Raw genomic sequence first — 43,380 nt, forward strand, 5'->3', positions numbered from 1 at the left:
GGCAGCTACTTCCCGCGTTCGAGGACGAGCAGCGGATCGATCCTCACGTCGAACCAGTTCATCCCCCAATGCAGATGCGGCCCCGTCGCACGCCCGGTTGCGCCCACGGCACCGATCACCTGGCCCGATTCCACGCGATCGCCGACCTTCACGTCGATCCGCGACAGGTGGAGGAAGTTGGAACTGACGCCGTGGCCGTGGTCGAGCAGCACGGTGCCGCCGGTGAGGTAGAGGTCCGGCGCTGCGAACGTCACGATGCCGCCGGCCGGTGCCCTGACCGGCGTGCCGTTCGGTGCCGCGATGTCCATGCCGGAGTGACCGGCGCCGGGCTGGCCGTTGTAGACACGTGCGTTGCCGAAGCGGCCACTGATGCGGCCCTGCACTGGCCACTGGAACGGGAGGGCGAAGTCGGACCGCTCGTCGTCGCGGCTGCGCGCAGCGGTGACCTGCGCCTGTTCGCGCTGGATGCGCGCGGCGATTTCCGGGGGCGGATTGACGGTTTTCGGCGGTACGCCGTTGACGCGTTCGATCGGCCAGTCGCGCGGGGCGACCGCGATGCTGACGGTTTCGACGCGCCCCGAGGGCGTGGTGACGACGACCTGCAGCGGTCCCGTTTCGTCGCGGCCCACGCCGAACACGACGGTGCCGTAGCCGGTGGCGCGCAGCACGCGTTCGCGATAACGCACCTGGCTGCCTGGCGGCACCTTGCCGAACACCAGCGCGCCCTGCGAGACGCTGGCGGGAAACACGACGCGCTCTTCCTGCGACACCGGTGCGGCCGGAGCCACGTCCTGCGCAACGACCAGCGGAATCCATCCGGCGCAGACAGCGGCGAACAGCGCCGCAGCCGCCAGCTTCAACGCGTGAACTCCAGGCGCTGGCCATTGGGTGTGCCGACCAGATGCTCGCCATTCCAGACCATGCGGCCGTTGACCCAGGTGGCGCCGATGCGCGAGCGGAAGGTGCGGCCCTCGAACGGCGACCAGCCGACCTTGGACAGCACGTCCTCGCGCTTCACGGTGAACGGTTCATCGTCGATCAGCGCCAGGTCGGCGAAATAGCCTTCGCGCAGGTAGCCGCGTTCCTTGACGTCGAACAGCTGGGCCGGCGCATGGGCGAACTTCTGCACGACGCGGGTGACGTCCATGCGCTTCTCGTGCACCAGTTCCAGTGCCGCGACCAAGGCGTACTGCACCAGCGGCAGGCCGGACGGCGCCTGCACGTACGGCTTTTCCTTCTCTTCCAGCGTGTGCGGCGCGTGGTCGGTCGCCAGTACGTCGACGATATCGTCCACCAGGGCCCTGATCAGCGCCTCGCGGTCGCTGGCGTCCTTGATGGCGGGGTTGCACTTGATCAGGTTGCCGAGCGCCGCATAGTCGGCGCGGTCGAAGCGCAGGAAGTGGATGCAGGTTTCTGCGGTGATCTGCTTGCGCGTGCCATCGGCCGCAATCAGCGGGCCTGGCGTGAACAGGGCCAGTTCGTCGGCGGTGGAGATGTGCAGCACATGCAGGCGGGTGCCGTGCTTGCGCGCCAGCGACATCGCCAGGCGGGTGGATTTGATGCAGGCCTCGCGGCTGCGGATGTCGGGATGGTGTTCGGCAGACAGCGCATCACCGTACTTGGCCTGGAACGCCGCCAGATTGGCATCGATCATCGGCGTGTCTTCGCAGTGGGTGATGATCGGCGTGGGGGCCTCGCGGAAGATCGCGTCCAGGGTTTCCGGGTTGTCGACCAGCATGTTGCCGGTGGAGGCGCCCATGAACACCTTGATGCCAGGCGCGGTCCTGGGGTCCAGCGTGCGGATCGCTTCCAGGTTGTCGTTGCTGGCGCCCATGTAGAAGCCGTAGTTGCCCCATGCGCGTCCCTTGGCACGCTGGTACTTGTCCTCCAGCGCGGCCGCGTCGAGCGTCGGCGGGCTGGTGTTCGGCATGTCCATGAACGTGGTCAGGCCACCGGCGACGGCGGCGGCCGACTCGGTGGCCATGTCGCCCTTGTGCGGCATGCCGGGTTCGCGGAAGTGCACCTGGTCGTCGATCATGCCCGGCAGCAGCCAGCGACCGGCGGCGTCGATCACGGTGTCGTCGCCCTGGGGGCGGATCTCCGCCGCGATGCGGGCGATGCGCCCGTTCTCGATCCGCAGGTCACCCTCGGTGACGCGTCCTTCGTTGACCAGGCGGGCGTTGACGATGACGGTGGGGGGCATCAGGGGGTCCTGGGGCAGCGGGGGGAGGGGTGATCGTGCTCGCACGACGGTACAGGATCGTGTCCGCCGGGGTGCAGGGGATGGCAGCGGCCGATCCGGCGCACGGCCATCCAGCCGCCTCTCAGCGGACCGAACCGGCCGATCGCCTCCATCGCGTATTCCGAACAGGAGGGAACGAACCGGCACCGCGGGCCCAGCAGCGGACTGATGAACCGCTTGTAGCCCTTCAGCAGGAGGATGAGCAGGCGGGCGAACATGACTGGATGATACCGCGTCGGGTTGCCGCTGCCTCCCGGGTAGGCTATAAAAGCGCGCTTTCCCGATGCTCGGGAAGAACAAGGAAGCGCTGTTCGTGGCTGCAAAGAAACCTGCGAAGAAGGCCGCCAAGGCCGCCAAGAAACCCGCTCAGACCGTCGCCAAGAAGCCTGTCGTGAAGAAGGCTGTCGCCAAGAAGCCGGCGCCCAAGCCGGTAGCGAAGAAAGCGGCCCCCAAGCCTGTCGCCAAGAAGCCGGCCGCCAAGAAGGCCGCCCCGGCAAAGAAGGCAGCCGCCCCGGCGAAGAAACCGGTGGTCAAGCCCGTGGCGAAACCGGCCGCACCGGTCAAGAAGGCGGTCGCCAAGGCGACCAAGCCCGCAGTCACCAAGAAGCCCGCGCCTGCGCCGGCCACCAAGGCGCCTGTCGCCAAGGCGGCACCGGCGAAGGCCACGAAGCCCGCTCCCAAGCCCGCACCGAAACCGGCCGCCAAGCCGGTTCCGGCGAAGTCCGCCCCCACCGCGGCTGCGACCAAGACTCCCGTGCCTGCACCCGCCCCCAAGGCGGCTGCCCCGGCCCCGGCGCCCGCCGCCAAGGTTCCGTCCCCCCCGAAGCCTGTGCCAGTCCCGAAAACCAATACCAAGAACGCCAAAGCCTCTGCCGCCGCCCAAGCGCCCGTGAGCCCCCGTCCCGCCGTTGCCCGCCCCGTGGGCAAGGTCGCGGTCGCCGTGGCCGCCCGGCCTTCCGCGCCGGTCGTGCGCAGCAAGGTGAAAGAAGTGCCCTACAAGACCGATGAAGCCACCGGTCGTCCGATCGTGCCGACCGGCTACAAGCCCTCGTCCGACGAGGAGTACATGAGCACCCTGCAGCTCGAGTACTTCCGCCAGCGCCTGCTGCACTGGCGTGCCGACCTGGTCGAGGAATCCAAGCAGACCATCGAGAACCTCAAGGACGAAGTCCGCGACATCGGCGACGAAGCCGAGCGCGCGACCCGCGAGACCGAGAACTCGCTGGAACTGCGCACCCGCGACCGCTACCGCAAGCTGATCGGCAAGATCGACAGCACGCTCAAGCGCCTGGAAGGCGGTGACTACGGTTACTGCGTCGACACGGGTGAGGAGATCGGCCTGGATCGCCTGGAAGCGCGCCTGACCGCCGAGCGGACCATCGATGCCCAGGAACGCTGGGAGCACATGCAGAAGCAGCAGGGCGACTGAGTCTTGCCGCAGCCGTGACAGAAAAAGCCCCGCTCCGGCGGGGCTTTTTCATTGCGCACGCCAGCAATGCTATTGCAGGTCGCGCAGATCCAGGCGTCGCAGCCTTGGTGCCTTCCATGCGGTCACGCCAGCCACCGACAGGATGGCGAAGCCGCCCACGATCACCGCGGGCACCAGTCCGAGCAGTTTCGCCATCGTGCCGGCGTAGAACGCGCCCAGTTCGTTCGACGAACTGACGAAGATGCCGTTGATCGACGACACCCGACCGCGCATCTCGTCCGGCGTGGACAACTGCAGGATGGTCGAGCGCACCACCACCGACACGCCATCGCACATGCCGTAGAACAGCAGGATGACGGCCGACAGCCAGAAACTGCGCGACAGGCCGAACGCGATGACCGCCAGGCCGAAGCCCGCGACGGCGAACAGCAGCACGCGCCCCGCGTTCTTCTGCAGGGGATGGCGCGCCAGCCACAGGCCCACGCAGACCGATCCCGCCGCCGGCGCGGCGCGCAGGATGCCGAGGCCTTCCGGCCCGTAATGCAGGATGTCGTGGATGAAGGCCGGCAGCATCGCCACCACGCCGCCGAGCAGCACGGAAAACATGTCCAGCGCCATCGCGCCCAGCATGATCTGGTTGTTCAGCACGAAACGCGCGCCCTGCGCGATGCTGGCGAAGACCGGCAGGCTGACCGCGGGCGGCCCGGGTTCTTCCACGCGCAGGCGCGCCAGTACGATCGCCGCCAGCAGCGCGAACACCACCGCCATCGCGTACGACAGTGTCTTGCCGCCGAAGCCGACCAGCAGGCCACCCAGTGCCGGGCCGGTGACCAGCGACGCCTGGAAGATCACGCTGCCGAGACCGGCCGCGCGCACGAAATCCTCGCGCGGCAGCACCTTCGCGAACAGCGCGTTGTAGACCGGGCTGAGGAAGGAGCGCGCCATGCCGGTGAGCGCGATGGCGGCGTAGATCGGCCAGGTGCCGTTGAACGGCAGCCAGCCCGCAGACACGGCCACCAGGATCACCGCCGTGGTCGCCAGCGCACCGCAGGCCACGATGCCGACACGCCGTCGCGGCAGATGGTCGACCAGATAACCGGCGAACGGTGCCACGCAGAAGAACGGCAGCACTTCCGCCAGGCCGACCAGGCCCAGCGAGAACGGATCCCGGGTCAGTTCGTAGATATGCCAGCCGACGGTGACGGCGACGATCTGGTACGACAGCAGCGCGCAGATGCGGTACGCCAGCACCGCCGCATAGCCGCGGTTGCGGAGCAGCGAGAACGCGGAAGGCGTACCGGTTCGGCTCACTTCGCGTTCGCGGCCGTCTCGCGGATGAAGGCCAGCAGTGAGGCCAGGCCGTTGCTGCGGGTGGGCGAGAGGTGCTTGGCCAGGCCGATGTCGGCGATGTAGTCGGGCGAGGCGGCCAGGATGTCCGCGGCGGAACGACCGGAGTACACGCGCAAGGCCAGGAAGATCAGGCCGGACACGATCGCCGAATCACTGACGGCGTGGAAATCCAGTTTCGTCGCGTCGCCTTCCGGCACGATCCACACCATCGACTGGCAGCCGAGCAGGCGGTGTTCTTCGCGCTTCCATTCCTCGGGAAAGGCGGGCAGCTTGCGGCCCAGGTCGATCAGGTACTGGTAGCGTTCGGACCAGTCGCTGAAGAAGGCGAATTCGTCCTTGATGGCCGCCTGTGCGTCGGCGGCGGTGGGTTCGAGCGGGAAGAGCGTGTGGGTCATCGTGTCGTTCAAGTCTGGCGATTCGAGCCCCTCTCCCATCGGGAGAGGGGTTGGGGAGAGGGTCCGGCGGAGTACCGAAGCTGCCGGCGTCCAGATCTCGCCGCACCCCCATCCGGCGCTACGCGCCACCTTCTCCCGGAGGGAGAAGGAAAAGAAGACATCACGCGCGCTTCCAGCGCACGCCCTGCGGCGTGTCTTCCAGCAGGATGCCCTCGGCCGCCAGCTGGTCGCGGATGGCGTCGGAGCGGGCGAAGTCGCGGGACTTCTTCGCGGCCGCACGCTCGTCGATCAAGGCCTGGATGCGCGCATCGTCGTCGGAGGACGTGCCGCGGCCGAACCACTCCGCTGGATCTTGTTGAAGGAGACCCAGTACTCGGCCTGCGCCCAGCAGTTGAGCTTTGAGTGCTGAAAGCTCTTCGAGCTTGTCTCCCTCCAGTGGATAGTTCGGTCCGCCAGGAGGTGCGACAGCAATTCTGGCCTTGGCGGCGAGGTTGGCGATCACGGATAGCGCGAGAGGCGTATTGAGGTCATCTTCCAGCGCTTCCTCAATGGCATCTGGAATCGTGGACTCAGCAGGAACATGCGCCAGCGAGCGCAGCGTGCCGTACAACCGGTCCAGCGTGTTCTTCGACTGCTCCACCAGCGCCTCGGACCAGTCCAGCGGCTGACGGTAGTGCGCCGAGAGCAGGGCGTAGCGCAGCGCTTCCGGCGGGTGCTGCTGCAGCAGGTCGTGGACCTTCTCGATGTTGCCCAGCGACTTGCTCATCTTGGCGCCGCCGAAGTTGAGCATGCCGTTGTGCAGCCAGAAGCGCGCGAAGGTCTTGTGCGAGCCGTCGGCGTGCTTGTGCGCGCATTCGCTCTGCGCCACTTCGTTCTCGTGGTGCGGGAACTGCAGGTCCACGCCGCCGGCATGGATGTCGATGGTCTCGCCCAGGTGGGCCGCGGCCATCGCCGAGCATTCGATATGCCAGCCCGGGCGACCGACGCCCCAGGGCGAGTCCCAGCCCGGCAGGTCGGGCGTCGACGGCTTCCACAGCACGAAATCACCGGGGTCGCGCTTGTACGGGGCGACTTCCACGCGGGCGCCGGCCAGCATTTCCTCCGGATCGCGGCGCGAGAGCTTGCCGTACTCGGCGAAGCTGCCGACCGAGAACAGCACATGGCCTTCGACGGCGTACGCGTGACCGCCGGCGATCAACTGTTCGATCATGGTGACGATGTGGCCGATGTGATCGGTGGCGGCCGGTTCGATGTCCGGGGCGAACTCGCCGGTCACGCCGAGGCCGGCCATATCGTCGCGGTAGGCGGCGGCGTAGCGGTCGGTGATGGCCGAGATCGGCACGCCCAGGTCCTTGGCCGCCGCGTTGATCTTGTCGTCCACGTCGGTGATGTTGCGGGCGTAGCGCAGCTGGCCATGGCGCCGGCGCAGCAGGGCGGCCAATACGCCGAACACGACGGGGCCGCGGGCATTGCCGATGTGGACGTAGTTGTAGACGGTGGGCCCGCAGACGTACATCGTCGGGATCGGGCCAAGCGGTTCGAAGTCCTCGACCCGGCGGGTGAGGTTGTTGTGCAGGCGCAGGGTCATGGAGGCAAGGCAGGAGAGAGCGGTGGAATTCTACCGCCAGAGCCGGGCGCGAGGGTCCCGATGCGTGGCAGGCGGCCGATGTTCAGCCCCTCTCAAGGCGCGATCCCTACACTGAGGCCCCTGGATATCCCCCGCAGGCCACATGCCCCGCCTCCGTACCGCCGTTTTCCTGTCCTGTTGCCTGCTTGCCGCGCCGGTCGTGGCGCAAGAGCGGGTGATCCCGACGGAAAACGTCCGCGTGGACTACGCGCAGGTGCTGGGCGTCGAACCGGTGTACCAGACGTTGCGGGCGAGCCGTACGGAGCAGCGTTGCGACGAAGTGCCCGCGTCCAGGGCCGAAGCACCTGCGCCGGAAGCCAGGGAAGAGGGTCGCTGGAGCCGGATGGTCAACTCGGTGCGCGGCTGGTTCGGGGGCGATGATGAGGAGCCGGCACAGACGCCGCCGGTGACGTTGCCCGCGGTCAAGGTCAATTGCCGCGTCGTGCCCATCGAGCGCGAGTTCCAGCGTCCCATCGCCTACGACGTGGACTACATCTACAAGGGCGTGAAGTACCGCTCGCGACTGGCTGAAGATCCAGGCAACCGCCTGCGCATCCGCATCTCGGTGGTGCCCTACATCGCACCGGCCCAGCCCACGGCGAGCGGTCCCTGATTCCGTGCACGGTTGCACACGCAACCGAATCCGTCCTTGCGCTGCGCCGCAGCACATGCGAGCATTCGCGCCCATGAAGATGAACGCACACGCCCATGCAGACAGCGCGGCCTCGCAGGCCTCGAGCATGACGTCGCGTGCCCGTCGACCGGAATCCTGCATCTAGCTGGGTACTCCGGACGTCGTCGCCTGTTCACCGGAAACCCAGCCAGAGGCTGGGTTTTTTCGTTTTCGAAGCCCGTTTTGCCACATTCCCGACACCAGGATGCCGTAATGAAGCACTTCTTGAACACGCAGGACTGGAGCCGCAGCGACCTCGACGCGCTGCTGACGCAGGCCGCCCTCTACAAGCAGCACAAGCTGGGCGACGCGCTGAAGGGCAAGTCCATCGCGCTGGTGTTCTTCAATCCCTCCATGCGCACCCGCACCAGTTTCGAACTGGGCGCGTTCCAGCTGGGTGGCCACGCGGTGGTGCTGCAGCCGGGCAAGGATGCATGGCCGATCGAGTTCAATCTCGGCACCGTGATGGATGGCGACACCGAAGAACACATCGCCGAAGTGGCCAAGGTGCTGGGTCGCTACGTGGACCTGATCGGCGTGCGCGCGTTCCCGAAGTTCGTCGACTGGGCCTACGACCGCGAGGACATCGTGCTGAAGTCGTTCGCCAAGTATTCGCCGGTACCGGTGATCAACATGGAGACGATCACCCATCCCTGCCAGGAACTGGCACACGCGCTGGCGCTGCAGGAGCATTTCGGCACCTCGGACCTGCGCGGCAAGAAGTACGTGCTCACCTGGACCTACCACCCCAAGCCGCTGAACACCGCCGTGGCCAACTCGGCGCTGACCATCGCCACGCGCATGGGCATGGACGTGACCCTGCTGTGCCCGACGCCGGACTACGTGCTGGATGAGCGCTACATGGGCTGGGCCGAGCAGAACGTCGCCGAGAGCGGCGGTTCGCTGCAGGTCAGCCACGACATCGACAGCGCCTATGCCGGTGCCGACGTCGTGTACGCCAAGAGCTGGGGCGCGCTGCCGTTCTTCGGCAACTGGGAGCCGGAGAAGCCGATCCGCGACCAGTACCAGCATTTCATCGTCGACGAGCGGAAGATGGCGCTGACCAACAACGGGGTCTTCAGCCACTGCCTGCCGCTGCGCCGCAACGTCAAGGCCACCGACGGCGTGATGGATTCGCCGCAATGCATCGCCATCGACGAAGCCGAGAACCGCCTGCACGTGCAGAAGGCGATCATGGCCGCGTTGGTGCGGTAACCACGATGCGCTCCTTCCCCCGCCTGCGGGGGAAGGCCGGGATGGGGGCGAGCGGCCTCCGGAACGTTCGGCCTCGTCCCATTGCCCCCACCCCAACCCTCCCCCGCGATGCGGGGGAGGGGGCACAACACCAGAGAATCCCGAAATGACTGCTTCCGACTCCAAAGACATCGTCCTCGCCTTCTCCGGCGGCCTCGACACCAGCTTCTGCGTGCCCTACCTGAAGGAGCGCGGCTGGAACGTCCACACCGTGTTCGCCGATACCGGCGGCGTGGATGCGGAAGAGCGCGCCTTCATCGAGCAGCGTGCCGCCGAGCTGGGCGTGGCCAGCCACGTCACCGTCGATGGCGGTCCCGCGATCTGGGACGGCTTCGTCAAGCCGTTCGTGTGGGCAGGCGAGGGCTACCAGGGCCAGTACCCGCTGCTGGTGTCCGACCGCTACCTGATCGTCGATGCCGCGCTGAAGCGTGCGGCCGAGCTGGGCACCAACGCCATCGCGCATGGCTGCACCGGCATGGGCAACGACCAGGTGCGCTTCGACCTGGCGGTAAAGGCGAGCGGCGACTACCGCATCGTGGCGCCGATCCGCGAGATCCAGAAGGAACACACGCAGACGCGCGCCTACGAACAGGCTTATCTGGAAGAGCGCGGCTTCGGCGTGCGCGCCAAGCAGAAGAGCTACACGATCAACGAGAACCTGCTGGGCCTGACCATGTCCGGCGGCGAGATCGATCGTTGGGAAGCGCCGGGCGAAGGCGCGCGCGGCTGGTGTGCGCCGCGCGCCGAGTGGCCGGCGGAGCCGCTGCGGGTGACGATCGGCTTCAAGCACGGCGAAGCGGTCAGCCTGGACGGCCAGCCCGTCGCCGGCGCCGCGCTGCTGGCGAAATTGAACGCGCTGTTCGCGCCCTACGGCGTGGGTCGCGGCGTCTACACCGGCGATACGGTGATCGGCTTGAAGGGTCGCATCGTGTTCGAGGCGCCGGGCCTGGTGTCGCTGCTGGCCGCGCACCGCGCGCTGGAAGAGACGGTGCTGACCAAGCAGCAGAACCGCTTCAAGCCCGAGGTCGCGCGCAAGTGGGTGGAGCTGGTGTACGAAGGCTTCTACCACGATCCGCTGAAGGCCGATCTGGAAGCCTTCCTGCAATCTTCGCAGTCCACCGTCAATGGCGAAGTGGTGCTGGAAACCCGTGGCGGCCGCGTCGACGCGGTGGCGGTAAAGTCGCCGCACATCCTCAACGCCAAGGGCGCAACCTACGCGCAGTCGGCCGACTGGGGTGTGGAAGAGGCGGAAGGCTTCATCAAGCTGTTCGGCATGAGCTCGACCCTGTGGGCCGAGATCAACCGCTGAGCGCACTCGATAACTCACCACGTCATTCCAGCGCAAGCTGGAATCCAACTTGATCCTGCTCCTGATCGCTCAAGGGTAGAAGCCAAATGGATCCCGGCTTTCGCCGGGATGACGACCGGAACATTGATCGACCACGGATACGACACGCAATGCTCCCATCAGTCCTCCAGCACCTCGAAAAACTGGTGTCCTTCGATACCCGCAACCCCCCGCGCGATATCGGCACGGACGGGATCTTCGATTACCTGCGGGCGCAGTTGCCGGACTTCCGCATCGAGGTGACCGACCACGGCGCCGGTGCGGTGTCGTTCTTCGCCGTGCGCGGGCAGCCGAAGCGGGTGTTCAACGTGCACCTGGACACGGTGCCGTCGTCGCCGGCGTGGAGCGCCAGTCCGCATGTACTGCGCATCGAAGGCGACCGGGCGATCGGCCTGGGTGCGTGCGACATCAAGGGTGCGGCGGCGGCGCTGGTCGCCGCAGCGCAGGTGACGCAGGGCGATGCCGCATTCCTGTTCACCACCGACGAGGAAGCGAACGATGCGCGCTGCATCGCCGCGTTCCTCGCGCGCGATCACGGTTTCGGCGAGGCGATCATCGCCGAGCCGACCCGCTGCGAAGCGGTGCTCGCGCACCGCGGCATCAGCGCCGTACGCATGGCGTTCAAGGGACAGGCGGGTCACGCCTCGGCCGAGAACGCGCTGTCGTTGAGCGCGCTTCACAACGCGATGCGCTGGGGCACCACCGCGCTGGATTTCGTGCAGGACCAGCATCACCTGCGCTTCGGCGGCCTGACCGGGCTGCGCTTCAACATCGGCCGGGTCGAGGGTGGCATCAAGGCGAACATGATCGCGCCCAGCGCAGAGGTCCGCTTCGGCTTCCGCCCGCTGCCGTCGCAGGACATGGACCAGTTGCACGCCACGTTCCGTGGATTCGCCAATGCCGATGCGCTGGCCGAGTACGAGGAGACCTTCCGTGGTCCTTCGCTGCCGTCCGGCGATGTCGCGCGTGCCGAGGAGCGTCGCTTGGCCGCGCGCGACCTGGCCGACGAACTCGGTCTGCCGATCGGCAACGCGGTCGACTTCTGGACCGAGGCCTCGCTGTTCTCGGCTGCCGGCCTGACGGCGTTCGTCTACGGCCCGGGCGACATCGCCCAGGCACACACGGCCGACGAATGGGTGTCGCTGGAGCAGTTGCAGCGGTATGCGGACAGCGTGGTGCGGATTCTCCAGTAACACCGTAGGGCGGGCCTTGGCCCGCCGTGCGCAATCCGATGACGACGGTGGGCCAAGGCCCACCCTACGACAAGCAAAGACATGGAAACGAACAAGCAAACCCGCCAGACCATCATCCGCCTGCTGTCCAGCATGGGTAGCGCGAAGGAGATCTCGCAGTACGTCAAGCGCTTCTCGCAGCTGGACGCCAAGCGATTCGCCGTGGTCAAGGTCGGCGGCGCGGTGCTGCGCGACGATCTGGAAGCGCTGACGTCCTCGCTGACGTTCCTGCAGGAAGTCGGCTTGACGCCGATCGTGGTGCATGGCGCCGGTCCGCAGTTGGACGAAGAGATGACCGCCGCCGGCATCACCAAGCAGACCGTCAACGGCCTGCGCGTGACCACGCCCGAAGTGCTGGCGATCGTGCGCAAGGTGTTCCTGCAGCAGAACCTGGCGCTGGTCGAGGCCCTGCAGCAGTTCGGCGCGCGTGCCACGTCGATCGTCTCGGGGGTGTTCGAAGCCGAGTACAAGGACCAGGCCACCTATGGGCTGGTCGGCGATGTCACCCGCATCAACCTGTCGCCGATCGAGGCCAGCCTGAAGGCCGGCTCGATTCCGGTGATCGCCAGCATGGGCGAAACGATCGGCGGGCAGATCCTCAACATCAACGCCGACTTCGCCGCCAACGAACTGGTGCAGGTGCTGCAGCCGTACAAGATCATCTTCCTGACCGGCACCGGCGGCCTGCTGGACGCGGAAGGCAGGGTGATCGACTCGATCAACCTGTCCACCGAGTACGACGAACTGATGGCGCAGCCGTGGATCAACGGCGGCATGCGGGTGAAGATCGAACAGATCAAGGACCTGCTGGACCGCCTGCCACTGACCTCGTCGGTCTCCATCACCAAGCCGGCCGAGCTGGCCAAGGAACTGTTCACCCACCGCGGCTCCGGCACGCTGGTGCGCCGTGGCGAGCGCGTGCTGCGCTTCGGCAACGGCTGGGAGGGCGTGGACCTGCCTCGGCTGAAGACGCTGATCGAATCGAGCTTCGGCCGCACCCTGCTGCCGGACTACTTCGAGCGCACCACGCCCTACCGCGTCTACATCAGCGAGAACTACCGCACCGCGCTGATCCTGACGCAGGAAGAGGGCTTCGCCTACCTCGACAAGTTCGCCGTGCTCGACGACGCGCAAGGCGAAGGCTTGGGTCGCGCGGTGTGGCACGTGATGCGAGAGGAGAATCCGCAGCTGTTCTGGCGTTCGCGCCACAACAACCCGGTCAACATCTTCTACTACGCCGAATCCGACGGCTGCTACAAGCAGGAGAAGTGGAAGGTGTTCTGGTACGGCATCGAGGATTTCGGCGACATCGAACGCTGCGTGGCGCATTGCCGCACGCGGCTGCCGACGCTGAAGGACTGAGGCGATGAGCCTGCTGCCCGACGCCTGGCGCACCGCGCCGACCCTGCAAGGCCGCCATGTGCATCTTGAGGCGCTGTGTGCCGAACATGCCGACGGCCTGCGCGAAGCCTTGGCAGGCGACGAGCTGGCCGCACTCTGGTACACCAACGTACCGCGCGCGGCCGACGTCGATGGCTGGCTGGCCGACGTGCTTGCGCAGCAGGCACAGGGAAAATGGCTGGCGTTCGTGGTGCGTGATGCCGACGGCGCGATCGTCGGCAGCACGCGTTTCTACGACATGGAGGCCGGCGTGCCGCGACTCAGCATCGGCTATACCTGGTATGCGCCGCGGGTGCAGCGTACCGGGCTGAACACCGAGGCCAAGCTGCTGCTGTTCGGCCACGCCTTCGATACCCTGGGCTGCATCAGCGTGGTGCTGGAGACCAGCTGGTTCAACCATCGCTCGCGGACGGCCATCGCGCGCCTGGGCGCACGCCAGGACGGCGTGCTGCGCAACCATCGCCGGCATGCCGACGGTACCGTGCGCGACAGCGTCGTCTTTTCCATCCTCGATACAGAATGGCCGGCCGTGCGCAGCAATCTGCTCGCGCGGCTGGCGCAACACGAACAGGATTCCAAATGAGCAGCAAGAAGACCGTCGGCATCGTCGGCGCCCGCGGCCACACCGGGGCGGAGCTGATCCGTCTGATCGCCCGCCATCCGGATCTCGAACTGGCCTTCGTGTCCTCGCGCGAACTCGCCGGGCAGAAGGTCAGCGACCACATCGCCGGCTTCAGCGGCGAGCTGCGCTACGAAACCCTGAGTCATGACGAGGTGGGCGGCAAAGGCGCGGATGCCGTCATCCTGGCGTTGCCCAACGGCAAGGCGGCCGAGCTGGTCGCCGCCATCGACGCGCAGGCGCCCGACACGGTCGTCGTCGACCTGTCGGCGGACTACCGCTTCGACGAGCACTGGTACTACGGCCTGCCCGAACTGACCCGGCAGACCTACGCCGGCCAGAAGCGCATCAGTAATCCCGGCTGCTACGCCACCGCCATGCAACTGGCCATCGCACCGCTGCTCGACCGCCTGGCGGGGCCGCCGCAGTGCTTCGGCGTATCGGGCTATTCCGGTGCGGGGACGTCGCCGTCGGACAAGAACAATACCGAGCTGCTGCGCGACAACCTGATGCCATACGCGCTGACCGACCATATGCATGAGCGCGAAGTCAGCCGGCAGCTCGGCGTGCCGGTCGAGTTCATGCCGCACGTGGCGCCGCATTTCCGCGGCATCACCATGACGGTCAACCTGTGGCTGCAGCAGGCGATGAAGATCGACGACGTCCGCACGCTGTACCGCGAGCGCTATGCGTCCGAACCGCTGATCCGCATCCTCGACGAAGCGCCGTGGGTCAGTCGCATCGCCGGCCGGCACGGCGTGGAGATCGGCGGCTTCACGCTGGCGCCGGGCGGAAAGCGCTTGGTGGTTGTGGCCACGCTGGACAACCTGCTGAAAGGCGCGGCGACGCAGGCGATGCAGAACCTCAACCAGGCGTTTGGCTTCGATGAATTCACTGCTATCCCGGAGAATCCGGGACAGGTTTGAAAGCCCCTCTCCCTCCGGGAGAGGGGTTGGGGTGAGGGTACGGCGAAGCTGCAGGCATCCAGCGCGCCGCACCCTCATCCGGCCCTTCGGGCCACCTTCTCCCGGAGGGAGAAGGGAAAGAGCGACGGATCGGCAATTTCTGGCGGAGAGACACGATGTCTGACTTGTTGTGGCAAAAACCCGGCGTGGCGGTGGACGCGGAGATCCAGCGTTTCCTCGCCGGCGACGACGTGGTGCTGGACCGCGAGTTCTTCCTGCACGACATCCAGGCCAGCGCCGCGCATGCCGAAGGTCTGCAGCGCACCGGCATCCTGTCCGGCGACGAACTGGCGGGACTGAAGCGCGAACTCGCGACGCTGGCCGAGGATTTCCGCCGCGGCGACTTCGTGCTGGACGAGCGCTTCGAAGACGGCCACTCCGCCATCGAAGCGCGGCTGACCGAGCGCCTCGGCGACGCAGGCCGCAAGATCCACACCGGCCGCAGCCGCAACGACCAGATCCTGGTCGCCACGCGGTTGTGGTTGAAGGAAAAGCTGGCACGCGTGGCCGTGCTGTCGCGCGAGATCGCCAAGGTCGCGCTCGACCGCGCGCAAGCCGAGCGTGATCTTCCGATTCCTGGCTATACCCATATCCAGCGCGCCGTCGTGTCGTCGGCCGGCATGTGGTGGGCGGGCTGGGCGGAAGCCTTCATCGACAACACCACGCGTGCGCGCGACACGCTGAAGCTGGTCGACGCCAATCCGCTCGGCACCGCCGCCGGCTACGGCGTCAACCTGAAGCTGGACCGCGAGCACACCACCGCCGCGCTCGGCTTCGCGCGCATGCAGGTCAGCCCGATCTACGCGCAGCTGTCGCGCGGCAAGTTCGAACTTGCCGCGCTGGAGGCTTTGGGTGGCGCCACGCTGGACTTGCGCCGCATCGCCTGGGACCTGTCGCTGTTCACCAGCGCCGAGTTCGGCTTCGTCGCGTTGCCGGCGCAATATACCACCGGCAGTTCGATCATGCCGAACAAGCGCAATCCCGACGTCATCGAACTGATGCGCGCCACGCACGCCAGTGTCGCCGCCGCGCGCACCGAGATCGAACAGCTGCTCTCGCTGCCGTCGGGTTACCACCGGGACCTGCAGGCCAGCAAGGGCGCGATCTTCCACGGCTTCGGCCGCGGGCTGCCGGCGCTGGAACTGCTGCCGGCGCTGCTGGCGAATCTGGAGTGGCGTGAAGACAAGCTGCGTGCCGCGATCGATTCGGGCATGTACGCCACCGATGTCGCCGTCGAAGCCGCCGTCGCGGGCGTGCCGTTCCGCGAGGCCTACAAGGCCGCCGCTGCATCGGCCGACAGCGCGGGGCAGGGCCGCACGCCGGAAGGCAGCCTGGCCGCGCGCGTGTCGCCTGGCGCCGCCGCCGACCTGCGTCTGGACGAACTGCTCGCACGCTGGGATGCGCTATGACGCGCTACCTCGTCATGGCGATGCGCCGTCCGTCGTTCGACGACGCCGTGATCGCGCCGCATCTCGCGTTCCTCGACGACCTGCGTGCCGCCGGCCAGCTGGAGATGACCGGCGGTTTCAGCGACAGGAGCGGCGGCGCCTATGTGCTGGTGAACGTCGCCTCGCTGGATGACGCGAAGGCGATCGCCGCGCGCGATCCCCTGGCGCTGACCGGCACGTCCGACCTCACGGTTTACGAATGGAATACCCGCTGAGCTGACCCGATGACCCTCGCCACGCCGCCGCCGTTCACCGAACAACCGTTGCCGGCCTGGCGTCGCGCCGTGCTCAAGGTCGGCAGCAGCCTGCTGGCGGCGGAAGGCGAGGGACTCAGCCCGCGCCATGCGTTGAACCTGGCGCAGTTCGTGTCGTCCAGCATCGCCGCCGGGCGCGAAGTGGTGATCGTGTCGTCCGGCGCAGTGGCAGCGGGACGCGGCCTGCTGCACCGCAAGCCGCAGGCCGGCGTGGCGATGGCCGAGCGGCAGGCACTCGCGGCGCTCGGGCAGGCGCAGCTGATCGCGCTGTGGCAACGCTTCTTCGACCGTCCCGTGGCGCAGGTGCTGCTGACCCACGACGACCTGCGCAACCGTCGCCGCTATCTCAATGCGCGCGCCACGCTGCAGGAACTGCTGGCGCTGGGCGCGTTGCCGGTGGTCAACGAGAACGACACCGTGTCCGTCGACGAACTGAAGCTCGGCGACAACGACAACCTCGCCGCGGTCGTCGCGGCGCTGGTCGATGCCGATGCGCTGTTCATCGCCACCGATATCGACGGCTTCTACACCGCCAACCCGCGCACGCATGCGGATGCTCGGCCGATCCTCGATGTCGAGGCACTGACGCCGGCGTTCTTCGCCATGGCCGGCGGCGCCGGCAGCGGCGTTGGCACCGGCGGCATGCACACCAAGCTGGAAGCGGCGGCCAAGGCGGCGGCGGCCGGCATCGAGACCTTCCTGTTCAATGGCACGCAGGCGGCGACGCTGTCGGCGCTGTCGCGCGGTGCGCTCCTCGGCACGCGCTTCCGTCCGGCGCAGAACCGCCTGGCGGCGCGCAAGTACTGGCTGCGCAACGTGCCGGTGGAGGCCGGCGCCATCGTGGTCGATGCCGGTGCGGCGAACGCCATGGGGCAGAAGGGCGCCTCGCTGCTGCCGGGCGGCGTGGCCACGGCAGAGGGCGATTTCCGCCGCGGCGACATGGTCGAAGTGATCCTGCGCGACGAGGCCGGCGACCGCCGCATTGCGCGCGGCGTCAGCCAGTACTCGGCGGTCGACATCCGCCGCATTGCGCGCCGACATTCGCGCGAGATCGAAGCCATCCTCGGTTACACCTACGGCGAGAACGTCGTCCATCGCGACGACCTCGTCCTGGTCTGAGCCTACCCATGGAATCCGCATGACCGGCACCATCACCCAGCAGGCCCTGCAATGCCGCGATGCGGCCCACGCCATCGCGGCATTGCCGACGGATGAGAAGAACGCGCTGCTGCGCGCAATGGCGGACGCACTGCTGGCCGATGAGGCCGCGATCCTGGCCGCCAATGCACGCGACCTCGAGGCGGCGTCGGCGAAAGGCATCGGCAGCGCCATGCTGGATCGCCTGCGCCTGGATGCCGCGCGCCTGAAAGGCATCGCCGCCGCGGTGCGCGAAGTAGCGGATCTGCCGGACCCAGTCGGGCAGGTGACACGCGCCTATGACCGACCCAATGGCATCCATGTCGAGCGCGTGCGCGTGCCGCTGGGCGTGATCGCGATGATCTATGAGGCGCGCCCGAACGTCACCGCCGACGCGGCGGCGCTGTGCCTGAAGGCCGGCAACGCGGTGATCCTGCGCGGCGGTTCGGAAGCGATCCATTCCAACACCGCCATCGCGTCATCGTTGAAGCGTGCGCTGCGCGAGGCCGGCCTGCCGGACGCGGTGTTGACGCTGGTCGAGGACCTGCGCCGCGAGACCATCCCGGAGCTGATCCAGCTCAGCGACGTGATCGACCTGGTCATCCCGCGCGGTGGCGAAGGGTTGATCCGCTTCGTCGCCGAACACGCGCGCGTGCCGGTGATCAAGCACTACAAGGGCGTCTGCCATCAGTACGTGGACGCGGGCGCGGACGAAGACCTGGCGTTGGCCCTGCTGCTGGACGGCAAGGTGTCGCGCCCGTCGGCCTGCAATTCACTGGAGACGCTGCTGGTGCATCGGGACATCGCGCCGACGTTCCTGCCGCGCGCGGCCGAGGCGTTACGTGCGCGTGGTGTCGAAGTGCGGGCGGATGCGGAAGCCCGAGCGCTGATGCCGGATGCGGTCGCCGCGACGGATGAGGATTTCGCCGCCGAGTTCCTCGATCTGGTGATCGCGGTCGGCGTGGTGGACGATCTTGACGCTGCCATCGCGCATATCCGCCGCTACACCTCGGACCATACCGAGGTCATCGTGACCCGCCATCCCGTCAATGCGGAGACGTTCCTCAACGCATTGCGGTCAGCGGTGGTGATGGTCAACGCGTCGTCGCGCTTCTCGGATGGCGGTGAACTGGGCTTGGGCGCGGAGATCGGAATCTCCACCACACGCCTGCATTCCTACGGCCCGATGGGGCTGGAGGCGCTGACGGTGGAGCGGTTTGTGGTGCGTGGGGCGGGGCAGATGCGGCATCCCGATCTACTGAAGACATGACAAAAGCCGGCAAGAGACCTGCTTCTTTCGGCTGTAGTTCCGATTCGTCAAGTCTATGCTTTGGGGGCGCTTTGCTATCGCTAGCGTTTCCCCTTCGGCGATTAAAGAGTCGTGGGGGCGATGCCGGGTTTTCCGTTGACGTCCACACTCAGCCGAAATCGTTTTGACTCTCCCGTTTTAATAGTCACGCTTATTTCATTGCGGTGGCGGCGCTCGTCTCCCATCGCGCATAACCCGCCGCCGGATGGCTCGACACCTATCACGTGCTCGCCCGCTGCGAGGTTGAACACGGCGCGCTCGCCTGTACGTATGTCCGCAGCCTTTTGACCATCCACCAGGAACGTCATTGGGCAACCCTTCGCAAGTAGCCCGATATCCCGTGTGGCGACGACTTGGCTTGTCTCATCGGTAGTTTCTTGGAAAAGATAGAGTCGTTCTGTAGGAACAGGAATCACGCTCTCCGGCGCGGCCGGTTTTGTGGCTTGAATACAAGACGCAAGCGCGAGTGAGGCAACAGCCGCTACGATTCGTTTCATGGTTTCCCCCTTGAATTGCTCTGCCCCGAGAATACTAGCGTGTACCAGCAAAGAGCGCGCTTACGCGTGCTCGATTCTCGCTGGATCATCTCCGTCGCATGTCGCTTCCTGGCGTTTGGCTGACAGTAGTCCATACATCAGGTTAGTCGCCTCACCTCAGCGCCTCTATGGCGTAGAGGCGATAGGAGCAGCGCGGAATGAACGATAGAGAAGGATTCGGGCTAGGCGTTTCTGGCTTATGAAACGGCTGTACGGCGGTTTGCTGGCGCCCCGTAGGCACAAAAAAACCGCCACTAGGGCGGTTTCGTCGTAACACGCTGAATCTATTGGTCGGGGAGACAGGATTCGAACCTGCGACCTCTACGTCCCGAACGTAGCGCTCTACCAGACTGAGCTACACCCCGACTGAGCGCGGCATTGTAATGAAGCCGCCGGGCCGAGGCAAGACTTGGATGCCGAATGCCGACCTCCGGCTGGCCAGTCCCCGTAAAAGCTGCGGGGCCTGCGGCGGGCACGTAAAATGTGCCGTTCACGAAAGCCGGAGTCTCCCTTGATCAAGCCCCGTACCCCGCCTGGCGTCATGGAGCTGCTCCCGCGCGAGCAGATCGCCTTCCAGCGCATGCTGGACACCATCCGCCGGAACTACGAGCGCTTCGGCTTCCTGCCCGTGGAAACCCCGGTCTTCGAGCTGTCCGAGACCCTGCTGACCAAGTCCGGGGGCGAGACCGAGCGGCAGGTCTACTTCGTCCAGTCCACCGGCGCCCTGGCCAAGGAAGGCGAAGGCCTGCCCGAACTGGCCCTGCGCTTCGACCTGACCGTGCCGCTGGCCCGCTACGTGGCCGAGCACGAACATGAACTGACCTTCCCGTTCCGCCGCTACCAGATCCAGCGCGTCTACCGCGGCGAGCGCGCCCAGCGCGGCCGCTTCCGCGAGTTCTACCAGTGCGACATCGACGTGATCGGCAAGGACGCGCTGAGCGTGCGCTTCGACGCCGAGATCCTGGCCGTCATCCACGCCGTCTTCAGCGAACTCGGCATCGGCGCGTTCACCATCCAGTTGAACAACCGCAAGCTGATGCGCGGCTTCTTCGAAGCGCAGGGCGTGACCGACGGCGAACAGCAGGCCCTGGTGCTGCGCGAGGTCGACAAGCTGGACAAGCGCGGCGCCGACTACGTGCGCGAGACGCTGACCGGCGAAGGCTTCGGCATGTCGGCCGAGGGCGTGGACCGCATCCTCGATTTCGTCGCCGTGCGCAGCACCGGCCATGCGGATGCGCTGGCGAAGCTCGATGCGCTGGGGCAGGGCAGCGACACCTTCAACCAGGGCATCGCCGAGCTGCGCGAAGTGCTGGAACTGGTCAAGGCGCTGGGCGTGTCCGAGGATGCGTACTGCCTGAACTTCTCCATCGCGCGCGGCCTGGACTACTACACCGGCACCGTCTACGAGACGCAGCTGGACGGCTATCCGCAGATCGGCTCGATCTGCTCCGGCGGCCGTTACGAAGACCTCGCCAGCCACTACACCAAGTCGAAGCTGCCGGGCGTCGGCATTTCCATTGGCCTGACCCGCCTGTTCTGGCAGCTGCGCGAGGCCGGCCTGATCGCCGGCAGCGACGAGAGCAGCGTGCAGGCCATGGTCGCGTTGATGGAAGAGGGCCAGTTGCCCGATTCGCTGGACATCGCGCGCCGGCTGCGCGCGGCCGGCATCAACACCGAAGTGCAGATGGAGGCGCGCAAGCTGGCCAAGCAGTTCCAGTACGCGTCGCGTGCCGGTATCCGCTTCGTGGTACTGGCGGGCGAAGACGAACTCGCGCGCGGCGTGGTGACGGTCAAGGACCTGTTGCGCGAGCAGCAGTTCGAGGTGAAGCGCGAGGAGCTGGCCAGTAGCCTGAAGGTCGAGCTGGAACAGGCCCGCGCATTGGCGGGGCGCTGACATGAAACCGATCCTGCTGGATGGCAAATCCCTCACCCGCGACCGGCTGGTCGAGATCGCATTCGGCGCCAGCGTCGAACTGGACAAGGGCGCGCTGAAGGACGTCGCCCGCGCGGCCGATTTCCTGGCCGAACAGGTGCGCCGCGAAGAACCGATCTACGGCGTGTCCACCGGCTTCGGCAGCAACGCCGACAAGCTGCTCGGTGCGCATCCGCTGCGCGACGAGTTGCCGGGTGCGGTGAAGTCCGGGCGCTCGCTGCACGAGGAGTTGCAGTACAACCTGATCGTCACCCATGCCGTGTGCGTGGGTGAACCGATGGCGCCGGAGATCGTCCGCGCCATGCTCGGCATCCGCATCAACACGCTGCTGAAGGGCCACTCCGGCATCCGTGTCGAGACACTGCAGGCGCTGGCCGCGATGCTCAACGCCGGCATCGTGCCGGTGGTGCCGTCGCTGGGTTCGGTGGGCGCCTCGGGCGACCTGGCGCCGTTGTCGCACCTGGCCATCGTGCTGCTCGGCGGTGGCGAGGCCTTCTACGAAGGCGAGCGCATGGCGGGTGCGGAGGCGCTGCGGCGCGCCGGCCTGTCGCCGGTCACGCTGTCGTACAAGGAAGGCCTGGCGCTGAACAACGGCACCGCGCAGATGCTGGCGATGGGCGTGCTGGCGACCTATCGCCTCGATCACCTGCTCGACACCGCGGACCTGGCGGCAGCGATGACCATCGATGCCTTCGCCGGCCGCCTGGGCGCGTTCGCCGAGGAAGTGCATGCGCTGCGCCCGCATCCGGGGCAAGTGCATGTCGCCGCGCGGCTGCGCGACCTGCTCGACGGCTCGACGCTGGCCGACATTCCGTACCACCTGGTGCCGAAGTTCCGTCCCTGGCTGCCGCGCAGTTGGGACACGGCCGAGGCGCAGGCGCTGCGTTTCGACATCGGCTGGGACTGGGTACCCACCGACCAGCGCCATGGTCGCGAGAAGTTCTACGACCGTTTCATGCCGTTCCGCGGCGGCAAGAAGCACCAGCCGCAGGACAGCTACTCGCTGCGCTGCATTCCGCAGGTACACGGCGCCGTGCGCGACGCGGTCGAGCAGGCCCGGCGCGTGCTGGAAATCGAACTCAACGCGGTCACCGACAATCCGCTGGTGTTCCCCGACAAGCAGGCCGAACACGTCGAAGAGCAGGTGATTTCCGCCGGCCATTTCCACGGCATGCCGCTGGCACTGGCGATGAGCTACGTGAAGGCGGCCATCCCGACGCTGGCATCGATCTCCGAGCGCCGGCTCAACAAGCTGGTCGATCCGGCCACCAACGATGGCCTGCCGGCGTTCCTGATCGGCAACGAGGACGGCACCGAATCGGGCCACATGATCGTGCAGTACTCGGCGGCGGCCATCGTCAACGACCTGGCCAGCCGTGCGCATCCGGCCAGCGTGTTCTCGGTGCCGACCAGCGCGAACGCGGAAGACCATGTCTCGATGGGGGCCAACGAGGCCCGCCACGTGCTGGCGATGGTGCAGGACCTGGGCAAGGTGCTGGCGCTGGAGCTGTACACCGCCGCCCAGGCGCTCGACCTGCGCCGCGACATGATCAACGCGGCGCGAGCGCTATCGGATCGCACCGATGCCGAAGGATTGGCCGTGAAGGTGGCCGGTGGTCCATCCGTAGGTGCGGACGGGCGCGATGCGTTCCTGGCCGAAGTCGACGCGCTGCGCTCGGCGCTGGCGTCCAGCGAGGCATTCCATCCGGGCCATGCGGTTGCGGCCGCCCACGCGGCGATCCGCGCGCAGATCCCGTTCCTCGATCGCGACCGTGCCCTCGACGGCGAAATCGCGACCGCCGTTCGGCTGGTGGAATCGGGCGAGATCCTGGCGGCGGTGCGGGGCCGCTGAGCACACGGGAAGGTGGATGTGGGAGCGACGTGAGTCGCGAGCTTTTTGCAGAAAGCCTTCGCGACTTACGTCGCTCCCACAACAGCAGAACGCCTTACAACGTCCGCACGCAATCCCGCCCTTCGGCCTTGGCGGCATACAGCGCCTGGTCGGCCACTTGCAGTGCCGACTCCAGGCTGTCGCGGGCTTCCAGGTCCACACAGTGCACGCCGATGCTGGCGGAGACCGCGATCACCAGTTCGCCGCTGCGGCACGGTTGCGCGCGCAAGGCCTGCCGCAGTTCTTCGGCCACCACGCTGGCTTCGCCCAACCCCATGCCGGGCAGGGCGGCGATGAACTCTTCGCCGCCGAACCGGGCCAGCAGCGCGCCATGCGGCCGCAGCGTCTCGGCCAGCGTGTTCGAGGTGCAGCGCAGGCAGTCGTCGCCGACCAGATGACCGTAGGTGTCGTTGATGCGCTTGAAGTGGTCCAGGTCGATCATCAGCAGCGAGATCGGCCGTTGCGAATTGCGCGACTGCGACAGCAGGTGTTCGAACGCCTCGCGGAAGTGCGTGCGGTTGTAGAGATCCGTCAGGCCGTCGAGGCGGCTGGATTCGCGCAGCCGGTGGTGCGCACTCTGCAGCTCCGACATCGCCTGCCGCAGCTCGCCGGTGCGGACGACGATCTGCTCCTCCAGCAGGTTCTTCGCATCGCGCACGATGCGTTCGTTCTCGTTGCGCAGGGCGGCATAGCGGTAGCCCAGCGCCACCGACAGCAGCAGCATCTCCAGTGCGGAGCCGATCTGCACGCCGTACTCGGTCAGGAACGTCTTCGGCAGCAGGCCGAACGCCAGCGCGACGAAGATGCCCGTTCCCAGCAGGAACATCGCCCAGGCCAGCAGGAACACCTTGGCGGGCCGGTAGCCGGTGCGCACCACCATCAGCGTGATCACCGCGATCCACACGATGCTGGGGAACACCGCGGCCGAGGCGATCGGCGTGGCCACGTGGTAGGGCAGCTGTGTGGCGGCGATGCCGAGCAGCACGAAGAACGCGATGATGCCCTTGCTGATGCGGTCGCCGAGTCGCCATCGGGTGTTGAGGTCGAGGAAGGTGCGCGCGAACTGCTGCATGCCGATCTGCGCCAGGCAGACCGACAGCGGCACCGCCTTGTCGGCCAGCCAGGTCGAATGCGGCCAGAGGTATTCGAAGCCCAGCCCGTTGAGGGTGAACAGGACCAGCCCGAACGCGCTGATGTGGAACAGGTACCAGAAGTAGCTGCCGTCGCGCAGTACCAGCCACAACACCAGGTTGTAGAAGAACAGCGCCAGCAGGATGCCGTAGTAGATGCCGATGCCGAGCTGGCCGTCGCGCGAGAGTTCGGCGAATGCCGCGGGGGTGTACAGGAACAGCGGCACCTGCATCGAACTCTGGCTCTGCACGCGGACCAGCAGGTCGACCTCTTCGCCGGTCGGCAGGTCGAGCCAGAAGTTGGGGTGGCGGTAGCGGATGCTGCGCTGTTCGAAGGGGAAGGTGTCGCCGCCGGCGTGATGCACCGTGCGGCCATCGGGATAGCGGGCATACACGTCGATCCGGTCGCTCAGGGCGTACTGCTGCACCAGCAGCCAGCGTTGCTCGAGCGGGTTTCCGTTCGTCACGAGGACATGGAACCAGAACGCGCCGGTCTGGAAGCCGAAGGAGGCATCGCCGTCCGGCAGGGCGGAGAAGCGGCCCTCGGCGAGCGCGTTCGTGGCGTCTTCCACGGTCGCCGCGCCATCGGTGTCGTGCAGGTAGGTGGTCTGCGGCGCCAACGGCAGATAGCGGGTGTCCGGGCCGATGCGGGCGGGCGTGTCGGCGGACGCCAGCAGCGGAAAGAGTGCGAGCAGCAGGAGCCAGCCGGCCAAGCAATGGCGCGCGAATGGCGTGTTGCGTGATGGTGGCATGCCCGTTCCCCCCGGGGTGCCCTGCGGATCGTCGGCGTGGCCGGTCCGGCGTCCGGGCGTCCTTGGCAGTGTACTCATCGTCCCTGTCCGCTCCAGTCCATTGCGGCCCCCTGACCTGTCCAATGACAACGCAATCGGCGCCCGCATCCAGACACATGGCCCGGGCAATGGGTTGACGCTTTGCAGCAATCGGATTAATGTACTAGCGCATTAATACATTGGACGATGTCACTGATGAAGCGCCGCTCCGCCCATGAGGATCCAGGCTCCACTGCCGGCCCGCTGCATGCCCTGTCCAGCGCCCTGGCAGCGCTGGGGCGGGCGGACGAGGTCCGGGCGTTCCTGGAAGACCTCTGCACGCCGGCCGAACTCGAGGCGATGTCCGACCGCTGGCGGGTCGTGCCGCTGTTGCTGAAGGGCGTGCCGTACCGCGAGATCCACGACCTGACCCAGGTCAGCGTGACCACCATCGGCCGCGTGGCCCGCACCCTGGAACGGGGTGCGGGTGGCTATGCCGCTGCCATGCAGCGCCAGCAGGCCGGCGCTGCGTCCGCCTCCCACTGAGTTCCCCATGAGTCCTTCCCTGACCCCCGCGACGCGCGAGCGTCTGCGCATCGCCATCCAGAAGAGCGGGCGGCTGGCCGAACCCGCCCGCACACTGCTGGCCGCCTGTGGCCTGAGTTGGCGCGAAAGCCGCGACAAGCTGTTCTGCTATGGCGAATCCCTGCCGGTGGACCTGCTGCTGGTACGCGACGACGACATCCCCGGCCTGATCGCCGATGGCGTCTGCGACTTCGGCATCGTCGGCCGCAACGAGCTGGACGAGCAGGCCGGCGAACGCGCGCTCAACGGCCTGCCGCAGGCGTACCGCGAACTGCGTGCGCTCGGTTTCGGCAGCTGCCGGTTGATGCTGGCGATCCCCGACAGCTGGGAGTGGACCGGCCCGGAACAACTGCAGGGCCTGCGCATCGCCACCAGCTATCCGTCCGTCCTGCGGCAATGGTTGCAGGCGCGCGGCATCGATGCGGCGGTGGTGGAGTTGTCCGGCTCGGTCGAGATCGCGCCGAAGCTCGGCACCGCCGACCTGATCTGCGATCTGGTGTCCAGTGGCGCCACGCTCGCCGCCAACCAGCTGAAGCCGGTGGAAACCCTGCTCGACAGCGAGGCGGTGCTGGCCGGCCCGACACGCGAGTTCGACGATGCCCGCGCCGGCCTGGCCGAGATGCTGTTGCGCCGCCTGGACGGGGTGCTGAAGCTCAAGGACAGCAAGCTGCTGATGTTCCGTGCCGAGCGCGACACCGTACCGGCGCTGTCGCGCCTGCTGATCGACAGCGAGGGCTTGGTCACCTTGCCGGGTGGCGAAGACGGCCCGCTGTCGTTGCAGGCGATGTGCCACGGTGCCGTCACCTGGCAGCGGCTGGAGGAACTGCAGCGCGCCGGCGCACAGGGCCTGATGGTGCTGTCGGTCGAGAGGTCGCTGGCATGAGTGCGTCGCCTGCACCCGTGTACGACTGGAATACCCTCGATGCATCCGCGCAGGCATCGCTGCTCGCGCGACCGGTGCAGGCGGTCGCGCAGCGCACCCGCGACGCGGTCGCCGGCCTGCTTGCCGATGTGCAGGTCCGCGGCGACATCGCCCTGCGCGACGTGACCCTGCGCTTCGATGGCGTCGAACTCGCGACCTTCGAGGTGAGCGAGGAAGAATTCGCCGCCGCACACACGACCGTTCCTGCCGACCTGCGCCAGGCGATGCAGCAGGCGGCCGAACGCATCGAGATTTTCCACCGCGCGGGCATGGCGCAGCCGTATGCCGTGGAGACCGCGCCGGGCGTGGTATGCGAGCGGATGATCCTGCCGATCCAGCGGGTGGGCCTGTATGTGCCCGCCGGCAGCGCGCCGTTGCCGTCGACGGCGTTGATGCTGGGCGTGCCATCGCGCCTCGCCGGTTGCCGCGAGGTCGTGCTGTGTACGCCGCCACGCGCGGATGGCACCGCCGATCCTGCCGTGCTGGTGGCCGCGCAGCTGACCGGCGTGCGTCGCGTGTTCAAGCTGGGCGGCGCGCAGGCGATCGCCGCGATGGCGTTCGGCACCGAGAGCGTGCCGGCGTGCGACAAGCTGTTCGGCCCCGGCAACAGCTACGTGACCGAAGCCAAGCAGCAGGTGGCGCAGGCTGGCGCCGCGGCCATCGACATGCCGGCCGGCCCATCGGAAGTGCTGGTGATCGCTGATGCCGGCGCGGATGCGGCCTTCGTCGCCGCCGACCTGTTGTCGCAGGCCGAGCATGGGCCAGATTCGCAGGTATTGCTGCTGTCCGACGACGAGGGGCTGATCGGGCGCGTGCAGGCCGAACTCGCCGCGCAACTGGCAACGCTGGATCGCGCCGACATCGCACGGCAGGCGCTGTCGGCGTCGCGGCTGGTCAAGGTCGCCACGCTGGACGAGGCCTTTACCATCAGCAACCGTTATGCGCCGGAGCATCTGATCCTGGCGCTGCGCGAACCGCGCGAATGGCTGGGTCGGGTCGAAGCGGCCGGTTCGGTCTTCCTGGGCGACTACACGCCGGAAGCACTGGGCGACTACTGCAGTGGCACCAACCATGTACTGCCGACCAGCGGCGCGGCGCGTGCGTACAGCGGCGTCAGTGTCGCCAGCTTCCAGAACTTCGTCAGCGTGCAGTCGGCCAGCCGCGCCGGCATCGCCGCCATCGGCGACTGCGCGCTGACGCTGGCGCGTGCCGAAGGGCTGGACGCGCATGCCAATGCCGTCGCGCTGCGCCTGCGCAAGGCGGCCGCATGAGTAGCGTCCTTTCGCTCGTACGCCCCGACCTGCGCGACTTCGCCGGCTACAAGTCCGCGCGCAGTGAAGCCTTGCGCGGCGACGTGTGGCTGAACGCCAACGAATCCGCCTGGGCCAATCCCGCCGACGGAGAAGGACGCAGCCGCCGTTATCCCGATCCGCAACCGCCCGCACTGCGCGCACGGCTGGCGCAGCTCTACGGCGTGGCACCGGCGCGGTTGCTGGTCGGGCGGGGCAGCGACGAGGCCATCGACCTGCTGGTGCGCGCGCTGTGCGTGCCGGGACAGGACGCCATCGTGGTGACACCGCCGGTGTTCGGCATGTACGCGGTCTGCGCGCGGCTGCAGGGTGCGCGCATCGTCGATGTGCCGCTCGTCGATGGCGAGGCAGGCTTTACCGCCGATCTCGACGCCATCCGCGAGGCCGCATTGGCGCAGGGTGCGAAGCTGGTGTTCCTGTGTTCGCCCTCGAATCCGGCCGGTTCGGCGATTCCGCTCGACGACATTGCGGCCCTGGCGCGCGCGCTGGAAGGCAAGGCGCTGGTGGTCGTGGACGAAGCCTATGGCGAGTTCGCCGACGGCCCGTCCGCGACGACGCTGCTGGAGACCCAAGCCAACGTGGCCGTGCTGCGCACGCTGTCGAAGGCGCACGCGCTGGCGGCGGCGCGGATCGGCGTGGTGATCGGTGCCGCGGACCTGGTCGCCGTGCTGCAGCGCTGCCAGGCGCCGTATCCGGTGCCGACACCGTGCGCCGATCTCGCGCTGGCGGGGCTGTCCGACGCCGCACTGGCGCTGACCCGCGAACGCGTGGCCCTGGTGCGCGGCGAACGCGATCGGCTGCATGCCGCGCTGGAACGGGCCGTGGGCGTCCGCCGCGTCTATCCCTCGCAGGGCAACTACGTGCTGGCGCGCTTCGACGATGCGGAAAGTGCTTTCCGCACGCTGCTGGGCGCCGGCGTGGTGGTGCGCGACCAGCGTGCCGCGCCGCAGCTTGGCGACGCGCTGCGCATCACCGTCGGCTCACCGGCCCAGAACGACCGCGTCATCGCGGCCCTGAACGAAGATGCTGCAGGAGGGGCTTCAGCCCCGACCGCTACGGTCACTATCGTCGGGGCTGAAGCCCCTCCTACAGAAACCCTGTCATGACGCCCATTCTTTTCATCGACCGCGACGGCACGCTGATCGAGGAGCCGGACGACTTCCAGATCGACGCGTACGAGAAGGTCCGCTTCGTTGCCGGCGTCATCCCCGCGCTGCTGAAGCTGCGCGATGCCGGTTACCAGTTCGTCATCGTCAGCAACCAGGACGGACTCGGCAGCGAGCAGTATCCGCGCGCCAGCTTCGACGGGCCTCAGGCATTGATGATGCAGGTATTCGAAAGCCAGGGCATCCGCTTCCGCGACGTGCTGATCGACGAAAGCTGGCCGCATGAGAACAAGCCGACGCGCAAGCCGGGCATCGGCCTGATGGTGCGCTACCTGCAGGACCGCGGCATCGACTGGGCGCGCTCGGGCATGGTCGGCGACCGGCCGACCGACATCCAGTTCGCCGACAATCTCAATATCCGCGGCTTCCAGCTGAAGACCGCGCAGTTCGGCGGCGAGTGGGACTGGGCCGGCATCGCGCACGAGCTGGCGGACGCGCCGCGGCGTGCCGTCGTCCAGCGCAACACGAAAGAGACGAAGATCCGCGTCGAAGTGGACCTCGACCGGGTCGCCGAGCCGGTCGCGAAGACCGGCCTGCCGTTCTTCGACCACATGCTGGAACAGATCGGCAAGCACGGAGGCTTCGCACTCGACGTGCGCGCCGACGGCGACCTGCACATCGACGAGCACCACACCGTCGAGGACACCGGGCTTGCACTGGGCCAGGCGCTGAAGGAAGCGCTGGGCGACAAGCGCGGTATCGGCCGCTACGGCTTCACCCTGCCGATGGACGAGACGCTGGCCAGTGCCTCGCTGGATTTCAGCGGGCGGCCGTATTTCGTTTTCGAGGGGACGTTCAAGCGCGAGCGCGTCGGCGACCTGCCGACCGAACTGGTGCCGCACTTCTTCCGCTCGCTCTGCGATGCCTCGGGCCTGAACCTCAACCTGAAGGTCGAAGGCGACAATGACCATCACAAGGTCGAGGCCAGCTTCAAGGCCTTGGCCCGCGCGCTGCGCCAGGCGGTGAAGCGCGAAGGGGCCGAATTGCCCTCGACCAAGGGCGCGTTGTGATGAAGGTCGTCCTGGTCGACGCCGGCGGCTCCAACATCGGTTCGGTGCGCTATGCGCTGCAGCGCCTGGGCGTGGAAGCCGAGCTGACAGGCGATGCGGACACGATCCGCAACGCGGACCGCGTGATCCTGCCGGGCGTCGGCGCGGCGGCGGTCTGCATGGCGCGGCTCAACGAGCTGGGGCTGGTCGACACACTGCGTACGCTGGACCGTCCTCTGCTCGGCGTCTGCGTGGGCGTGCAACTGCTGTTCGCGCACTCCGAGGAAGACGACACGCCCTGCCTGGGGCTGCTGCCGGGCCGCGTCCGCAAACTGGCGACGTCGCCAGGTATCCGCGTGCCGCACATGGGCTGGAACACCTTGCAACGCACCCGCGATGCCTCGTTGCTGGACGGCATCGCCGACGGCGACCATGCCTACTTCGTCCACAGCTATGCGGCGCCGGTCGACGACGACTGCCTGTGCAGCAGCGAGCACGGCCAGCGCTTCGCTGCGGTCGTGCAGCGGGGCCGTGTCGCCGGCGCGCAGTTCCATCCGGAACGCTCGGGCGCGGTGGGCGCGCGACTGCTGAAGAACTTCATCGAGTACGGACTGCAATGACCGGTTTTACCGTATATCCCGCCATCGACGTGCGCGATGGCCGCGTGGTGCGCCTGGCGCAGGGCGACTACGCGCGCGAGACGCGCTATGAAGGCACGCCGCTGGAGGTAGCCATGCGCTACGCCGAGCAGGGCGCGCAGTGGCTGCACCTGGTCGACCTGGATGCGGCGCGTGCAGGCGGCTACACGCTCGCCCCGCTGCTGGCCGACATCGCGCGCGCGACCGCCTTGAAGGTCCAGACCGGGGGTGGCGTGCGCGGGCGCGACGACGTGGCCCGCATCCTCGATGCCGGCGCGCAGCGTGTGGTGGTCGGGTCGCTCGCGGTCCGCGAGCCGGACACCGTGCTGGCCTGGCTGGCCGAGTTCGGCAGCGAGCGCATCACCGTGGCACTGGATTCGCGCCGCGACCGCGACGGTATCTGGCGGCTGCCCGTGCATGGCTGGACGGAAACCGCCGCGGAAACGCTGGACGAACTCGCCCTGCGCTATGCCGACGCCGGCCTGCGCCACCTGCTGTGCACCGACATCGCGCGGGACGGCATGTTGACCGGCCCGAACCTGGCGCTGTACGCCTACCTCCACGACACCGTCCCGTCGCTCGCGGTGCAGGCCTCCGGTGGCGTCAGTGCCGTCGCCGACGTGGATGGTGCCCGCGAAGCGGGCTGCGCGGGCATCGTGTTGGGACGGGCGCTGCTGGAAGGCCGCTTCACGCTGCCGGAGGCGTTGGCATGCTGAGCCGGCGCATCATTCCATGCCTGGACGTGCGCGACGGACGCGTCGTCAAGGGCGTCAAGTTCCGCGACCACGTGGACATGGGCGACATCGCCGAGCTGGCGCTGCGCTACCGCGACGAGGGCGCGGACGAACTGGTGTTCTACGACATCGGCGCCAGCCCCGAGGGACGCTCGGTGGACTACGCGTGGATCGAGCGGGTATCGCGCCTGCTCGATATCCCGTTCTGTGTCGCCGGTGGCATCCGGAATGTCGAAACGGCGCGGCGCGTGCTCTACAGCGGCGCCGACAAGGTGTCGGTGAATACGCCGGCACTGGAACGTCCCGCGTTGATCGGTGAACTGGCCGAGGCCTTCGGCGTGCAGTGCGTGGTGGTCGGCGTGGACTCCATCCTCGAAGCCGATGGCGAATGGCGTGTGCGTCGCTACACGGGCGACCCATCGAAGATGCAGGGCGCGGGGCTGAGGACACTGGACTGGGTGGTGCAGGCGCAGCGGCTGGGTGCAGGGGAGATCGTCCTGAACTGCATGGACCAGGACGGCGTGCGCCGCGGCTATGATCTGGCGCAACTCAAGGCGGTGCGTGCCGTGTGCGAGGTGCCGTTGATCGCCTCGGGCGGCGCGGGCGAGGTGGAGCACTTCGCGGACGTGTTCAAACAGGCGGATGTGGACGGTGCGCTGGCTGCCAGCGTTTTCCACAGCGGCCATATCGCGATTCCCGCGCTGAAGCGCGCGTTGGCGGAGCAGGGTATCGAGGTGCGACATGGCGATTGACAACGAACCATCCACCTTCGATACGTCGCGGCTGCACTGGGACAAGGGCGATGGCCTGCTGCCCGTCGTCGTGCAGGACGCGTCGAACCTGCGCGTGCTGATGCTGGGCTACATGAATCGCGAGGCGCTGGACGTCACGCTGGCCAGCCGGCGCGTGACCTTCTTCAGCCGCAGCAAGCAGCGGCTGTGGACCAAGGGCGAAAGCTCCGGCCACGTGCTCGAACTCGTGTCGGTCGATGCCGACTGCGATGACGACACGCTGCTGGTGCTGGCGCATCCGCACGGACCGACCTGCCACCTGCAGCGGGCCAGTTGCTTCCCCTCGGCGCCATCGGCGTTCCTGGCGGACCTGGATGCCCTGGTCGCGCAACGCGAACGCGAGCGGCCGGCCGGCAGCTACACGACGAAACTGTTCGAATCGGGTACCCGCCGGATCGCGCAGAAGGTCGGCGAGGAAGGCGTGGAAACCGCGTTGGCGGCGGTGGCGCAGGACGAGGCCGCGCTGCTGGGCGAAAGCGCCGACCTGCTGTACCACCTGACGGTCCTGTTGCGCGCGCGCGGCCTGTCGCTGGCCGATGCGGTCGACGTACTGCGTGAGCGGCATAGCGCCAGGTAGCGACGATCGGCTCCTGTAGGAGCGACGTAAGTCGCGACCGCACGGATAGTGCGTCACGCATACTCGCAACGGGCGATGGAGCATCACGGTGGCTCCTGATCCACGGTCGCGACTTATGTCGCTCCTACAGGGGCACCGCGGTCCCCAAGGCTGCGCCATAATCCGCCGGTCGCCCCCGCCGGAGTCGCCGTGCGCGCCTCGCTGATCGCCCTGCTGCTGGCCTGCCTGGCCGTTCCCGCCCATGCGTTGCCGCCGCCGTGCAGCAGCGGCGTTGTCTTCGAGGACCGCAACGGCAACGGCGTGCGCGATGCCGGCGAACCCGGCATCCCGGGCGTGAAGGTGTCCGACGGTGTGCAACTGGTGACCACGGATGCGACCGGCGAGTACGACGTGCCCTACGAGGACGGACGCACGCTGTTCGTCATCAAGTCGGCCGGTTACGACGTCGCGGTGCGGCCCGACGGCATGCCGGCGTTCTGGCGCAACCGCCAGTACCACGCCGGCCCCGCGCTGAAGTACGGTGGCGTGCCGCAGCGGCAACCGGATTGCACGCACTTCGCCCTGCGCAGGCAGGTGGCGAACACAACCCCCGACACGTTCGACGCGCTGCTGTTCGCGGACAGCCAGACCGCGTCGGTGCAGGACGTGGACTATTACTGGCGCGACATCGTGCAGCCGCTGGTCGGCAGGCACGGCGCATCGCTGGGGTTGACGCTGGGCGACGTCGTCAACGACGACCTGTCGCTGTACCCCGACATGCTGCGCACGACGATGAGCCTGCAGGTGCCGTGGCTGTTCATTCCGGGCAATCACGACCTGGATTTCGACGCCTCCGGTGACGGGGATTCGCTGCGTACGTTCCGTCACCACCTGGGGCCGGATACGTTCGCGTGGGAAGAGGAGGCGGTGACCTTCATCGGGCTGGACGACGTCATCTATCGGCCGGGCGAATCGCCCTCGTACCTCGGTGGACTGCGCGAGGACCAGTTCGCTTTCCTGCAGGCCTACCTGCCGACCGTGCGCAAGGACCGCCTGCTGGTGATCGGCGTGCATATCCCGTTCTTCGAGGGGGGTGCGCGCGGCTTCCGCGTGGCCGACCGCGAGCGGCTGTTCGCATTGTTGGAGGGGTTTCCCCATGTGCTGTTGCTGAGCGGCCATACGCACACCCAACGGCACTGGTACCACGACGCCGCCACCGGGTGGCACGGTGCGCAGCCGCTGCACGAGTACAACGTCGGTGCGGCCTGCGGCGCGTACTGGTCCGGCATCAAGGATGCGCAGGGCATTCCCGACGCGACCATGGCCGACGGCACGCCGAACGGCTATGCGCGGCTGCGGGTCAAGGCCGGTGGCGACTACGCGCTGTCATGGCATCCGGCGCGAGCCATCGACGACAGCGGCATCGGCCTGCATGCGCCGAAGGTGTTGCGGAAGGGGGCGTATCCGGCCTGGGGCGTCTACGCCAACGTCTACATGGGCGACGCGGACACTCGTGTGGAGTACCGGGTCGATGGCGGCGAATGGAAGCCGATGAAGCGCGTCGAGCAGCCCGATCCGTCCCTGCTGGTGGAGAACATGCGCGACGACCTGGCCGATGCGCTGCGCGGCTACGACCGCTCCCCCGAGGCCGAACCATCGCACCATCTCTGGCGCGGCGCCCTGCCGACCGACCTGGCCGAAGGCGAGCACCGCGTGGACGTGCGCGCGTTCGACCGCTGGCGTGGAGAGACCATGGCGCAGACCCGCTACCGTCTGCAGACGGCGGAGCCCTGAGCATGGCCATGCCCGACCTTGCGATCGAACACTTCGCCGATGCCGCTGCCTGGGAGCGCTGGCTGGAGCAGCACCCGCAATCGCCGGGCCTGTGGCTGAAGATCGCGAAGAAGGACGCCGGCATCCCGTCGGTGACCTATGGCGAGGCGCTCGATGTCGCGCTGTGCCACGGCTGGATCGACGGGCAGAAGAAGGGCCTCGATGCCGCGTTCTTCCTGCAGCGCTTCACCCCGCGCCGCGCGCGCAGCACCTGGTCGAAGATCAACGTGGCGAAGATCGACCTCCTGGTCGCGGCTGGACGCATGCGGCCGGCGGGACTGCGCGAGGTGGAGACGGCGAGGGCGGACGGACGCTGGCACGCGGCCTACGACGGCGCCAAGTCGATGGAGGTGCCGCCGGAACTGGCGAAGGCGCTGGCGCTGGCCGGGAACCGCAAGGCCAAGGCCTTCTTCGATGCGCTGGACAAGACCAACCGCTATGCCGTGTGCTGGCGTGTGCAGACGGCGGTGAAGCCGGAAACGAAACAGGCCCGGGTGGAGAAGCTGGTCGCCATGCTCGCGCGGGGCGGGAAAATCCACGGCTGATCGGCCGGTGCCGGTGCGATCAACGGCGGATTGGCCGGTTCCGGCTGCTTTCGGCGTGGGATGGCATGATGCCGTCAGGGGGACGGCAACAGGGGGTTTCATGTCCAAGTGTTTCGATTCCGGCTTGCCCGTGGGCAAGCTGGACCGCGTGCCGTTCACCTTCAAGCATCATCTGCTGGACCATCCGGCGCTGACCATGGAGGGACTGGCGGCCTCGCTGCCGCAGCTCCACCCGGACCGTATCGCCTATTCCAAAGGGCTGTCTGACCTGTCGATCAACTTCGACCGCGCGCATCTGGATCATGGCAATGGCCTCAGCCTGCGCGAGACCATCGAGACGATCCGCACTTCCAATTCGTACATCGCCGTGCGCGATCCCGTCGACCACCCGGTGTTCCGCGACCTGTACGAGTCGCTCCGTTCCGAAATGACCGGGTTGCAACGCCAGAGCGGCAACTCGCGGGCGATCCACGAGCCGCGCATGTGGCTGTTCATCGCTTCGCCGAACGCGATGACGCCGTTCCACTTCGACCGCTACTCGAACGTGCTGATGCAGATCCGCGGCAGCAAGGAGGTGGCGGTGTTCCCGAATTTCCGTCCCGACATCGTGCCGGTCGATATCTGCGAGGCCTATATGGATCGCGAAGCCGTGCAGGCGCCCTGGCATCCCGACCTCGACGCGCATGCGGTCAAGTTCGACTTCCGTCCGGGCGATGCGCTGCACATTCCCTACACGGCCGGCCACTACGTCAAGAACGGTCCGGAAGATGTCTCGATCTCGCTGTCGTTCTTCTTCCAGACCGACGAAACGCTGCGCTGGACGCGGGCGATGCAGTTCAATCACCGCGTCCGCAAGCGCGTGCAGCGGTTCGGCATGACGCTGTCGCCGGTGGGTCACAGCCACTACGTGGACCGCGCCAAGGCCAAGGCGCTGCCGCTGCTGTCGATGATGTGGAAACTGGCCGGCTGATGCCGTTTGCCGGAATGCAGAACGCCCCTCGACGAGGGGCGTTCTGCTGTGTGGAACCCGGCGGGCGAGCGAAGGCTGGCAGGCGAGGTGGGCGTAGCTGGCTGGCGGAGGGCTGGCTGGCGACGTGGCGCGCAGTCTAGGGAATCGCGCGCGACGATGAGGAAACGCGAATCGCTCTCATCGATCTGCGCGGCTCGCCCGTACGCTGAGCCAGGCGCCGACCAGCAGCAGCGCGATCGCGACCGCCTGGATCCAGTGCGCCTGCGCGCGGCCCGAGACCACCAGCAGCAGCGTCGACAACAGCGGCGCCAGATAGGACAGACTGCCGAGCAGCGCGATGTCGCCGCGCTTCGTGCCGTGGTCCCACAGCCAGAACGCGGCACCCACCGGTCCGATGCCCATCAGCACCAGCACGATCCACTGTCCCGTGGTTGGTGCGACCGTCCGTTCGCCGAGCAGGTGCGCGATGGCGCCCAGCACGGCCACGCCCGCGCAGGCGACGGTGATGGCGGCCGTCGGCACGTCGGCGTGGCGTCGGTTGAGGACCGAGTACAGCGACCAGATCAGCGCCGCGCCCAGTGCGGCGAGGTAGCCCGGCACATGCGCCGGGTCGACCTGCAGGCCGCGGCCGCGGGTGACCAGCAGCACGGCCGCTGCCAACCCCAGCGCGGTACCCAGCCATTGGCCCGGACGCACGGAGACGCCGCCGATCAGGCCCGCGAACACCACGATCAGCAGCGGCCACAGGTAGTTCAGCAGATTGGCTTCCACTGCCGGCGCGCGTTTCAGGGCGATGAAGTAGAGCGCGTGGTAGCCGAACAGCGCGAGCGTCGACAGCATGAGCGCAGGCAGTGGCTGGCGGAGTTCGCGCCAGCCGTCGGCGCCCCGCAGCATGGCGCGGAACAGGCCGAGTGCCGCGGCAATGCCGAAGCCGATCGCCAGCACCTGGAACGGCGGCAGGGTACCCGTGGCCGTGGTCAGCAGGGCGAGCGAGGCCCACAGCAGGATCGCGGCCAACCCGACCAGCGTGGCCCGGCGCCGCGCGGCGGCGTCGCTCACGCGGCTGGCAGCGGGATGTCGGCGAACGAATCGACGCGCACGTGGCCGCGTGCGGCGTCGCCCGTGCGCGGCTGCGGATAGTCGTCCAGCCGGTCGACCAGCCGCGTCTGCAATCCTGCCTCGCGCGCGGCGTCCAGTTCCTCGACCACGTCGGACAGGAACAGGATGCTTTCCGGCGCGATGCCGATGCGGTCCGCGATCGCGCGATAGCTGCCCGCTTCGCGCTTGCCGCCGATTTCGGTGTCGAACCAGCCGGAAAACAGCGGCGTCAGGTCGCCCGCATCGCTGTGGCCGAAGAACAGCTTTTGCGCCGGTACCGAACCGGACGAATAGACGTACAGCGGATAGCCCTGCGCATGCCATGCCTGCAGGGCCGGCGCGGCGTCGGGATAGATGTGGGCGGTGAAGTCGGCATCGCGGTAGCCGGCCGCCCAGATCAGGCCTTGCAGCGCCTTCAGCGCGGTGTGCTTGCGATCCTGGTCGATCCAGCCCTGCAGCGTCTCGACGATGACGTCGTCGCTGCAGATGCTGCCGTGTTCCGTGGCCACCACGTCCAGCCAGCGCCGCACGTCCGGCTGCCGGCCGTGTTCGCGGACGAAGCCGGGCAGGGCGCGGCGCGCATACGGGAACAGCACGTCCTTCACGAACGAGATGCTGCTGGTGGTGCCTTCGATATCGGTGAGGATCGCGGAAACGGGCATTGCGGCGGATTCGTCGGAGAGGGAGTGCGGCGGGCTCAATGCCCGTCGGTGAGGCCGTCGTAGCGCGGGAACTGCTGCGCCAGCGTGGTGCCGGTGAAGTGGCCGACCCAGCCGTCCGGCTCGGTGAAGAAGCGGATCGCCACGAAGTTCGGTTCCGGCCCCATGTCGAACCAGTGCAGCGTGCTGTCGGGCACGCCGATCAGGTCGTCCTGCACGCATTCGATTTCGTAGACCTTGTCGGCCACATGCAGGGTGAACAGTCCCGAGCCGGCGACGAAGAAACGGACCTCGTCTTCCTTGTGGTAGTGCTCGTCGAGGAATTTCGCGCGCATCGCCTCGCGTTGCGGGTTGTCGGGCGCGATGCTGACCACGTCGACCGTCTTGAAGCCGCGCTCGGCGACCAGGCGGTCGATGTCGGCGCGATAGGCTTCGATCACGTCTTCCGGCGCGGCGCCCGGCGCGATCGCCTTGGTGGCCTTCCAGCGCTCGAACGTCACGCCGAGCTTCTTCAGTTCGGTGGCGATGAAGTCGGGATCGTAGCTGGCGAATTCCGGCGTGGCCGGATCGGATTCCTTGAAGATGCGCAGGCGGCTCATGGCGATGGCGTGAGGCGGCGAGGGGGACGCTAGGGTAGCAAACCCGGTCCCTGCACCTTGTTGCAGAATCGGAACGCAGCGATAACCGCTGGTTATCAGCGCCGGCAGCCGAGCTTGCGCAGCTCGAGCTCCGCGGCGAACAGGAACTCGAAGGCCTCCAGGTGGCGGCGCGCCTCGGCCATCGTGCGGCCCCAGGCGTACAGGCCGTGGCCATCGATCAGGTAGCCCCACAGGGGCTGGTGGTCGAGCAGCGTATCCACCTGCGCGGCCAGTGTCGGCATGTCCTGCGTGTTGGCGAACACCGGCACCTCGATCGCCATCTCGTGCGTGCTGTTGCCGTGGAAGGCCTTCAGCAGCTCGAAGCCTTCCAGGCGCACGTGTCCCGCGCCGGCGAACAGCCGCGATGCCACGGTCTGCACCAGCGAATGCGTGTGCAGCACGCAGCCGACCTCGGGGTAGCGACGGTACAACTGCGTATGCAGCAGCGTCTCGGCGGACGGCCGATGGTCGCTGCCGACGGCCGTGCCGTCGAAGTCCACCACCATGATGTCCGCCTCCACCAGCCGGCCCTTGTCCCGGCCGGACACGGTGATGGCCGCGTGGCGTTCATCCAGGCGCTGCGAGAAGTTGCTGCTGGTAGCCGGCGTCCAGCCCAGCTGCGCCAGTTCGCGCACGTTGGCAATGATGGACTGCGCGCGGTCGCGCAACTGGTCGGTGTCGTAGGGCAGGGCGTTCATGCCGCGCATTCTAGCGGAAGGTCCGTGGCGCCCCGGTCGATTGATCCAGCGCAATGCGGCCGCCGGGCGACCGGTGGAGACTGGCGGCTCCCTTCCGCAGGTACCCAGCCGATGAGCCACGATGCCTCCCGCCGCCGCTTCCTGACCACCACGCTGACCGCCGCCGCTGTGGCGCCCCTGGCCTGGCACAGCCTGCGTGCCGACGCCGCCGCACCGGCCGCGTTGCCGAAGCTGGACGCCGCCAATCCCACCGCCAAGGCGCTGGCCTATACCGACAATGCCGCCACCACACAGCACCCCAAGCACAAGGCGGGTGACCACTGCGCGAACTGCAACTTCTTCAAGGCCGCCGCAGGACAGGCCCATGGCCCCTGCACGTTGTTCCCGAAGAACACGGTGGCCGCAGCCGGCTGGTGTAGCGCCTGGGCCAAGAAGCCCTGACGCAGGCGCACGAAAAAGGCGCGGCCAGGCCGCGCCTTTTCCTCCACCGCCGGAGACGGGGTCAGCGCTTGCCGCGCAGGCGACTGTGGCGGAAACCGTAGAGGAAGTAGACGAGGAAGCCGACCGCGGTCCATACCGCCATCAGCATCCAGTTGTGGGCCGTCATCGCCGACAGCAGCGTCAGGCAGCTCAGCACGCCCAGTGTGCAGACCAGCCACGCCATCGGGATGCGGAACGGCCGCGGCAGGTCGGGCTGCGTGCGGCGCAGGATCAGCACGCCAATGCAGACGGAGGCGAAGGCGATCAGGGTGCCCATCGAGGTCAGTTCGCCCAGCACATCGAGCGGGAACAGCGCCGCCAGCAGCGCGATGCCGATGCCGGTGATCACGGTGTTGATGTGCGGTGTGCGGTATTCCGGATGGATCTTGGTGAACACCGGCGGCAGCAGGCCGTCGCGGCCCATGATCATGAAGATGCGCGGCTGGCCGATGATCATCACCAGCACGACCGACGACAGGCCGATGAGAGCGCCGACCTCCACGATCACGCGCAACCAGCCGAGCTGGGGATGCGCGGCGACCGCCGTCACCACCGGCTCCGCGGTACCCAGTGCGGTGTAGGGCACCAGGCCGGTCATCACGGCGGCCATGCCGATGTAGAGGATGGTGCAGATCACCAGCGAAGCCAGCATGCCGATCGGCAGGTCCTTCTGGGGACGATGCGACTCCTGCGCCGCCACCGATACCGCTTCGAAGCCGATGTAGGCGAAGAACACCATGGCCGCGCCGCGCAGCACGCCATCCCAGCCGAACTTGCCTGGACCCTCGTTCGCGGGAATGAAGGGCTGCCAGTTGCCCGGATCGACGTACTTCCAGCCGGCGACGATCACCAGCACGATCAGGCCGGTCTTCAGCACCACCATCGCCATGTTCATCGCCGACGACTTGCGGATGCCCACGTAGCACAGCCAGGTCAGCAGCAGCACGATGATGGCGGCGGGCACGTTGGCGATGGCGCCGGTGGGCCGCAGTTGCGCATCCAGCGGTGCGCTGACGAAGGCCTGCGGCAGATAGATGTTGAAGTGTTCGAGCAGGCTCAGGAAGTAGCCGGTCCAGCTCACCGCCACCGCCGAGGCGGAGACGCCGTACTCCAGCACCAGCATCCAGCCGATGAACCAGGCCGCCAGTTCGCCGAGCGTCGCGTAGGTGTAGGTGTACGCGCTGCCGGACACCGGCACCATCGCCGCGAACTCGGCATAGGCCAGCGCGCAGAACGTGCAGCACAGCGCGGCCAGCACGAACGACAGCATGATCGCCGGACCGGCATGGTTGGCGGCGGCCTGGCCGGTGATGACGAAGATGCCGCCGCCGATGACCGCGCCGATGCCCAGCGCGGTCAGGCCCCAGGGACCTAGCGTTCGACGCAGGCTGAGGCCTTCGGCCTCGTCGTGGGCGGCGTGGGGGTGTTTGGTGGCCAGGAGCTGTCGGAGCATCGTGCGTCTTCTCGGAGCGGTATCGAGGGGGGGCAACCAAAAAGGCCGGCGGGATGTCCGCCGGCCTTGAGGGGGATCAGGACGGTTGCCGGAGCTTGCTGTTGCGGAAGCCGTAGGTGAAGTAGATCACCAGGCCCAGCAGCGTCCAGCCGACGAACAGTTTCCAGTGCTCCATGAAGGGCTGGACGAACAGGTACAGGCAGGCGAGTACGCCAAGCGGGCAGACGACGATCGCCAGCGGCACGCGGAACGGGCGCGGGATCTCGGGCCGCGTGTAACGCAGGATCAGCACGCCGGCGCAGACCGTGGCAAAGGCCAGCAGGGTGCCCATCGACACCATCTCGCCCAGCAGGCCGATCGGCAGGAAACCGGCGAGCGCGGCGGCGATGACGCCCACGATGATCGTGCCGACGTAGGGCGTCTGGAACTTGGGGTGCACCCTGCCGAAGATCTTCGGCATCAGACCGTCCTTGGCCATGCTGTAGAAGATGCGCGGCTGCGCCATCAACATCACCAGGATCACCGACGTCAGGCCGGCGATGGCGCCGATCTCGATCAGCGTCTTCAGCCACAGCAGGCTGGGGTAGGCCTCAAGCGCCGTGGCGACCGGCTTGGCGGTTCCGAGCTGCGTATACGGCACCATGCCCGTCAACACGGCGCAGACCACGATGTAGATGACGGTGCAGATGGCCAGCGAGCCGAGGATGCCGATGGGCATGTCGCGCTGGGGGTTCTTGGCCTCGCCGGCAGCGGTGGATACCGCGTCGAAGCCGATGTACGCGAAGAACACGATGGCCGCCGCGCGCGTGACGCCTTCGAAGCCGAACTTGCCCGGCCCTTCGTTGGCGGGGATGAAGGGCTGCCAGTTGGCCGGATCCACGTACTGCAGGCCGAACGCCACGAACAGCAGGATCACGGTGACCTTGATGGCGACCACGATGGCGTTGACGAACGCGGACTGGGTAATGCCCACGTAGCAGAGGCCGCTGACGGCCGCCACGATGAAGACCGCCGGCAGGTTGAGGATGGCGCCGGAGCGGATGAATTCGCCGTTGGCCACGGTGAAGGTGGCATTCGCCAGCGCATCGGGGATCGGTACCCCCAGCGTGCCCAGGAAGCTGTTGAGGTACCCGGACCAGCCGACCGCGACCGTCGAGGCCGCGAACAGGTACTCCAGCACCAGGCACCAGCCGATGAACCAGGCGACGAATTCGCCCAGCGTGGCGTAGGAATACGAATACGCGCTGCCGGAGACCGGCATCAGGGCCGCGAACTCGGCGTAACACAGGCCGGCCAGCGCACAGGCGAAGCCGGCCATGACGAAGCTCAGCATGATCGCGGGGCCGGCGTGGTTGGCGGCGGCCTGGCCGGTCAGCACGAAAATGCCTGCACCGATCACGGCACCCACGCCGAGCATCACCAGATGCTTGGCGGTCAGCGTCCGCTTGAATCCACTCTCCCCGTCCAGGCTACCTTCGACCGGCTCGCCGGCATCGACGTGACCTGCCGGTGCGACCGGCTTGACCCTGAACAGAGCTTTGAGCATTCGCAGCGTCCCCTTGAAAGACTGGATGCCGACGAAGAGCTCCGCCGGGCGGTGGCAACGGTCATGGAGGCGTGCCCCATGGAAGGCCGTACCTTGCCAAAGCGGGCCGGGGATCACAAGCGCGGGTGCAGCATGGCCGGCGATAATCGCGGGCACATCGCCCACGCTGAAAGAGAAAACCGCGCCGTGTCAGTCGCTTATGCCGCTCTCCGAGAACTCCTGCTGGACTACGGCCGGCGCTGGCCGGCCGAGCGGGAGGTCGTATCGCACTTCCTCTCGCTCCTCGACGATCCGGCCGATCCCTTCGTCCGCGAGCGCCTGGCGGGCCATTTCACCGGGGGCGCCTGGCTGGTCAGCGCCGATGGCCTGCGCACGCTGCTGACCCACCATCGCAAACTGGATCGCTGGCTGCAGCTGGGAGGGCATGCCGATGGCGACACCGACATGGCGGCGGTGGCGTTGAAAGAGGCCGAAGAGGAGTCCGGACTCACCGACCTGTCCGTGGAAGGCGGCATCTTCGACCTGGACCGCCACTGGATCCCCGAGCGCAGGGACGTTCCCGGTCACTGGCACTACGACGTGCGCTACGTCGTGCGGGCCAACGGCAGCGAGGACTACGTGGTCGGCGACGAATCGCTGGACCTGGCCTGGCGCGAGATCGCGCCCATCGCGACCGACACCGACGAGTCGCTCGGTCGCATGGCGCGCAAATGGCTGCGGCGGAGCGCAGCGTAGGGCGGACAAAGGCCCGCCCGTCGGGCCTCGATACTCAATGGTAATTCCTAGCCAAACCGGACCAAATCTTCGAGGATTTGGTCATGAAGCA

Annotated in this window: 41 protein-coding genes, 1 tRNA gene and 1 pseudogene; 28 read left to right on the forward strand and 15 right to left on the reverse strand. The window is 67.5% G+C overall.

Annotated elements, in window-relative coordinates:
* Window positions 1-5: 5 nt before the first annotated feature.
* From V7060_RS04475 to yidD, 3 genes and pseudogenes are all read right to left on the reverse strand, one after another.
* Window positions 6-752: pseudogene (locus tag V7060_RS04475) on the reverse strand (peptidoglycan DD-metalloendopeptidase family protein); the annotation flags it as partial.
* A 104-nt stretch (window positions 753-856) separates the two neighbouring features.
* Entirely contained in the window at window positions 857-2,203 is a 1,347-nt protein-coding gene (locus V7060_RS04480) for a dihydroorotase (protein ID WP_334178036.1), read from the reverse strand.
* Window positions 2,203-2,460, reverse strand: a complete 258-nt coding sequence (yidD, locus tag V7060_RS04485; protein ID WP_334178037.1) for a membrane protein insertion efficiency factor YidD — start codon at window positions 2,458-2,460, stop codon at window positions 2,203-2,205. Before yidD ends, V7060_RS04480 begins: the two co-directional genes overlap by 1 nt.
* A 95-nt stretch (window positions 2,461-2,555) precedes the next feature.
* Between yidD and dksA the strand changes: the two genes are divergently transcribed.
* Window positions 2,556-3,671: an RNA polymerase-binding protein DksA gene (dksA, locus tag V7060_RS04490; protein WP_334178099.1), complete on the forward strand. Its 1,116-nt coding sequence runs from the start codon at window positions 2,556-2,558 to the stop codon at window positions 3,669-3,671.
* Window positions 3,672-3,740: 69 nt separating this feature from the next.
* Here dksA and V7060_RS04495 read toward each other — a convergent pair whose 3' ends face one another.
* The 3 genes from V7060_RS04495 to cysS form a co-directional block, all read right to left on the reverse strand.
* A complete protein-coding gene (locus tag V7060_RS04495) occupies window positions 3,741-4,982 on the reverse strand; it encodes an MFS transporter (protein WP_334178038.1) in 1,242 nt (413 codons plus the stop codon).
* Window positions 4,979-5,416 (reverse strand): SufE family protein, encoded by a 438-nt coding sequence (locus tag V7060_RS04500; protein WP_334178039.1) that lies wholly within the window; start codon window positions 5,414-5,416, stop codon window positions 4,979-4,981. The genes V7060_RS04495 and V7060_RS04500 overlap by 4 nt, the downstream gene beginning before the upstream one ends.
* Window positions 5,417-5,576: 160 nt before the next feature.
* The gene (cysS, locus tag V7060_RS04505; RefSeq protein ID WP_334178040.1) at window positions 5,577-7,004 is read right to left on the reverse strand and encodes a cysteine--tRNA ligase; all 1,428 of its coding nucleotides are present in this window, start codon (window positions 7,002-7,004) and stop codon (window positions 5,577-5,579) included.
* Window positions 7,005-7,146: 142 nt separating this feature from the next.
* Here cysS and V7060_RS04510 point away from each other — a divergent pair, with 142 nt between their 5' ends.
* The 11 genes from V7060_RS04510 to V7060_RS04560 all read left to right on the forward strand — a co-directional run bounded on the left by V7060_RS04510 (window position 7,147) and on the right by V7060_RS04560 (window position 18,644).
* Window positions 7,147-7,656, forward strand: a complete 510-nt coding sequence (locus V7060_RS04510; RefSeq protein WP_334178041.1) for a hypothetical protein — start codon at window positions 7,147-7,149, stop codon at window positions 7,654-7,656.
* Window positions 7,657-7,929: 273 nt separating this feature from the next.
* On the forward strand, window positions 7,930-8,931 hold the full coding sequence (locus tag V7060_RS04515) for an N-acetylornithine carbamoyltransferase (protein WP_334178042.1): 1,002 nt from the start codon (window positions 7,930-7,932) through the stop codon (window positions 8,929-8,931).
* Between the two features lie 145 nt (window positions 8,932-9,076).
* Complete coding sequence (locus tag V7060_RS04520; protein ID WP_334178043.1) at window positions 9,077-10,279, forward strand: argininosuccinate synthase; 1,203 nt, start codon at window positions 9,077-9,079, stop codon at window positions 10,277-10,279.
* A gap of 149 nt (window positions 10,280-10,428) precedes the next feature.
* Window positions 10,429-11,511 (forward strand): acetylornithine deacetylase, encoded by a 1,083-nt coding sequence (locus tag V7060_RS04525; RefSeq protein ID WP_334178044.1) that lies wholly within the window; start codon window positions 10,429-10,431, stop codon window positions 11,509-11,511.
* An 81-nt stretch (window positions 11,512-11,592) separates the two neighbouring features.
* A complete protein-coding gene (locus V7060_RS04530) occupies window positions 11,593-12,912 on the forward strand; it encodes an acetylglutamate kinase (protein WP_334178045.1) in 1,320 nt (439 codons plus the stop codon).
* Window positions 12,913-12,916: 4 nt separating this feature from the next.
* Window positions 12,917-13,534 (forward strand): GNAT family protein, encoded by a 618-nt coding sequence (locus V7060_RS04535; protein WP_334178046.1) that lies wholly within the window; start codon window positions 12,917-12,919, stop codon window positions 13,532-13,534.
* Window positions 13,531-14,496, forward strand: coding sequence for an N-acetyl-gamma-glutamyl-phosphate reductase (gene argC / locus V7060_RS04540; protein ID WP_334178047.1), 966 nt, complete (start codon window positions 13,531-13,533; stop codon window positions 14,494-14,496). The genes V7060_RS04535 and argC overlap by 4 nt, the downstream gene beginning before the upstream one ends.
* Before the next feature lie 155 nt (window positions 14,497-14,651).
* Window positions 14,652-15,944, forward strand: coding sequence for an argininosuccinate lyase (argH, locus tag V7060_RS04545; protein ID WP_334178048.1), 1,293 nt, complete (start codon window positions 14,652-14,654; stop codon window positions 15,942-15,944).
* On the forward strand, window positions 15,941-16,198 hold the full coding sequence (locus V7060_RS04550) for a YciI family protein (RefSeq protein ID WP_334178049.1): 258 nt from the start codon (window positions 15,941-15,943) through the stop codon (window positions 16,196-16,198). The genes argH and V7060_RS04550 overlap by 4 nt, the downstream gene beginning before the upstream one ends.
* 9 nt (window positions 16,199-16,207) lie before the next feature.
* On the forward strand, window positions 16,208-17,356 hold the full coding sequence (proB, locus tag V7060_RS04555) for a glutamate 5-kinase (protein ID WP_334178050.1): 1,149 nt from the start codon (window positions 16,208-16,210) through the stop codon (window positions 17,354-17,356).
* A 19-nt stretch (window positions 17,357-17,375) separates the two neighbouring features.
* Window positions 17,376-18,644, forward strand: coding sequence for a glutamate-5-semialdehyde dehydrogenase (locus tag V7060_RS04560; protein WP_334178051.1), 1,269 nt, complete (start codon window positions 17,376-17,378; stop codon window positions 18,642-18,644).
* A gap of 101 nt (window positions 18,645-18,745) precedes the next feature.
* On the opposite strand, the gene V7060_RS04565 is transcribed toward V7060_RS04560, so the two are convergent.
* Together V7060_RS04565 and V7060_RS04570 are read right to left on the reverse strand one after the other, a co-directional pair.
* Entirely contained in the window at window positions 18,746-19,180 is a 435-nt protein-coding gene (locus V7060_RS04565) for a hypothetical protein (RefSeq protein ID WP_334178052.1), read from the reverse strand.
* A 327-nt stretch (window positions 19,181-19,507) separates the two neighbouring features.
* Window positions 19,508-19,584, reverse strand: a tRNA-Pro gene (locus tag V7060_RS04570).
* 146 nt (window positions 19,585-19,730) lie between these two features.
* On the opposite strand from V7060_RS04570, the gene hisS reads away from it, so the two are divergent.
* Entirely contained in the window at window positions 19,731-21,113 is a 1,383-nt protein-coding gene (gene hisS, locus V7060_RS04575; RefSeq protein ID WP_334178053.1) for a histidine--tRNA ligase, read from the forward strand.
* Between the two features lies 1 nt (window position 21,114).
* A complete protein-coding gene (locus V7060_RS04580) occupies window positions 21,115-23,004 on the forward strand; it encodes an aromatic amino acid ammonia-lyase (protein ID WP_334178054.1) in 1,890 nt (629 codons plus the stop codon).
* Window positions 23,005-23,098: 94 nt separating this feature from the next.
* On the opposite strand, the gene V7060_RS04585 is transcribed toward V7060_RS04580, so the two are convergent.
* Entirely contained in the window at window positions 23,099-24,925 is a 1,827-nt protein-coding gene (locus V7060_RS04585) for a diguanylate cyclase (RefSeq protein WP_334178055.1), read from the reverse strand.
* A 234-nt stretch (window positions 24,926-25,159) separates the two neighbouring features.
* Here V7060_RS04585 and V7060_RS04590 point away from each other — a divergent pair, with 234 nt between their 5' ends.
* The 12 genes from V7060_RS04590 to V7060_RS04645 all read left to right on the forward strand — a co-directional run bounded on the left by V7060_RS04590 (window position 25,160) and on the right by V7060_RS04645 (window position 35,982).
* The gene (locus V7060_RS04590; protein WP_334178056.1) at window positions 25,160-25,489 is read left to right on the forward strand and encodes a YerC/YecD family TrpR-related protein; all 330 of its coding nucleotides are present in this window, start codon (window positions 25,160-25,162) and stop codon (window positions 25,487-25,489) included.
* Window positions 25,490-25,496: 7 nt separating this feature from the next.
* Window positions 25,497-26,411 (forward strand): ATP phosphoribosyltransferase, encoded by a 915-nt coding sequence (gene hisG, locus V7060_RS04595; RefSeq protein ID WP_334178057.1) that lies wholly within the window; start codon window positions 25,497-25,499, stop codon window positions 26,409-26,411.
* The gene (gene hisD / locus V7060_RS04600; protein WP_334178058.1) at window positions 26,408-27,721 is read left to right on the forward strand and encodes a histidinol dehydrogenase; all 1,314 of its coding nucleotides are present in this window, start codon (window positions 26,408-26,410) and stop codon (window positions 27,719-27,721) included. Before hisG ends, hisD begins: the two co-directional genes overlap by 4 nt.
* Complete coding sequence (hisC, locus tag V7060_RS04605; protein ID WP_334178059.1) at window positions 27,718-28,866, forward strand: histidinol-phosphate transaminase; 1,149 nt, start codon at window positions 27,718-27,720, stop codon at window positions 28,864-28,866. The genes hisD and hisC overlap by 4 nt, the downstream gene beginning before the upstream one ends.
* On the forward strand, window positions 28,863-29,936 hold the full coding sequence (hisB, locus tag V7060_RS04610) for a bifunctional histidinol-phosphatase/imidazoleglycerol-phosphate dehydratase HisB (protein ID WP_334178060.1): 1,074 nt from the start codon (window positions 28,863-28,865) through the stop codon (window positions 29,934-29,936). Before hisC ends, hisB begins: the two co-directional genes overlap by 4 nt.
* Window positions 29,936-30,535: an imidazole glycerol phosphate synthase subunit HisH gene (gene hisH, locus V7060_RS04615; protein ID WP_334178061.1), complete on the forward strand. Its 600-nt coding sequence runs from the start codon at window positions 29,936-29,938 to the stop codon at window positions 30,533-30,535. Before hisB ends, hisH begins: the two co-directional genes overlap by 1 nt.
* On the forward strand, window positions 30,532-31,269 hold the full coding sequence (gene hisA / locus V7060_RS04620; protein ID WP_334178062.1) for a 1-(5-phosphoribosyl)-5-[(5-phosphoribosylamino)methylideneamino]imidazole-4-carboxamide isomerase: 738 nt from the start codon (window positions 30,532-30,534) through the stop codon (window positions 31,267-31,269). The genes hisH and hisA overlap by 4 nt, the downstream gene beginning before the upstream one ends.
* Window positions 31,263-32,039: an imidazole glycerol phosphate synthase subunit HisF gene (gene hisF / locus V7060_RS04625; protein ID WP_334178063.1), complete on the forward strand. Its 777-nt coding sequence runs from the start codon at window positions 31,263-31,265 to the stop codon at window positions 32,037-32,039. Before hisA ends, hisF begins: the two co-directional genes overlap by 7 nt.
* Window positions 32,029-32,655 (forward strand): bifunctional phosphoribosyl-AMP cyclohydrolase/phosphoribosyl-ATP diphosphatase HisIE, encoded by a 627-nt coding sequence (hisIE, locus tag V7060_RS04630; protein WP_334178064.1) that lies wholly within the window; start codon window positions 32,029-32,031, stop codon window positions 32,653-32,655. Before hisF ends, hisIE begins: the two co-directional genes overlap by 11 nt.
* A gap of 210 nt (window positions 32,656-32,865) precedes the next feature.
* Window positions 32,866-34,428: a calcineurin-like phosphoesterase C-terminal domain-containing protein gene (locus V7060_RS04635; protein ID WP_334178100.1), complete on the forward strand. Its 1,563-nt coding sequence runs from the start codon at window positions 32,866-32,868 to the stop codon at window positions 34,426-34,428.
* 2 nt (window positions 34,429-34,430) lie between these two features.
* Entirely contained in the window at window positions 34,431-35,012 is a 582-nt protein-coding gene (locus V7060_RS04640) for a YdeI/OmpD-associated family protein (protein WP_334178065.1), read from the forward strand.
* Between the two features lie 100 nt (window positions 35,013-35,112).
* Window positions 35,113-35,982, forward strand: a complete 870-nt coding sequence (locus tag V7060_RS04645) for a cupin-like domain-containing protein (protein WP_334178066.1) — start codon at window positions 35,113-35,115, stop codon at window positions 35,980-35,982.
* A 177-nt stretch (window positions 35,983-36,159) separates the two neighbouring features.
* Here V7060_RS04645 and V7060_RS04650 read toward each other — a convergent pair whose 3' ends face one another.
* From V7060_RS04650 to V7060_RS04665, 4 genes are all read right to left on the reverse strand, one after another.
* Window positions 36,160-37,041 (reverse strand): EamA family transporter, encoded by an 882-nt coding sequence (locus tag V7060_RS04650; RefSeq protein ID WP_334178067.1) that lies wholly within the window; start codon window positions 37,039-37,041, stop codon window positions 36,160-36,162.
* A complete protein-coding gene (gene mtnC / locus V7060_RS04655; RefSeq protein ID WP_334178068.1) occupies window positions 37,038-37,742 on the reverse strand; it encodes an acireductone synthase in 705 nt (234 codons plus the stop codon). The genes V7060_RS04650 and mtnC overlap by 4 nt, the downstream gene beginning before the upstream one ends.
* 35 nt (window positions 37,743-37,777) lie before the next feature.
* Window positions 37,778-38,338 carry an acireductone dioxygenase gene (locus V7060_RS04660; RefSeq protein ID WP_334178069.1) on the reverse strand — a complete coding sequence of 187 codons (561 nt, stop codon included), beginning with the start codon at window positions 38,336-38,338 and terminating at the stop codon, window positions 37,778-37,780.
* A gap of 95 nt (window positions 38,339-38,433) precedes the next feature.
* Window positions 38,434-39,075, reverse strand: a complete 642-nt coding sequence (locus tag V7060_RS04665) for a methylthioribulose 1-phosphate dehydratase (protein WP_334178070.1) — start codon at window positions 39,073-39,075, stop codon at window positions 38,434-38,436.
* A gap of 111 nt (window positions 39,076-39,186) precedes the next feature.
* Between V7060_RS04665 and V7060_RS04670 the strand changes: the two genes are divergently transcribed.
* Window positions 39,187-39,516, forward strand: a complete 330-nt coding sequence (locus V7060_RS04670) for a high-potential iron-sulfur protein (RefSeq protein ID WP_334178071.1) — start codon at window positions 39,187-39,189, stop codon at window positions 39,514-39,516.
* 61 nt (window positions 39,517-39,577) lie between these two features.
* On the opposite strand, the gene V7060_RS04675 is transcribed toward V7060_RS04670, so the two are convergent.
* Together V7060_RS04675 and V7060_RS04680 are read right to left on the reverse strand one after the other, a co-directional pair.
* Complete coding sequence (locus V7060_RS04675; protein ID WP_334178072.1) at window positions 39,578-41,008, reverse strand: amino acid permease; 1,431 nt, start codon at window positions 41,006-41,008, stop codon at window positions 39,578-39,580.
* A 76-nt stretch (window positions 41,009-41,084) separates the two neighbouring features.
* Window positions 41,085-42,554, reverse strand: coding sequence for an amino acid permease (locus tag V7060_RS04680; RefSeq protein WP_334178073.1), 1,470 nt, complete (start codon window positions 42,552-42,554; stop codon window positions 41,085-41,087).
* 186 nt (window positions 42,555-42,740) lie between these two features.
* Here V7060_RS04680 and V7060_RS04685 point away from each other — a divergent pair, with 186 nt between their 5' ends.
* Window positions 42,741-43,289 (forward strand): NUDIX hydrolase, encoded by a 549-nt coding sequence (locus V7060_RS04685; RefSeq protein WP_334178074.1) that lies wholly within the window; start codon window positions 42,741-42,743, stop codon window positions 43,287-43,289.
* Window positions 43,290-43,380 lie beyond the last annotated feature (91 nt).

This window comes from Pseudoxanthomonas sp. (assembly GCF_036845285.1).
Lineage (GTDB): Bacteria > Pseudomonadota > Gammaproteobacteria > Xanthomonadales > Xanthomonadaceae > Pseudoxanthomonas_A.

What these genes read in the sequence shown, in the direction of transcription:
- cysS (WP_334178040.1), bottom strand. Translation starts at nt 7,004, where the DNA reads ATGACCCTGCGCCTGCACAACAACCTCACCCGCCGGGTCGAGGACTTC.
- V7060_RS04675 (WP_334178072.1), bottom strand. Translation starts at nt 41,008, where the DNA reads ATGCTCCGACAGCTCCTGGCCACCAAACACCCCCACGCCGCCCACGAC.
- V7060_RS04510 (WP_334178041.1), top strand. Translation starts at nt 7,147, where the DNA reads ATGCCCCGCCTCCGTACCGCCGTTTTCCTGTCCTGTTGCCTGCTTGCC.
- V7060_RS04480 (WP_334178036.1), bottom strand. Translation starts at nt 2,203, where the DNA reads ATGCCCCCCACCGTCATCGTCAACGCCCGCCTGGTCAACGAAGGACGC.
- hisH (WP_334178061.1), top strand. Translation starts at nt 29,936, where the DNA reads ATGAAGGTCGTCCTGGTCGACGCCGGCGGCTCCAACATCGGTTCGGTG.
- hisIE (WP_334178064.1), top strand. Translation starts at nt 32,029, where the DNA reads ATGGCGATTGACAACGAACCATCCACCTTCGATACGTCGCGGCTGCAC.
- V7060_RS04500 (WP_334178039.1), bottom strand. Translation starts at nt 5,416, where the DNA reads ATGACCCACACGCTCTTCCCGCTCGAACCCACCGCCGCCGACGCACAG.
- hisF (WP_334178063.1), top strand. Translation starts at nt 31,263, where the DNA reads ATGCTGAGCCGGCGCATCATTCCATGCCTGGACGTGCGCGACGGACGC.
- hisD (WP_334178058.1), top strand. Translation starts at nt 26,408, where the DNA reads ATGAGTGCGTCGCCTGCACCCGTGTACGACTGGAATACCCTCGATGCA.
- V7060_RS04515 (WP_334178042.1), top strand. Translation starts at nt 7,930, where the DNA reads ATGAAGCACTTCTTGAACACGCAGGACTGGAGCCGCAGCGACCTCGAC.
- V7060_RS04565 (WP_334178052.1), bottom strand. Translation starts at nt 19,180, where the DNA reads ATGAAACGAATCGTAGCGGCTGTTGCCTCACTCGCGCTTGCGTCTTGT.
- hisB (WP_334178060.1), top strand. Translation starts at nt 28,863, where the DNA reads ATGACGCCCATTCTTTTCATCGACCGCGACGGCACGCTGATCGAGGAG.
- V7060_RS04520 (WP_334178043.1), top strand. Translation starts at nt 9,077, where the DNA reads ATGACTGCTTCCGACTCCAAAGACATCGTCCTCGCCTTCTCCGGCGGC.
- hisG (WP_334178057.1), top strand. Translation starts at nt 25,497, where the DNA reads ATGAGTCCTTCCCTGACCCCCGCGACGCGCGAGCGTCTGCGCATCGCC.
- V7060_RS04645 (WP_334178066.1), top strand. Translation starts at nt 35,113, where the DNA reads ATGTCCAAGTGTTTCGATTCCGGCTTGCCCGTGGGCAAGCTGGACCGC.
- mtnC (WP_334178068.1), bottom strand. Translation starts at nt 37,742, where the DNA reads ATGCCCGTTTCCGCGATCCTCACCGATATCGAAGGCACCACCAGCAGC.
- V7060_RS04590 (WP_334178056.1), top strand. Translation starts at nt 25,160, where the DNA reads ATGAAGCGCCGCTCCGCCCATGAGGATCCAGGCTCCACTGCCGGCCCG.
- yidD (WP_334178037.1), bottom strand. Translation starts at nt 2,460, where the DNA reads ATGTTCGCCCGCCTGCTCATCCTCCTGCTGAAGGGCTACAAGCGGTTC.
- V7060_RS04530 (WP_334178045.1), top strand. Translation starts at nt 11,593, where the DNA reads ATGGAAACGAACAAGCAAACCCGCCAGACCATCATCCGCCTGCTGTCC.
- V7060_RS04580 (WP_334178054.1), top strand. Translation starts at nt 21,115, where the DNA reads ATGAAACCGATCCTGCTGGATGGCAAATCCCTCACCCGCGACCGGCTG.
- V7060_RS04585 (WP_334178055.1), bottom strand. Translation starts at nt 24,925, where the DNA reads ATGCCACCATCACGCAACACGCCATTCGCGCGCCATTGCTTGGCCGGC.
- proB (WP_334178050.1), top strand. Translation starts at nt 16,208, where the DNA reads ATGACCCTCGCCACGCCGCCGCCGTTCACCGAACAACCGTTGCCGGCC.
- hisA (WP_334178062.1), top strand. Translation starts at nt 30,532, where the DNA reads ATGACCGGTTTTACCGTATATCCCGCCATCGACGTGCGCGATGGCCGC.
- V7060_RS04525 (WP_334178044.1), top strand. Translation starts at nt 10,429, where the DNA reads ATGCTCCCATCAGTCCTCCAGCACCTCGAAAAACTGGTGTCCTTCGAT.
- V7060_RS04550 (WP_334178049.1), top strand. Translation starts at nt 15,941, where the DNA reads ATGACGCGCTACCTCGTCATGGCGATGCGCCGTCCGTCGTTCGACGAC.
- V7060_RS04640 (WP_334178065.1), top strand. Translation starts at nt 34,431, where the DNA reads ATGGCCATGCCCGACCTTGCGATCGAACACTTCGCCGATGCCGCTGCC.
- V7060_RS04560 (WP_334178051.1), top strand. Translation starts at nt 17,376, where the DNA reads ATGACCGGCACCATCACCCAGCAGGCCCTGCAATGCCGCGATGCGGCC.
- V7060_RS04680 (WP_334178073.1), bottom strand. Translation starts at nt 42,554, where the DNA reads ATGCTCAAAGCTCTGTTCAGGGTCAAGCCGGTCGCACCGGCAGGTCAC.
- V7060_RS04660 (WP_334178069.1), bottom strand. Translation starts at nt 38,338, where the DNA reads ATGAGCCGCCTGCGCATCTTCAAGGAATCCGATCCGGCCACGCCGGAA.
- V7060_RS04665 (WP_334178070.1), bottom strand. Translation starts at nt 39,075, where the DNA reads ATGAACGCCCTGCCCTACGACACCGACCAGTTGCGCGACCGCGCGCAG.
- V7060_RS04670 (WP_334178071.1), top strand. Translation starts at nt 39,187, where the DNA reads ATGAGCCACGATGCCTCCCGCCGCCGCTTCCTGACCACCACGCTGACC.
- hisC (WP_334178059.1), top strand. Translation starts at nt 27,718, where the DNA reads ATGAGTAGCGTCCTTTCGCTCGTACGCCCCGACCTGCGCGACTTCGCC.
- argC (WP_334178047.1), top strand. Translation starts at nt 13,531, where the DNA reads ATGAGCAGCAAGAAGACCGTCGGCATCGTCGGCGCCCGCGGCCACACC.
- V7060_RS04535 (WP_334178046.1), top strand. Translation starts at nt 12,917, where the DNA reads ATGAGCCTGCTGCCCGACGCCTGGCGCACCGCGCCGACCCTGCAAGGC.
- argH (WP_334178048.1), top strand. Translation starts at nt 14,652, where the DNA reads ATGTCTGACTTGTTGTGGCAAAAACCCGGCGTGGCGGTGGACGCGGAG.